Raw genomic sequence first — 57671 nt, 5'->3', positions numbered from 1 at the left:
GTCGCCCGGCTCGCCCTGCCACTGCTGCTGATCGTGGTCGCGCTGAGCGCCTGGACCACCATCGACCGCTTCCACAGCGAACCCGAGCGGATCGGTCTCGCGGCCGCGCTCACGGCGCACCCGGACGAGAGTCTCGGCGATCCGGCAGCCCGCGCCCTGCTCGCCCGGAACGCACAGGTCACCGCCGTGCACCCGGGCGCCGAGGTGGCCGCTCTGGTTCCGGGCCAGACGGCGACGATCGCACTGCGCGGGCTCGGTACGCACCGGGACCCGTACCCGTTCGCGCTGGCCGAGGGCCGCCCGGCCCGCGGGCCCGACGAGGCCGTGGCCGGTCAGGGGCTGCTCGACCTGCTGGACGTGCGCGTCGGGGACTGGGTGCGGATGACCGTCGGCGCGCGCCCGCAGATCCTGCACATCGTCGGCCGCAGCATCGAGCCGGAGAACGGCGGCCGCGTCATCTCCACCTCGCTCGACACCCTGCGCGAGAACGACCCGGAGCTCCGCCCGACTCTCTACCAGCTCCAGTTGCGCCCCGGCGCCGACCCGGGCAAGGTCGCCGCCGAGCTGACCGCGGCCGGGCACGGGCACCTGGACGTGCACGCCGTGACCAACCCGGCCGACGGCCTCTCGCCGCTGCGCGGCGTCGTCGTCGGGCTGATCGCCGTGCTGGCCCTCATCGGGCTCATCGAGCTGCTGACCGCGATCGGCGGCACCGTGCGCGAGGGCGAGCGGGACCTGCTGGCGCTCAAGGCCATCGGGCTGTCCCCGCGGCAGATCACGGCGGTCACCGTCACGGGCACCGCCTGTACCGCGCTGGCAGCGGTCCTCGCGGGTACGGCGCTGGGGCTGCCTCTGGCGTACTGGCTGATCGACGCCCAGGGGAAGTCGAGTGGGATCGGCGCCGGTATCGCCGGGGGGCCGTCCCCCCTCCTGCTGTCGCTGTTCGGTCTGGCCGCGGTCCTGGGTGCCGCCGCCCTCGCCGCGTTCCCCGCGGGCCGCGCCGCCCGACGACGGCTCGCGGACACCCTGAGCGCGGTGGCCTGAGCCCGATACGCCAGGCGCCGTCAGAACCCGTGCGGGTTGTGTTGGTTGTACGGGTTCCGCGGTCCTTGGTGGTACGGGTTCCGCGGCCCCGGCGCATAGGGGTTGCCCTGGTTGTACGTGTACGCCGGACCCGGCCCGTACGGGTTGCCCTGCGGCGGCACATGCCCGGCCCCCGGCGCGTACGCGGGCCGCGGCGGCGGCAACGACGCCGGATGCGCCCCCAGCCGTATCCCGTGCCGCCGCCGCAACCGGTACATCTCCAGCGCGGCAATCGCCGTGACCGTCACCGGCGCCCCCAGAATGAAGACGAACCCCATCCCAAGACTCAGCCCGTGCAGATCTCCCGTGGCGAGGTCCGGAATGGCCATCAGCCACGTCGTCACGGTGGCGAGCAACGGCGGCAGACAGCGATGCACCGCGGCCGTACCGAAGAAGTTGCCGGACACCTTCACCGCACCCGAGCCGACGAACCCGGTCAGCCAGATCGCCACCAGCCCCAGCACCAGGGCGAACCCTCCGACCCCGGCCGCGAGCCACCACATCATCACCGTCAGGACGATGGACCCGACGAAGGCCAGCAGCAGCTTGAACGAGTTGCCGAGCGGCACCCGCAGCTGGCGAACCGTCCCGGTGCGCCGCCAGACGAAGAGCATCGCCCCGACGGTCAACGGCGTGATGAACAGCAGCACGGCGGACGCCGTCAGCATGTTCTGCAGCATCTCCGTGAAGGCGAACCCGCCTTCCACGAAGGTGTAGACACCGACCGCCGCGACGGCCCCGGCGATCACCCGAACCCGCTTGAGCCGCTCCACCCCCAGATCGACCGCCTCCGGGATCCACGCCGGATGGAACACCGCCTCCGCCACCCGCTTCGGCTTCAGAAACGACCTCGCCGTCAGCGTGCCGCCCGTCCAACTTCCTCGCGAACCAGCCAACTTCCGCTCCCCCGAGCCTTCTCCTGCGTGATCGCCCGGGAGTCTACGGGAAGCGGACGGACTCCCGCCGCCCGCTTTCCGTGACCCTCGCGCGCCCGCGCCTATCGGCCGCGCAGCTCCCGGTACTTGGCGACCAGCGCCTTCGTGGACTCGTCCAGGCCCGGCACCTGAGCCCCCTCGGTCAGCGCGGGTTCGACGCGCTTGGCGAGGACCTTGCCGAGCTCGACACCCCACTGATCGAAGGAGTCGATGTTCCAGACCGCGCCCTGGACGAACACCTTGTGCTCGTAGAGGGCGACCAGCTGGCCAAGCACCGACGGCGACAGTTCCCTCGCGAGGACGGTGGTCGTCGGGTGGTTGCCCTTGAACGTCTTGTGCGGCACCAGTTCCTCGGGCACGCCCTCGGCGCGCACCTCGTCCGGCGTCTTGCCGAAGGCGAGGGCCTGGGTCTGCGCGAAGAAGTTCGCCATCAGCAGGTCGTGCTGGGCGACCAGGCCCGGCAGCAGATCGGCGACCGGCTCGGCGAAGCCGATGAAGTCCGCCGGGATCAGCTTCGTGCCCTGGTGAATGAGCTGGTAGTACGCATGCTGCCCGTTGGTGCCGGGCGTCCCCCACACGACAGGGCCGGTCTCCCACTCCACCTCGTGCCCGTCGCGCTCCACGGACTTGCCGTTGGACTCCATGTCCAACTGCTGCAGATACGCCGTGAACTTCGACAGATAGTGCGAGTACGGCAGCACCGCGTGCGACTGGGCATCGTGGAAGTTGCCGTACCAGACGCCCAACAGGCCCATCAGCAGCGGCACATTGGTCTCGGCGGGCGCAGTGCGGAAGTGCTCGTCGACGAGGTGGAACCCGTCGAGCATCTCGCGGAAGCGGTCCGGCCCGATCGCGATCATCAGGGACAGGCCGATCGCCGAGTCGTACGAGTACCGTCCGCCGACCCAGTCCCAGAACTCGAACATGTTGGCCGTGTCGATGCCGAAGTCGGCGACCTTCTCGGCGTTGGTCGACAGCGCCACGAAGTGCTTGGCCACGGCCTCCTGACCGGCCTTCAGCTCGGTCAGCAGCCAGTTGCGCGCGGAGGTCGCGTTGGTGATCGTCTCGATCGTGGTGAACGTCTTCGAGGCGATGACGAAGAGCGTCTGCGCGGGGTCCAGGTCACGGACGGCCTCGTGCAGGTCGGCACCGTCCACGTTCGACACGAAGCGGACCGTGAGGTCGCGGTCGGTGAACGAGCGCAGCACCTCGTACGCCATCGCCGGACCGAGGTCGGAGCCGCCGATGCCGATGTTCACGACGTTCTTGATGCGCTTGCCGGTGTGGCCGGTCCACTCGCCGGAGCGGACCCGCTCGGAGAAGGCGGCCATCTTGTCGAGCACGGCGTGCACGGCCGGGACGACGTTCTCCCCGTCGACCTCGATCACCGCGTCGCGCGGGGCCCGCAGCGCGGTGTGCAGCACGGCCCGGTTCTCGGTGACGTTGATCTTCTCGCCGCGGAACATCGCGTCCCGCAGCCCGAAGACGTCGGTCGCCGCGGCCAGCTCCCGCAGCAGCCGCAGCGTCTCGTCGGTGACCAGGTGCTTGGAGTAGTCGACGTGCAGATCGCCGACCTGGAGGGTGTACCCGGTTCCGCGCCCGGGGTCGGTTGCGAACAGGTCCCGCAGATGGGTCCCTGCGAGCTCCTCGCGGTGCTTGGCCAGAGCGGTCCACTCGGGCGTCTGGTTGAGCCTGGCACGGCTGTCTGCGTTCATTTCTGGCTTCCGCCTTCTTTCCTGCGTGTGCTGCTGCTTGCCTCGCCCCACTGCCGGTCCCAACCTAATTGATCAGGGCTTGACGTGAGCTGTCGTAGCGCCGTCGTCCGGCTCAACAACAGATACGTCCGCCGGACGCGCGAGTATCAGCGAGGTGGCGGCGAGCGCGAAGAGGACGGCCGCGAACAGCGCTGGCGCGTTCAGCCCGTAGGCCCCCGCCACGGTGCCGCCGAGCAGGGCGCCGAGCGGGGCCCCGGAGGTGGAGGCGGTGCGGAACGCGGAGCTGACGCGGCCCACCATGGCTGCCGGGCTGCGCTGCTGCATCAGCGTGACCTGGTTGACGTTCCACACCATGCCCATCACTCCGAGCAGCGCCATCGCCACAAGGAGTGCACCCAGGTGGCGGACGGTGCCGAGGAGTACCAGGGCCGCCGTCTGGACGCATGCGCACAGGAACAGGCTCCGTACCCGTCCGATCCGGCGCGCGATCCACTGGGCCGGCACTCCCCCGGCCAGGGACCCGGCCGAGTAGGCCGTCATCGCGGCCGCGAAGCCCGCGTTTCCCGCGTGCAGCCAGCCGGTCACGTGCAGGACCAGCGTGGCGATCAGGGCGCCCATGCCGATGTTGCACAGGAGTGTGGCCACGCAGACCGCGCGCAACGCCCTGTCGTGCCACAGGGCGCGCACTCCTTCCGCCACCTCCGCCCGCAGGGTGCTCCCGGCGGGCCGGGGCTCCCGCTCGGGCGCCCGGATCCGCAGGGAGGCCACGAGGGCCGCCGCCAGCAGATAGGTCGCCGCGTCGGCAGCGAACGGCGCGGCGGCCCCGAGAGTGAGCAGCAGCGGCACGAAGGGGCCGGCCAGGAAGCCGCCGGCGAACTGCTGGCCGGTCATCAGCCGGGCATTGGCGCTGCCCAGGGTCTCTTTGTCCACCAGGGAGGGCAGCAGGGCCGTGGACGCGTTGTCGAACAGCGTCTGGAAGGTGGTCAGGGCGAAGGCGAGCGCGATCAGCAGGCCGACCGTGGCGTGCCCGAGCCCGACGGCGAGGGCGAAGCAGGCCACCAGCCCGCCACGTACGGTGTCGACGGCCCACATCGCCCGCCGCTGGTCCACCCGGTCCGCGACCGCGCCGCCCAGCAGCCCGAAGAGGAGCCAGGGGAGGTAGCCGCAGGCCGTGACGGAGGCGATGACGAGCGGATCGTCCGTGAGCCGCACGGCGAGCAGCGGCAGCGCGGCGGTGCGCAGGGCGTCCCCGAAACGCGACACCAGCGCCGCGCTCCACAACCGCCCGAACCCCCCGCGCCACGCGGGTGCCCGCACCCCCGCCGCCTCGACCGTCGTCACAACGCCCCCTCCGGTTCCGCCACTTCAAGAACCGTAGAGCGCACCACTGACAATCGGCCTCGCGGCGGCGCCGCGGACGCTCCGCGCGCCGGTCGGCACGGCGGTGCGCCCGTGCGCGGCCCGGCGTACGAAACACATCCGGCCAGGCACCTCGGTGCCCGGCCGGTTCTCAATTCCTAGATCTCGCCCCGCAGTTTGGCGAGCGCCTCGGCGAGGATCGCCTCGCCGTCCGCGTCGCTGCGCCGCTCCCGTACGTACGCGAGGTGCGTCTTGTACGGCTCGGTGCGCGGCGGGTCCGGCGGGTTGTCCTGGTCCTGTCCGGCGGGAAAGCCGCAGCGCGGGCAGTCCCAGGTCTCGGGAACCTGCGCGTCGCTGGCGAAGCTGGGCACCGTCTCGTGCCCGTTGGAGCACCAGAAGGAGATGCGAAGCCGCGGCGCGGACTCGCCGCGCTCGGCCTCGCCCATCGGCCCCGCCCCGACCCGGCTTCCTCGGATCGCGTTGCCACTTGCCACGGTCGTAACTCCCTGCGTGATGGTGCCGCGAAGCGAGTCGGCGTGACGCTTCGCTGCGAGCGCCTCAGTCTACGTAAGGCCCAACGCGCGTCCAGTGATTGGAGTTACACCCCCGCCCCTAGACGCAAGCCCCATGATAGGCCGCGCCTGGGGGCGCGTACCGGACATGGGGCCTTACGTGCGGAATGTGCTTGCCTAATGTGCAGTTGTGCTGCCGTACCGATGTCGGTCGGTGATCAGTTGTTGACCTTCATCAGGATGCCGAGCACGACAATGCACGCGAACCAGAGCAGACCGAGCACCACGGTGATGCGGTCGAGGTTGCGCTCGGCGACCGAGGAGCCACCGACGGACGACTGCATGCCGCCACCGAACATGTCGGAGAGGCCGCCGCCCTTCCCCTTGTGCATCAGCACAAGCAGCATCAGCAGCAGGCTGAAGACGATCAGGGCGATCGAGAACCCCAAAACCACGGCTGGACCAACTTCCTCGGAACTGAACGGACGACGGGGGCCGAAGCCTACTGGGTGAGCACACCGAGCCCACTCCGAAGGCCACGACCCCCGCAAGGGTACGACGAATCGCCGCTAGCGCATACTTACTGGTCGCGGAAGCGGACGATCTTGACGAACTCGTCGGCGTCCAGGGAGGCACCGCCGACCAGGGCGCCGTCGATGTCGGGCTTCGCCATGATCTCGGCGACATTGCCGGACTTCACGGAGCCGCCGTACTGGATGCGGACCTGGTCGGCCACTTCCTGGGAGTACAGCTCGGCCAGCCGGGCACGGATCGCCGCGCAGACCTCCTGGGCGTCGTCGGAGCCGCAGACCTTGCCGGTGCCGATGGCCCAGACCGGCTCGTACGCGATCACGATCGACTCGACCTGCTCGGCGGGTACGTCCTTGAGACCCCCGTCGACCTGGGAGAGCGTGTGCGCGACGTGGTTGCCCGCCTCGCGGATGTCCAGCTCCTCGCCGACGCACAGGATCGGGGTCAGGCCGTGCCTGAAGGCGGCCTTGACCTTGGCGTTGACGATCTCGTCGGTCTCGTTGTGGTACTGCCGGCGCTCGGAGTGGCCGATCGCCACGTACGTGCACTTCAGCTTGGACAGCATCGAGCCCGAGATCTCGCCGGTGTAGGCACCGGAGTCCTGCGCCGAGAGGTCCTGCGCGCCGTACTTGATCTTGAGCTTGTCGCCGTCGACCAGGGTCTGCACGGAGCGCAGGTCGGTGAAGGGCGGCAGGACGGCGACCTCACAGGCCTCGTAGTCCTTGTCGGCCAGGGCGAAGGCGAGCTTCTGGACGTGCGCGATGGCCTCGAGGTGGTTGAGGTTCATCTTCCAGTTGCCCGCCATGAGCGGCATACGGGTCGTCATGCGGGGTCAGTCCTCCAGTGCGGCGAGGCCGGGGAGCGTCTTGCCCTCGAGGTATTCGAGGGAGGCGCCGCCACCGGTCGAGATGTGACCGAATGCCTTCTCGTCGAAGCCCAGGATGCGGACGGCCGCGGCGGAGTCGCCACCGCCGACGACCGTGAAGGCCGGGGATTCGACGAGGGCCTGGGCGACCGCCTTGGTGCCCTCGGCGTAGTCGGGGTGCTCGAAGACGCCCATCGGACCGTTCCAGAAGACGGTGGCCGCGTCGGCGAGCTTCGAGGCGTACAGCTTGCGGGTCTCCGGACCGATGTCCAGGCCCTCCTGGTCGGCGGGGATGGCGTCCGCGGCGACGGTGGTGGGGTTGGCCGGGGCCTTGGTCTTCAGGTCCGGGAACTCCGGGGCGACCAGGACGTCGACGGGGAGGACCAGCTCGACGCCGTTCTTCTCCGCGCGTTCCATGTACTCCTTGACGGCCGGGACCTGGTCCTCCTGGAGGAGGGAGATGCCGACCTCGTAGCCCTTGGCCTTGAGGAAGGTGTACGCCATACCACCGCCGATGAGCAGACGGTCGGCCTTGCCGAGCAGCTGGTCGATGACGGCGAGCTTGTCGGAGACCTTGGCGCCGCCGAGCGCGACGACGTAGGGGCGCTTGACGGCCTCGGTGAGCTTCTTCAGGACGTTGACCTCGGTGGCGATGAGGTAGCCCGCGTAGTGCGGAAGGCGCGCCGGGAGGTCGTAGACGGAGGCGTGCTTGCGGTGCACGGCACCGAAACCGTCGCCTACGTAGACGTCGGCCAGGGCGGCGAGCTGGTCGGCGAACTCGCCGCGCTCGGTGTCGTCCTTGGACGTCTCGCCCGGGTTGAAGCGCAGGTTCTCGACCACGGCGACCTGGCCCGGCTGGAGGCCGTTCACGGCGTCGTGGGCGGCGGGGCCGACGGTGTCCTGGGCGAACGCCACGGGGGCGCCCAGCAGTTCACCGAGGCGCTCGGCGGGCTGCAGCAGGGAGAACGCCGGGTCCGGGGCGCCCTTGGGGCGGCCCAGGTGCGAGGCGACGACCACCTTGGCGCCCGCTTCGGTCAGCGCCTTGATGGTGGGCAGGACGGCGCGGATACGGCCGTCGTCGGTGATGAGGCCGTCGGCCAGCGGCACGTTCAGGTCGGCGCGGACGAAGACCCGCTTGCCGTCCACACCTTCGGCGAGAAGTTCGTCGATCGTCTTCATGAGGTGACTCCTAGGAGGGCTCTGTTGTCCGGGAGGGCTGGATCGATCCGTGCACAGAGCAGGGCTCGGACAACGCGGCTGTGCGCTGCCCGAGCCCTGCTCTCACATCAGAGGTGCCTGCTCCGGGACTTAGAGCTGGCCGCCGACGAAGACCGTGAGGTCGACGAGGCGGTTGGAGTAGCCCCACTCGTTGTCGTACCAGCCGAGGATCTTCACCGAGTTGCCCTCCTGGACCATGGTCAGGGAGGAGTCGAAGGTGCAGGAGGCCGGGTCGCCGACGATGTCCGAGGAGACGATCGGGTCCTCGGTGTACGACAGGTAGCCCTTGAGGTCGCCGTCGTCTGAGGCCTTCTTGAACGCGGCGTTGACCTCGTCCTTGGTGACCTCGCGCTGCAGCTGCACGACCAGGTCGGTGGCCGAACCGGTCGGGACCGGGACGCGCATGGCGATGCCGTCCAGCTTGCCCTTGAGCTGCGGGAGGACCAGGGCGGTGGCCTTGGCGGCGCCGGTCGTGGTCGGGATGATGTTCTCGGCGGCGGCGCGGGCGCGACGCAGGTCCGAGTGCGGGAAGTCCAGGATGCGCTGGTCGTTCGTGTACGCGTGGACCGTCGTCATCAGGCCCTTGACGATGCCGAAGTTCTCGTCGAGCACCTTGGCCATCGGCGCCACACAGTTGGTGGTGCAGGAGGCGTTGGAGATGACGTGGTGGTTCGCCGGGTCGTACTTGTCCTGGTTGACGCCCATCACGATGGTGATGTCCTCGTCCTTGGCCGGAGCCGAGATCAGGACCTTCTTGGCGCCGCCGGCGATGTGCTTCTCGGCGTCGGCCTTCTTGGTGAAGATGCCGGTCGACTCGATGACGATGTCGACGCCCAGCTCGCCCCACGGGATGTCGGCGGGGTTGCGCTCGGAGAGCACCTTGATGGTGTGGCCGTCGACGGTGATCGTGTCGGCGGTGTGCGACACCTCGGCCTTGAGGCGGCCCAGGATGGTGTCGTACTTCAGAAGGTGAGCAGTGGTCGCGGTGTCACCCAGGTCGTTGACAGCCACGATCTCGATGTCAGCACCCTGCTCCAGCAGCGCGCGGAAGTAGTTACGACCGATGCGGCCAAAGCCGTTGATGCCTACGCGGATCGTCACGAACCGATCTCCTCGTTGGTACGCCGACTCAGTGCCGGCGAGTTGTATGGGATGTCCCCGACCGCCTACGACCCTACCTCCCTGAAGCGTCTGCGGTGACATCGAGATGCCCCATACACGGCAGGGTGTTCCGTACCCACCAGTAGGGGTACGGAACACCCTCGATGTTGACGAGATAGTCACACAGGGTTAGCCGTTCAGCGCCCCGAGCGCCTTCTTGACGAGGGCCGCACGGTCGGCCGCCGCGGTGACGTGCTCGAGGCCGAAGCCCAGCAGCACCGTGTCGTCGGTGGTGATGCCGCCATACGTCTTGAACAACTCTCCGTAGCGCGCCCAGTCCTTGAGCACGGCGGGGCTGCCCGGGGGCGGCCCCGAGGCACTCCAGGGTCCGAGGGAGGTCTCGAAGCCCTCGGTGTCGGTGGCCGCCCCGCCGACGACGAGGGAGGCGTTGTCCGCGAGGACGCCGTGACCACCGGTGTTCGGGTCGGTGATGTAGCTCAGCGACACCTCGACCGACTTGCCGGCGTACGCGCTGAGGTCGAAGTTGACCTGCTGCCAGCCGCTGGAGGCGCCGGTGAAGCTGTTCCACGCGCCGCTGGTACCGGTGTTGGCGCAGCCGGCGGAGCTCACGGTCAGGTAGTGCTTGAGGAAGGGGTGCTCCCTGACCAGGAATCCGGCCTCGCACTCCGCGGGCACCGTGGCGCTGGTGGCGCCGCCCGCCTCGGGGAGCGTCGTCCAGTCGTCGGCCCCGGTGGTGTGTGCCTCGAGCACCGCGTGGTCGTAGCCGGGCTCGGTGTCCCACAGGAGCTGGGTGCGCAGCGTCGGCTTGTCGGCGGCGCTGACACCGGTGAGGTCGATGGTCCGGGTGAGGCGCTTGTAGGCGTCGTCGGTGTGCACGGCGGCGGCCATGTACGAGCCCGCGTAGGGCCCGTACGGGTTGACGGTCCCGGCGAACTGGCCCGCTCCCGCGCTCGACGCGAACTGCGGGTACTGCGCGGGGGCCAGCGAGTCCGAGGTGACGCCGTAGGTACCCGCGGCGTTCAGCGGGTTGCCGGGCGTGTCACCGAGCGCCCCCGTGAAGCCGGTGAGCTTCCCGGAGCCGGTGAATCCGTTGGCCCCCGGGGTGGACGTACGAGAGTAGGCGCCCAGGTAGTACTGGCTGAAGTCGTTCGAAAGGGTGCCGCCGCCGAGGTCGACGTTGCCGCCGGCCTGCTCGCCCGCCTCGATCAGCTTGCCGCCCTCGTTGAGGAAGGCGCGGAGCTGGAGCTGGGTGGCGTTGCCCGGCCGGGCGGCGCCGGTGTAGTGGACGACCGTCCTGAAGTGGTCGAGCACGCCGAGCGCGTCGGGTGCGCCCAGGGTCGCCACGTCCCAGACGAGGGGCTTCTTGCCGTTGGCCTTCAGGGCGTCGACGTAGGCCTGGGACTGTGTGGCGGTCGCGCCCTCCTCGGCGACGACCAGCGTGTCGGCGCCGGGGCGCTGGGCCACGGTGTACGTGAAGTGCGTGCTGGATGTCTTCTTGCCGCTCTTGGTCTCACCGGTGAACCACACCTCGACCTTGTCGCCGGGGTCGCCGTCCTTCACCTTGGCGCGATACTCGTCGAAGTAGAGGTTGTCCGTGCCGCCGTAGGTCTCGCCGCCCTTCCAGGCCTTGAGCGCCATGTCCAGCGTACGGCCGCCGTTGACGCGGTACTTGAGCTCCTTGTCGCGTACGGACTTGCGGACGACGACGGAGACCTCCTGGTCGGCGCCGCGGGAGTACGACGTCGTGAAGGGGGCCGGGGTGAAGTCGGGCGCGTCGAGGCCCACCGAGGACGACGGCTGGTCGGGGTGGGCCGCGGTCTCGGCGACGGAGAGCGCGAACGGGACGTTCTTCTCGAACTCCTGCTCGATCAGCTTCTCGTCGTCCGGGAAGGTGAAGACCGAGGCGCAGTCGGCCGTGTTCCAGGCGTCGTTCGGGTCGATGTCCGAGGCGGTCTGACAGGTCGACATCTCGGGGGTGAACATCGCCATGCCGTTGACGTTGCCCGCGTGGCCGTCCGCCTCGCCGTTGGTCGTGTAGAGCTCCGAGGAGACCTGGGGGTGGTAGCCCGGGATCGCGGAGTTCTCGGGGGTTCCGGCGAGCGCCTTGTAGAGCACGTCGTCCGGGGTGGGCGTCGCCACCTGCCAGCCCACTCCGTAGAGGAGCAGTTCGGCGGCGGAGTGGTAGTTGATGCCGTACGTGAAGCCGATCCGCTTCTCGAAGGCGTCGAGCGCCTTGGTCTCGGGCTCGGAACTGGGGCTCGCGCCACGGTAGGTCTCACTGGTGGGGCTGGGTGACGAACCCTCGTCGTCGTAGCCCCACTTGTAGGCGAAGTTGCGGTTGAGGTCGACGCCGTCACCGGTGGAGATGACCCCGTCGCCGTTCACGTCCCGCAGATTCTTGCGCCACTGGCGGGCGTCGGCGTCCTTGAACGTGTAGTCGTAGCCGTCGGGGTTGGCCGACAGCACGAACCACAGCTCGGTGGAGTCGACGATCTTCTTGACGCGTTTGTTCGTGGAGTAGTTGTCCAAGTAGTAGTGCATCAGACGCCGCGTCATCTCGGGCGTGATCCACTCGCGCGCGTGCTGGTTGGACATGTACAGCACGGAGGGCTTCGAGCCGTCCTTCGTCTTCTTCGCGCCCTTGGTCAGTTTGAGCGCGAGGATGTCCTGGCCGTTGATCGTCTTGCCGATGGAGACGACCTTGGTGAGGTCGGGGTGGGCGGCGCCGGTGTTGACGATCTCCTCCTGGAGATTGCCCTTGCCGCTGTACGGGCGGAACACGCCCTGGGCCGCGTCCTCCACCCGTGCCTCGGCCTTGGCCGTCAGGGTGTGCTCGGTGAGCTCGACGCCCTGTTTCTCCAGCTTCTTGGCCTGCTGGTCGGTGACGTAGACCTCGACCGTGCTTCTGCCGTTCTTCCACGTCGTGTCGCCGAGTTCGTGGCCGTCCTGCCCGGCCGCGAGCAGCAGGGGTATCTGCTGCTTCGTGATCTCGGCGTGGAACACCTTGACGGCGTTCGCGTCGGGCTTGGGTGAACCGCCGTTCTGCGCCTGGGCGATGGGTGCCATGCCCGCACCGCCCAGCACGAGTGCGCCCGTAGCGAGGATCGCTCTCGCTCTTCGTCTCATGAGCCCCCCTTGCGTCAGTCCGCCACAGCAGCGAACAGATGCCAGGCTCATGACACTTCATGGTCAAGTCAAGGGCGCCTCACAGGAACGCGAACGCCGGTGCCGATGCCCCAAGTGGGCATCGGCACCGGCGTGTTGGGCTTCTGACGATCGATCGGACCGGTCAGCCCGCGAGGTTGTCCGCCATCTCCTCGGTGAGGTTCGACTCCGTCCCGGGAATGCCAAGGTCCTGGGCCCGCTTGTCGGCCATCGCGAGCAGCCGACGGATCCGGCCGGCGACGGCGTCCTTGGTCAGCGGCGGGTCGGCGAGCGCGCCCAGCTCCTCCAGGGAGGCCTGCTTGTGCTCCATGCGCAGCCGTCCGGCGGCCGCGAGGTGCTCCGGCACCTCGTCCGCGAGGATCTCCAGGGCGCGCTGCACACGCGCCCCCGCGGCGACCGCGGCGCGGGCCGAGCGGCGCAGGTTGGCGTCGTCGAAGTTGGCGAGCCGGTTCGCCGTGGCGCGGACCTCGCGGCGCATCCGCCGCTCCTCCCAGGCCAGCACCGACTCGTGCGCCCCGAGGCGGGTGAGCAGCGCGCCGATCGCGTCTCCGTCGCGTACGACCACGCGGTCCACGCCGCGCACCTCGCGGGCCTTCGCCGCGATCGACAGCCGACGGGCGGCGCCGACGAGCGCGAGCGCGGCCTCCGGACCCGGGCAGGTCACCTCCAGGGAGGAGGAGCGACCCGGCTCGGTGAGCGAGCCGTGCGCCAGGAAGGCCCCGCGCCAGGCCGCCTCGGCGTCGCAGGTGGCCCCCGAGACCACCTGCGGCGGGAGGCCCCGGATCGGGCGGCCACGGCCGTCCACCAGCCCCGTCTGGCGGGCCAGCTGGTCGCCGCCCGCGACGACGCGTACGACATAGCGGGAGCCGCGGCGCAGACCGCCGGGCGCCATCACGATCAGTTCGGAGCTGTGACCGAAGATCTCCAGAATGTCCCGCTTCAGCCGGCGCGCCGCCATCGCGGTGTCCAGCTCCGCCTCGATCACAATCCGGCCGCTCACCAGGTGGAGGCCGCCGGCGAACCGCAGAATGGCGGAGACCTCCGCCTTTCTGCAGCAGGTCCGGGTGACGGGGAGCCGGGAAATTTCATCCTTCACCGCTGCCGTCATCGCCATGGGCCGATCCTTCCATGCATCCGAAAAATACGGTCGTACGCGGCGGCCAACAGCTCCGGGTCGTGCCGCGGAGATCCGTCGGTCCGGGCCACCGGCGCCAGCTCGACCGCGGCGCCGAACCGCTTGGCGGCGTCGGTGAGTGAGTCGCGATCGGGCACGGCGGCCTCGTCGGCCAGCACCACGTCCAGGGCGAGTTTAGGGGCGTGTCGTCCCAAAACCTCCAAATGACGCTGCGGGGAGAAGCCCTCGGTTTCTCCGGGCTGCGGGGCGAGGTTCAGGGAGAGTACCCGGCGCGCCTTCGTCTCGGTGAGCGCATCGAGCAGCTCGGGCACCAGAAGGTGCGGAATCACCGAGGAGAACCAGGAGCCGGGGCCCAGCACCACCCAGTCGGCGTCGAGGACCGCCGCCACGGCCTCGGGGACGGCCGGCGGGTCGGCGGGGACGACGTGCACGGACTGCACCTCGCCGGGGGTGAGGGCCACGGTCGCCTGTCCCCGTACCGTGTCCACGTCCTCGGGCCGCTCCGGGTCGTGCCCCTTGACCAGGGCCTGGAGCTCCAGGGGCACGGCGGACATGGGCAGCACCCGGCCGTGCGCGCCGAGGAGCCTGCCGACCAGGTCCAGGGCCTGGACATGGTCGCCGAGCTGTTCCCACAGGGCCACGATCAGCAGATTGCCGACCGCGTGCTCGTGCAGATCGCCCTGGGACTGGAAACGGTGCTGGATGACGCGGGCCCAGGTCTGGCCCCAGTCGTCGTCGCCGCACAGCGCGGCCAGGGCCTTGCGCAGGTCGCCGGGCGGCAGCACGCCCAGCTCGTCGCGCAGCCGCCCGCTGGAGCCGCCGTCGTCGGCCACGGTGACGACGGCGGTGAGGTCGCCGGTGATCCGGCGCAGCGCGGCGAGCGAGGCGGACAGCCCCATGCCGCCGCCGAGGGCGACGACCTTGGGCTGGGCGCCGCGGCGGCGCGGCTTCCCACCGCGCGCCTCGACGGGCCTGTCGCCGCGTCCCTCGGAGGCGACCCGGCGCAGCCTGCTCAGCCGCAGTGCGGCACGTCCGGTCACTCGCGCCCCATGTCCCGGTGAACGACCACGGTCTCCACGCCCTGCGAGGCGAGGCGGGCGGCGAGCTTCTCGGAGGTGGCGACCGAGCGGTGCTTGCCGCCGGTGCAGCCGACCGCGATGGTCACATAGCGCTTGCCCTCGCGGCGGTAGCCGGCGGCGATGAGCTGGAGCAGCTCTGTGTAGCGGTCGAGGAACTCCTTGGCGCCCGGCTGGTTGAAGACGTACGCCGAGACCTCCTCGTTCAAGCCCGTGAAGGGGCGCAGCTCCGGGACCCAGTGCGGGTTGGGCAGGAAGCGCATGTCCACGACCAGGTCGGCGTCGACCGGAAGGCCGTACTTGAAGCCGAAGGACATGACGGTGGCCCGCAGCTCGGGCTCCTCCTCGCCGGCGAACTGGGCGTCCATCTTGGCGCGCAGCTCGTGCACGTTCAGGCTGGAGGTGTCGATGACCAGGTCGGCGTCGCCGCGCAGCTCGCGCAGCAGCTCGCGCTCGGCGTCGATGCCGTCGACGATGCGGCCGTCGCCCTGGAGGGGGTGCGGGCGGCGCACGGACTCGAAGCGGCGCACCAGGGCCTCGTCGGAGGACTCCAGGAAGACGATCCTGCGGGTGACGTTCTTCGCCTCCAGGTCAGCGAGGGACTCGCGGAGGTTGTCGAAGAAGCGGCGGCCGCGTACGTCGACGACGACCGCGATCCTCGCCACGTTGCCCTGGGAGCGGGCGCCGAGCTCCACCATGGTGGGGATCAGCGCGGGCGGCAGGTTGTCGACGACGAACCAGCCGAGGTCCTCCAGACACTTGGCGGCCGTCGACCGGCCCGCCCCGGACATCCCGGAGATGATCACCAGCTCGGGGATGGCGGCTTCGGGCACCGCGGGCGTCTCCATCGTCGTACCCCCCTGGGTCTCGTCGTCGGCCTGTGGTTCGGCCGTCTGTCCGGTCTGCGGTCCGGCCGGTTGCCCGGCCGGTTGTCCGGTCTGTGGTGGGTTCTCTTGTCGCTCGTTGTCGCTCATGTCTCCTGCCCCCGTCGCTCGTGTGAGGCGCCCGCGGACACGGGCTCCTCCGGGGAGTCCGTGGTGGTCCCGGGCTCCTCGTCTTCCATGATCTCTCCAGTCGCCGTGTTCACGGCGGGTGCGGCCGGAGCCGCCTGGGCGAGGGCCACGGCGACCGCCGCGGCCGTCTTGCGGCCTATGCCGGGGACCTCGCAGATCTGGTCGATGGTCGCGGATCGCAGCTTTTTCACCGAGCCGAAGTGCTTGATCAGCGCCTGCTTGCGGGTCTCGCCGAGGCCCGCCACCTCGTCCAGCGGGCTCGCCCTGAATCGCTTGGCCCGCTTGGTGCGCTGGTAGGTGATGGCGAAGCGGTGGGCCTCGTCACGGACCCGCTGGAGCAGGTACAGGCCCTCGCTGGTGCGGGGCAGGACCACCGGGTCGTCCTCGTCCGGCAGCCAGACCTCCTCGAGACGCTTGGCGAGGCCGCAGACGGCGATGTCGTCGATGCCCAGTTCGTCGAGGGCCTTCTTGGCGGCCGCGACCTGCGGCTGGCCACCGTCGACGACGACGAGCTGCGGGGGGTAGGCGAAGCGCTTGGGACGGCCGTCGTCCTCGGTGAAGGCGTTCCCCGCGAAGGCGTTCCCCGTGGTGTCGCTCTCCAGGATGGCGCTCTCCGGCGTGGCGTTGCCTTGGGTGGCTCCTTCGGCGGAGGCGCCTTCGGTGGAGGCGTTCTCGCCGTCCGTCCACTCGCCCGTGCGCTCCTTCTCAGCGAGATAGCGCCTGAAGCGGCGGGTGATCACCTCGTGCATGGAGCGGACGTCGTCCTGGCCCTCGAAGCCCTTGATCTGGAAGCGCCGGTACTCGCTCTTGCGCTGCAGTCCGTCCTCGAAGACGACCATGGAGGCGACCACGTCGTCACCCTGGAGGTGCGAGATGTCGTAGCACTCGATCCGGAGCGGAGCACTGTCCAGGTCGAGGGCTCCGGCGATCTCCTCCAGGGCGCGCGAGCGGGTGGTCAGGTCGGAGGCGCGCTTGGTCTTGTGCAGACCGAGCGCCTGGAGCGCGTTGCGCTGCACGGTCTCCATGAGCGCCTTCTTGTCGCCGCGCTGCGGGATGCGCAGGGAGACGTTCGACCCGCGGCGTTCGGTCAGCCACTCCTGGACGGGCTCCACGGGGTCGGGCAGTGCCGGGACGAGCACCTCCTTGGGGACGGAGTCGCCCGTCTCCTCTCCGTAGAGCTGCTGCAGCGCGTGCTCGACCAGGTCACCGGTGGTGACGGCCTCCACCTTGTCGGTGACCCAGCCGCGCTGGCCGCGCACCCGGCCGCCCCGCACGTGGAAGATCTGCACGGCGGCTTCCAGCTCGTCCTCGGCGACGGCCATCAGGTCGGCGTCGGTCGCGTCGGCGAGCACGACCGCGCTCTTCTCCATGGCCTTCTTCAGGGCCTCGATGTCGTCGCGCAGGCGGGCCGCCCGCTCGTACTCCATCTCCTCGGCCGCGTCCGTCATCTGCTTCTCGAGGCGGCGGATGTACGTCCCCGTACGGCCCGCCATGAAGTCGCAGAACTCCTCGGCCAGCTCACCGTGTTCCTCGGCCGAGACCCGGCCGACGCAGGGGGCGGAGCACTTGCCGATGTAGCCGAGGAGGCAGGGGCGGCCCGTGCGGGCGGCGTTCTTGAACACGCCGGCCGAGCAGGTGCGGACCGGGAAGACGCGCAGCAGCAGGTCCACGGTGTCGCGGATCGCCCACGCGTGCCCGTACGGACCGAAATAGCGCACGCCCTTGCGCTTGTGGCCGCGCATCACCTGCACACGCGGGAACTCCTCGTTCATCGTCACCGCGAGGTAGGGATAGCTCTTGTCGTCGCGGTACTTGACGTTGAACCGGGGGTCGTACTCCTTGATCCAGGAGTACTCCAGCTGGAGCGCCTCGACCTCCGTGGACACCACCGTCCACTCCACGGACGCGGCCGTGGTGACCATGGTGCGGGTGCGGGGGTGGAGGCCGGCCAGGTCCTGGAAGTAGCTGGCCAGGCGCTGGCGCAGGCTTTTCGCCTTTCCGACGTAGATCACCCGGCGGTGCTCGTCGCGGAATTTGTACACCCCGGGAGAGTCCGGGATCTGTCCCGGCTTGGGGCGGTAGCTGGAGGGGTCGGCCATGTCACACACCCTACTGGCGAGGGCTGACACCGCGACGATCTCCCGGCCCGCCCGTGGACTCGGCCGCCGGGACCGTGATCGCAGATCGGCCAGAGCGCGGTACGGCGGGTTGAGTAGGTTGCGTATCAGGTGTTGTCGGGGCTTGGTCAACACGCTTCAATGCGGGGGAACTCGGGGTCGTGGACGGCGACAGGCGCGTGTGAACAAGCCCCGCGCGCCGGCCAGGCGCCCCCGACGACCCACATCCAACGGTCTGACCAGCCGTTGTGAACATTCACAGAAAGGCCCCTGCATGCGGCACGGCACACAGCACGCGGACGTCGCCACGGCGGAACTGGAGACGGCCTTGGCGGGCGGCCCCTTCCATGTCGCGCTGCGCGCCGCGATCACCGCACGCGGCCTGCCCCTGCAGCGCGTGCAGCACCATCTGTCGCGGTACGGGGTCAAGGTCGGGGTCACGAGCCTGAGTTACTGGCAACAGGGCGCCCGGCGCCCGCAGCGCCCCGAGTCGCTGCGCGCCGTACGCGCCCTGGAGGAGATCCTCCAGCTCCCGGACGAGTCACTGATCCGGCTGCTCGCCAAGGCCGACGAGCGCTGCGACCCGCAGCGTCCCACCGGCCGCTCGTACCGCTCCCTCGTGGAGGCCTCCGGCGTCCTGGAGCGGCTCCTGGCCGAACTGGAGTCACCGCTCGACGGCGGGCTGCACACGCTCGGCCACCACGAGCTCGTCCGGATAGGCGCGCACCGCGAACTGCTCGCGCGTGAGTCGCACCACATCGTGCGGGCCTACAAGGACGGCGTGGACCGCTATGTGGCCGTCCATCACGGCGATCCGGGCTGCGCCCCGGAACGCACGGCGGTCCGAGCCCTGGAAAACTGCCGGACGGGACGGGTGCGCTGGCACCACGACACCGGAGTGCTGGTCGCCGAGCTGCTCTTCGACACGCGGCTGCGCGCAGGAGATACGTTCCTCTTCCGCTACGGCTTCGAGGACGGCACGGCCGGCGCGTCCAGCGAGTACGTGCGCGGGTTCGGCTTCCCGGGCGGGCAGTACGCCCTTCAGGTGCGGTTCGCCGAGGAGACGCTGCCCGTGCGCTGCCACCGGTTCACCCAGCACTCGGCGGCGGCGCCGCGCAGCGGCCGCCAGGAGCTCTCGCTCAGCGGGCGCCATCGCTCGGTGCATCTCGTCGAGCCGCGGGTGCGGTCGGGCATCGTGGGGATCGGCTGGGACTGGGAGTGACCGACCAGCCGGGGACGCGGCGTCACCGCACGCCCCGTCAGGGACCCGCGACGATCTTGCCGCCCTTGGCCTCCACGGACAGCTCCTTCAGCGGCGCGGTGGCCGGGGCCTGCAGCACCTTGCCCGTCGCCGCGTCGAATTCGCTGCCGTGGCACGGGCAGATCAACGTCGTGCCCTGAAGCTTGTTGATGGCACACCCGGCGTGCGTGCAGATCGTGCTGAACGCCTTCAGGGAGCCGTTCTCGGCACGGCTGACCACGACGTTCGCTTCCCGGTACAGCTGGGCGCCGCCCTTGGCGATCTCGCTCTCCGCGCCCAGCTCGACCGGCGCGGTCGGCGTCGCCGGTGTCCCGCCACCGCCGCCGGAGCAGGCGCTGAGGGCGATACCGGCGACGGGGGCGAGCGCCGCTCCTCGCAGGACGGTACGGCGGGCAGGCATGGCGTCTCCACAGGTCGAGGCCGGGTGCGTGTCGACGATACCGGTACGGCTCATTCCGCATCGCGGGGGTCCGCACAGGTGCGAGTGACCCGACGTAAACGTTTGCGCAAGCGTTTACGTCCCGTACCGAATGCGATACGTTCCCGCCGGAGCAGGCCGAGAGTTCGGGGCAGGCCCAGAGTTCGGGGCAGGCCCAGAGTTCGGAGCGGGCCCGAGAGGGCCGACCGGGGAGAGGTGAGGCAATGGCAACGATGGTCGACGTGGCGGCGCACGCCGGGGTGTCCGTGGCGACCGTCTCGCACGTACTCAACGACACGCGCCCCGTGCTGCCCCACACCCGCCAGGCCGTCCTGGACGCCATCGACGCGCTCGGCTACACACCCAACACCCTGGCCCGTTCGCTGGTCACCGCACGCACCCGGTCCATCGGGCTCGCGGTGTCGGCGATCAGCAACCCGTACTTCACGGAGATCCTCCAGGGCGTCGAAGCGGGCGCCCTGGAGCACGGATACGGACTGCTTCTCGCCGATCCGCACGATGATCCCCAGCATGAGCGGAAGGTCGTCCAGCTGCTGCACGAGCGACGCGTCGACGGTCTGATCGTCGCGCCCTCGGCCGATCCGGACGCGCTCCTGCGCTACCTCGGGCAGCGCGACGTGCCGACCGTGTTCCTGGACCGCCTGGTCGAGGCCCCGGCCGACCTCCCCTTCCGCTTCGACCAGGTCTGCGCCGAGAACGCCGAGCCGATGGCCCAGCTGGTCGGGCACCTCGCCGAACGGGGTCACCGACGCATCGGGCTCATCGCGGGCCTGCCCGGGCTCAGCACCACGAACGAGCGGATCTCCGGCTACCGCCACGGCCTCGCGGGCGCCGGGCTCCCGTACGACGAACGGCTCGTGGCACACGGCGACTCCGAGGCGGCGGCGGGCGAACGTGCCACCGACGCCCTCCTGTCCCTGGCGGCACCCCCGACCGCGCTGGTCACCGGAAACAACGCGATGACCATCGGCGCCCTGCGCGCCCTGCGCGAGCGCGGGCTGTCCGTGCCGGACGACCTGGCGCTGTGCTGCTTCGACGACTTCGCCTGGGCGGATCTGTTCGCGCCCCGGCTGACCGCGATCTCCCAGCCCAGCAAGGAGATCGGCGCGCAGGCGGTCCGGCTGCTCCTGGAACGGCTGGACTCGCCGGACCACCCCGCCCGCACCGTGCGGCTCCCCTGTGCCTTCGTCCACCGCACCTCGTGCGGCTGCTCCGAGCCCCCCGGGGCCTCCCGCACCGACCTGAGTCAGAAGAGTCCCGCGAAAGGATCCCTGTCGTGATCGTCGTAGCCGGTGAGGCCCTGATCGACCTGGTACCGCAGGGCGCGGGCGCGCTCGTCGGCCTGCGGCCCGCACGCGGCGGCGGCCCCTACAACACGGCGCTGGCGCTGGGCCGCCTCGGCTCCCCCACCGCCTTCTGCTCCCGGGTCTCGTACGACAGCTTCGGCGAGGCGCTCCTGGACGGGCTGCGCGAGGCGGGCGTCGATGTGTCGTCGGTGCAGCGCGGGACGGAGCCGACGACCCTCGCGGTCGCCTCCATCGACCCGGACGGCTCGGCGGCGTACTCCTTCTACGTCGAGGGCACGGCGGACCGCCTGTTCGCCGCGCCGGACGGCCTCCCGGACGCCACCCGGGCGGTGTCCTTCGGAACCTGCTCACTCGTCCTGGAGCCGGGCGCGAGCGCCTACGAGCAACTGATGCGAACCGCCGCCGCGCGCGGGGTGTTCACCACACTCGACCCGAACATCCGGGCCGGGCTCATCCCCGACGCGGACGCCTACCGGGCCCGCTTCAAGAGCTGGCTGCCGTCGGTGTCACTCCTCAAGCTCTCCGAGGAGGACGCGCTGTGGCTGGGTGGCACCCCGCACGAGTGGCTGGCATCCGGTCCCGCGGCCGTCGTGATCACCCGGGGCGGCGACGGCCTGACGGTGTTCACCCAGGACGGCTCCGTCCACTCCGTGCCCGGTGAGCCGGTCGAGGTCGTGGACACCATCGGCGCCGGAGACACCGTGAACGCGACCCTGCTGCACGGCCTGGCCGCACGCGACGCCCTGTCTCCGGCGGCGCTGGCCGAGCTGGGCCCCGACGGCTGGAGCGAGCTGCTGCGGTTCGCGGCCCGCGCGGCGGCGATCACCTGCTCACGAGCGGGCGCGGAACCTCCGTTCGCCGCGGAACTCGACGCCCCCTGAGGCAAGTGAATCCCCCTGAAACCAAGGCGGTCGACTGCGCAACGGACGGTGCCCCACGGGGAGTTCCCGTGGGGCACCGCACTTTTCGCGACTTGCCGGGCCTGGGCCGGGCGACCGGATCAGGCCTTGCTCGCCCGCGTGGTCTTCTTCGCGGGGGTCACCTTCTTCGTGGCCGCCTTCTTCGTGGCGGTGTTGTTCACGGCCTTCGTGGTCGTCTTCCTGGCCGTCGACTTGGCCGCGACCACCTTCTTGGCCGCCGTCTTGCGGGGCGCCGGTACGGAGGCGGCGTCGCTGATCCGGTCAGCGCCCAGGATCTCGCGCAGGAACTTGCCGGTGTGGCTGGCCGGAACCCCGGCGACCTGCTCGGGCGTGCCCTCGGCGACGACGAGACCTCCGCCGTTGCCTCCCTCGGGGCCCATGTCGACGACCCAGTCGGCGGTCTTGACGACGTCGAGGTTGTGCTCGATGACGATGACCGTGTTGCCCTTGTCGACCAGGCCGGAGAGCACCGTGATCAGCTTGCTGATGTCCTCGAAGTGCAGACCGGTGGTCGGCTCGTCCAGCACGTACACCGTGCGGCCCGTGGAGCGCTTCTGCAGCTCGCTGGCGAGCTTGACGCGCTGGGCCTCGCCGCCGGACAGCGTCGGCGCGGACTGGCCGAGCCGGACGTAGCCGAGACCGACGTCGTTGAGCGTGCGCAGGTGACGCGCGATCGCGGGGACGGCCTCGAAGAAGCCAAGGGCCTCCTCGATCGGCATGTCGAGGACCTCGGAGATGGACTTGCCCTTGTAGTGGACCTCCAGGGTCTCCCGGTTGTAGCGCGCCCCGTGGCAGACCTCGCAGGGGACGTACACGTCCGGCAGGAAGTTCATCTCGATCTTGATGGTGCCGTCGCCCGAGCAGTTCTCGCAGCGACCGCCCTTGACGTTGAAGGAGAAGCGGCCGGGCAGGTAGCCCCGCACCTTCGCCTCTGTGGTCTCGGCGAACAGCTTGCGGACGTGGTCGAAGACTCCGGTGTACGTCGCCGGGTTCGACCGCGGGGTGCGGCCGATGGGCGACTGGTCGACGTGCACGACCTTGTCGACGAGGTCGTCGCCGTCCACGCGCGTGTGCCGCCCGGGAACGTTTCGGGCGCCGTTGAGCTCGCGCGCCAGGTGCGTGTACAGGATGTCGTTGACCAGCGTCGACTTGCCGGAGCCCGAGACACCCGTGACCGCCGTGAGCACGCCCAGCGGGAAGGACACGTCGATGTCCTGGAGGTTGTTCTCACGGGCGCCGTGCACGGTGAGCCTGCGGCTCGGGTCGGCGGGGCGGCGGATGTCCGGGAGCGGGATCTCCCTCTTGCCCGACAGGTACTGGCCGGTCATCGACTCGGCGTTGGCAAGCAGCTCCTTCAAGGGGCCGCTGTGCACGACCTTGCCGCCGTGCTCGCCCGCGCCGGGGCCGATGTCGACGACCCAGTCGGCGACCTTGATGGTGTCCTCGTCGTGCTCCACGACGATGAGCGTGTTGCCCATGTCGCGCAGCCGGACGAGGGTCTCGATCAGCCGGTGGTTGTCGCGCTGGTGCAGACCGATGGAGGGCTCGTCGAGGACGTACAGGACGCCGACGAGTCCGGAGCCGATCTGGGTGGCCAGGCGGATGCGCTGGGCCTCGCCGCCGGAGAGCGTGCCGGCCGCACGGTTGAGCGACAGGTAGTCGAGGCCGACGTCGACCAGGAAGCGCAGCCGTTCGTTGACCTCCTTCAGGACGCGCTCGGCGATCTTCTTGTCCCGCGCGTCGAGTGTCAGCTCGCCCAGGAAGTCCGCACAGTCACTGATCGACATCGCGGAGACCTCCGCGATCGACTTCTCCATGACGGTGACGGCGAGGATGAGCGGCTTGAGGCGGGTGCCCTCACAGGTGGGGCAGGGCACCTCACGCATATAGCCCTCGAAGCGCTCGCGGCTGGCGTCGCTCTCGGACTCGCTGTGCCGCCGCTTGATGAAGGGGACGGCCCCTTCGAAGGGGGTGGTGTAGACACGCTCGCGCCCGTACCGGTTGCGGTAGCGCACCTCGATCTGTGTCTTGTGGCCGTAGAGCAGGGCCTTCTTGGCGCGCTGCGGGAGACCGGCGAAGGGGATGTCGGTCCGGAATCCCAAGGCGTCGGCGAGGGCTCCGACGAGGCGGCCGAAGTAGTCCTTGGTGTGCCCGTGCGACCAGGGGTGGATGGCGCCCTCGTCGAGTGACTTGTCCTCGTCCGGGACGATCAGCTCGGGGTCGACCTCCATGCGCGTCCCGATACCGGTGCACTCGGGGCAGGCGCCGAAGGGCGAGTTGAAGGAGAAGGAGCGGGGCTCCAGCTCCTCGAAGGAGAGGTCGTCGTACGGGCAGTACAGGTGCTCCGAGTACATGCGCTCGCGCTCGGGGTCGTCCTCGGGGAGGTCGACGAAGTCGAGGACGACCATGCCGCCGGAGAGCCCGAGCGCGGTCTCCACGGAGTCGGTGAGACGGCGCTTGGCGGAGTCCTTCACCGTGAGGCGGTCGACGACCACCTCGATGGTGTGCTTCTCCTGCTTCTTCAGCGTGGGCGGCTCGGTGAGCTGGATCGTTTGACCGTCGACCCGGGCCCGGCTGTACCCCTTGGTCTGGAGATCGGCGAAGAGGTCGACGAACTCGCCCTTGCGCTCGCGCACCAGCGGGGACAGCACCTGGAAGCGGCTGCCCTCCGGCAGCTCCAGAACCCTGTCGACAATGGCCTGCGGCGACTGGCGCGTGATGGGGCGGTGGCACTCGGGACAGTGCGGCTTGCCGATGCGCGCGAAGAGCAGACGCAGGTAGTCGTAGACCTCGGTGATGGTGCCGACCGTCGAGCGCGGGTTGCGCGAGGTCGACTTCTGGTCGATGGAGACCGCCGGGGAGAGGCCTTCGATGAAGTCGACGTCCGGCTTGTCCATCTGACCGAGGAACTGCCGGGCGTACGAGGACAGTGACTCCACATAACGCCGCTGTCCCTCGGCGAAGATCGTGTCGAAGGCCAGCGAGGACTTGCCCGACCCCGACAGGCCCGTGAAGACGATGAGCGAGTCGCGCGGGAGGTCGAGCGAGACATTCTTCAGATTGTGCTCGCGCGCTCCACGGACGATGAGACGGTCGGCCACGCCGGTCCGCACCTTTCTTGAGAGAAGTGACAGGGGCCGAGGCCCCCGTCTTTCTCAGACTAGGGGGAGCCACTGACAGCGCCGGTTGCTTTCCCTGGTTCACAACAATCCCGGGCCATCCAGCATGCCCGACGCCACACTCGAGGGTATAGCACGTGCATTCGATTTGCGGGCGCGCCCGACCACCTTCACCCGAACGTGTGCCGGGGCTAGGGTCGGCCGCATGATGGATCATGTGCGCGACCTGGCGTCTGTACGCGACGCGACCGAACGACTGCTCAACGCAGCCGCCGAACTGGACAACGCTTCCGTGGCCGAGCCGTCACGGCTGCCCGGCTGGAGCCGCGGCCATGTGCTCGCCCACCTCGCCCGTAACGCGGACGCGCTCGTGAACGTCCTCGACGGGCGCCCCATGTACGTCTCCGGGGATGCCCGGGACGCCGACATCGAGCGGGACGCGCCGCGCCCCCTGGACGTACAGCTGGCGGACCTGCGGGAAAGCACCGCCCGGTTCCAGAAGGCGGGGGAGGCGCCCGCGGACTGGTCACGCACGGTGGAGCTGCGCAACGGGGTCACGGACTCCGCAGCCCGGGTGCCCTTCCGGCGCTGGGTCGAGGTCGAGCTGCATCACGTGGACCTCGGGGTCGGGTACGAGCTCGAAGATCTTCCGGAGGAGTTCGTGGAACGGGAGATCGAGTTCCTCGCCGATCGCTTCACGGGGCGTCCCGAGGTGCCGTCCACACGGATCACCGACGCCGCGCGCGCGTGGAGCACGGGACGCGACACCGAGGGCCGCCCCGAGGTCACCGTGACCGGTCCCGCGCCGGCGCTGCTCGGCTGGCTCTGCGGCCGACGCGACGGCTCGGGACTGAGCACCGATGGCGGGCCACTCCCCGCGCTCCCCCCGCTATAGGCTGCCGTCATGACGTACAGCGGAGCGGTGAAGGTCGGCGGACCCGCCGATGTGCACGAGCTGCAGAACCTGATGATCTCCAAGGTCGCGGTCGGCCCGATGGACAACAACGCCTATCTGCTGCGGTGCCGGGCCACCGATGAGCAGTTGCTGATCGACGCGGCCAACGACGCCGGCACGCTGCTCACGCTGATCGGTGACGACGGCATCGCGTCCGTCGTCACCACACATCAGCACGGCGACCACTGGCAGGCGCTCGCGGAGGTCGTGGCCGCCACGGGCGCCCGCACCTACGCGGGCCGGGACGACGTCGACGGCATCCCCGTGCCGACCGACGTCCTCGTGGGCGACGGCGACACGATCCGGGTGGGACACGTGGAACTCACCGCGCGCCATCTCGTGGGGCACACGCCGGGCTCGATCGCCCTCGTCTACGACGACCCGCACGGGCACCCGCACGTGTTCACCGGGGACTGTCTCTTCCCCGGCGGCGTGGGCAACACCCGCAAGGACCCGAAGGCGTTCGCCAGCCTCATCCACGACGTCGAGACGAAGATCTTCGACGTACTGTCGGACGAGACCTGGGTCTACCCGGGGCACGGCAACGACACGACGCTGGGCGCCGAGCGGCCGCACCTTCCGGAGTGGCACGCGCGCGGCTGGTGACGCGGGGTCGTATGACGAACCCCGACCGGTCCGGGTCGTATGACGAACCCCGACCGGTCCGGGCCATGTGATGCCCCCGGCCGGGGGGCGTGAACTCCGCGAACGCGCGCCCCGTGTGAATAAAGCGCACGCGCCGGTGCCCCGCGCGCGCTCCCGGCGCGCGCGGTGGCGCAGTCCACTGGAGGCAGCCCCGCTCAGGTTGACGGCTCCTGACGCGGAACGGGCCGCCGGCCTGTCGATCCCCGCCCTCGGCCGGCGGCCCCGGCGAAATCCCCGGTGGGACGATCGGCCGACTCCTCGGTACGACCGCCACGAGGGCCTTCGGTAAGACAATCGTCCAGGCTTCTCATCGAGCGTTCACGGGATCGCAACACACGTTCCCACTATGCGGATATTCGCCGCTGTGACCTGGACAAACGGCATGCCGCACTGCCACTCTCCCGCCATGCATCTCGCCCAACGCACCCTGCGCCGCGCCGCGTCCGCCGCCACTGTCGCCCTGCTCGCCGTCGCCGTGGGCTGTGCCCCGCAGCCGGAGGACAAAGCCTCCGCGAAGGGCTCCGGGACAACCGGGGAAGCCTGCGCGAAGGGCGCGTTGGGCACCCGGACGTCCGGCAAGCTGACCATCGCGACCGACGAGCCCGCTTACGAGCCGTGGTTCAAGGACGACAAGCCCGCGAACGGCCAGGGCTTCGAGTCCGCGGTCGCGTACGCCGTGGCCAAGCAGCTCGGCTACGACAAGAGCGACGTCGTCTGGCAGACCGTCCCCTTCAACAAGGCCTTCGCGCCCGGCGCGAAGACCTTCGACTTCGACATCAACCAGGTGTCGATCAGCGCCGAGCGCAAGAAGGCGGTCGACTTCTCGTCCGGCTACTACGACGTCCGCCAGGCCGTCATCGCGCTCAAGGGCTCCAAGGCCGCGAGGGCGAAGAGCATCGCGGACCTCAAGGGCGTCAAGCTGGGCGCCCAGGTCGGCACCACCAGCCTGAACTACATCGACGACGTGGTGAAGCCGACCCAGCAGCCGGCCGCGTACGCGAAGAACGACCAGGCCAAGTCCGCGCTGAAGAACGGCCAGATCGACGCCATCGTGGTGGACCTGCCGACCGCGTTCTACATCACGGCGGCCGAGGTGACCGACGCCAGGATCGTCGGACAGTTCGAGAACACCGGCGGCACGCCCGAACAGTTCGGACTCGTCCTCGACAAGGGCAGCGCCCTGACCTCGTGCGTGACGAAGGCCGTGGACGCCCTGCGCCAGGACGGCACGCTCGCCTCGATCGAGAAGCAGTGGCTGTCCGAGGCCGTCGACGCTCCGGTGCTCAAGTGACCGTCACCAAGGCGGAGTCGGGAGAGGAGCCCGGAAAGGACTCCGGCGAGGGCGACATGCCCGAGACGTACGTCCCGTCGCGGCGCCGGATCGAACGGGAGCGCCACAAGCGCGCCCGCGCCCGCCGCGCGACGGCGATCGCCGCGCTGTCCACCCTGGTCACCGGCGTCGTGCTGTACCTCGTCGTCGTCAACGCGCCCGGCTGGTCGCGCACCAAGGAGACGTTCTTCAACGGGCAGTACGCGCGCGAGGCGTTCCCCAAGGTCCTCGAAGGGCTGTGGCTGAACGTACGGCTGCTCCTGATATGCGGCGTCGCGGTCCTCGTCCTGGGCATGCTGATCGCCATCGCCCGCACCCTGCGCGGCCCGGTGTTCTTCCCCGTGCGGGCGCTGGCCGCCGCGTACACGGACTTCTTCCGCGGCCTCCCCCTCATCATCAACCTGATGATCGTGGTCCTGGGCGTCCCCGCGCTGCGGCTGCAGGGCGTCACCGTGGACCCGGTCCTGTTGGGCGGTACGGCGCTGACACTGACGTACTCGGCCTACGTCGCCGAGGTGTTCCGCGCCGGCATCGAGTCCATCCACCCCTCGCAGCGCGCCGCGGCCCGCTCGCTGGGGCTCACCAACCGGCAGGCCCTGCGCTACGTCGTTCTCCCCCAGGCGGTACGCCGTCAGGTGCCGCCGCTCCTCAACGACCTGGTGTCCCTCCAGAAGGACACCGGGCTCGTGTCGATCGGCGGCGCGGTCGACGCGGTGCGCGCCGCCGACATCATCGTGGGCCGCAGCCTCAACTACACGCCGTACATCGTCGCGGGACTGGTGTTCGTCGCGCTGACCATCCCGATGACCCGCTTCACGGACTGGATCACGGCCCGGATGGACCGTCAGCGCGCCCAGAGAGGGACCATATGACCGGCACACCGGTGCTGCGGATGGAGTCCGTCCGCAAGACCTTCGGCGACGCGGTCGTGTTGCGGGACGTCGACCTGGAGGTCGCCCCGCACACGGTGACCGCCCTGATCGGCGCCTCCGGCTCCGGCAAGTCGACCCTGCTGCGCTGCGCGAACCTGCTCGATGAGATCGACGACGGCGCGATCTGGCTGGACGGCGAGGAGATCACCGACCCACGGGCCGACCAGGATGCCGTACGCCGTCGGATCGGCGTGGTCTTCCAGGCGTACAACCTCTTCCCGCACATGACCGTGCTGGAGAACATCACACTCGCCCCGCGCCGTGTGCACGGTGTGGGCCGCGAGGAGGCCGAGGCACACGCGCGTGAACTGCTCGACCGGCTCGGTCTCGGCGCCAAGGCGGGCGAGTACCCCGACCGGCTGAGCGGCGGCCAGCAGCAACGGGCCGCGATCGTCCGCGCCTTGGCCGTACGCCCCCGGCTGCTGCTCCTCGACGAGATCACCGCCGCCCTCGACCCGGAACTCGTGGGCGAGGTCCTGTCCGTCGTCCGGGACCTGAAGGACGAGGGCATGACCATGGTGCTGGCCACGCACGAGATGGGCTTCGCCCGCGAGGTCGCCGACCAGGTGTGCTTCCTGGACGGCGGTGTGGTCCTCGAACGCGGCACGGCCCAGGAGCTCTTCGGGCGCCCGCGACAGGAGCGCACCCAGCGGTTCCTGCGCCGGATCGTGGAGGCGGGGCGGCTCTGAGTCAGGCTTCCGCCTGCCCCGTCCCCGCCAACGCGGCGACCCGCTCCACCGCGAACGCGTATCCCTGCACCCCGCACCCCGCGATGACCCCGTCGGCCCGCCGCGAGACGTACGAGTGGTGCCGGAACTCCTCGCGCTGGTGGATGTTGGAGATGTGGACCTCCACCACCGGAAGGCCGTCGCAGGCGTTGAGCGCGTCCAGGATCGCGACGGAGGTGTGCGAGTACGCGGCCGGGTTGATCACGATCCCGGCATGGTTCAGGCGTGCCTCGTGGATCCAGTCCACCAGCTCGCCCTCGTGGTTGGACTGACGGAAGTCCACCGTGCCGCCGTGTGCGGCGGCCGCCTTGGCACACAGGGCCGCCACGTCCGCGAGCGTGTCCGAGCCATAGATCTCCGGCTGACGCTGCCCGAGAAGGTTCAGATTGGGCCCGTTGAGGATCATGATCGGGGCGTTGGCGAGGGTGCGGGGCACGGTTCCTCCGGTCCTTCCAGATCTGCCGGCCCGTCGAGGACCGCTGCTGCGACCCGGTCTATCACGGCCCGGCGCGGCGGTGACGGCCCGTCCATTCCGTGATGCGGCCCCCTCCGGGCCGTACGAGGCCGGGCTGCCCCGGCGCATCACGAACGACCTCCGACGCGCACCCTGCTCCCGCGCGCCCCCGTAACCGTCCGTCACCGTGGGTAGTTGACGCGGCATGCACGACGTACGCACCGTAAGGGCGCCCTCCATGCTCCGCCTCGCGGCCGCCTCGCTCGCCGGGACCGCCATCGAGTTCTACGACTTCTTCGTCTACGGGACCGCGGCCGCCCTGGTCCTGGGACCATTGTTCTTCCCGACCTTCTCACCGCTCGCGGGGACCCTGGCGGCCTTCGCGACGTTCGGCGTCGGGTTCGTCGCCCGCCCGCTCGGCTCGGTGCTGTTCGGGCACATCGGGGACCGGCGCGGACGGCGGCCGGTGCTCGTCGCCTCGCTGTTGCTGACCGGCGCCGCGACCGTCGCGGTCGGATGCGTGCCGACGTACGACTCGATCGGTACCGCCGCTCCCCTGCTCCTTCTTGTGCTGCGTTTCCTGCAGGGGCTCGGGCTCGGCGGGGAGTGGGGCGGGGCGGTGCTGCTGACCGCGGAGCACGCGCCCGCCGAACGGCGCGCCCTGTGGTCGAGCTTCCCGCAGATCGGCCCCTCCGTGGGGTTCGTGCTGGCCAACGGCGTGATGCTGATGCTGTCGGCGACGCTGTCCGACGCGCAGTTCGCGGCATGGGGGTGGCGGGTGCCGTTCTGGGCGGCGGGCGTACTCGCGGCGGCGGGACTGTGGCTGCGCAGCTCTCTCGCGGAGAGCCCCAGCTTCCTGGAAATGGAGGACCACGCGCGCGTGCCGCTCGCCGAGGTGGTGCGCGACCACTGGCGGCTCGTCCTGCTGACGGCCGGCGGGCTCGCGGTCGGTTACGCCGTGTTCTACGCGGTGACGACCTGGGCGCTCGCCTACGGCGTCGAGCGGCTCGGGGTGAGCCGTACCGTCATGCTGTCCTGCATCATGGCGGCCGTGGTGGTGAAGGGCTCCCTGACGCCCTTGGTGGCCCTCCTGGGCGACCGCTACGGACGGCGGCCGCTGTGCCTGGCGGGATGTACGGCCATCGCACTGTGGATGTTCCCGATGATCGCGCTGCTGTCGACCGGCGAACCCCTGTTGATGTTCCTGGGCTTCCTGGTGGCGCTGCTCGCGTTCATCATGATGTTCGCCGTGATCGCCGCGTACCTCCCCGAGTTGTACGAGCCTCGGGTGCGCTGCACGGGGGCGGCGGTGGGCTACAACCTGGGCGGGGTCCTGGGCGGCGCGCTCACCCCCATCGTGGCGACGGCTGTGGCCGAGGGAGAACGGGTGCCCTGGGGTGTGGCGGCGTATCTGACGGGGATCGCTCTGTTCAGCCTCGGGTGCTTCGCGCTGCTGCCGGAAACGCGGCCGGTGTCCAGGGTGGCTGTCGCGCCCGCCACCGAGTGACTGGCGCCCGGGGAGAGAGTGAGCCCCCTTTCCCCGGTCGGCGTCGGCCAGGAGGTTGGCCAGGAGGCGACCAGGGGTCGGCTAGGGGTTGACCGCCAGCTCCAGGTACGCCGCGAACACCACCAGATGCACGCCTCCCTGAAGGGGCGTCGCACGTCCGGGGACGACCGTCAGGGAGCTCACGACCACCGTGAGCGCGAGCAGCACCATATGGGTGGATCCCAGGCCGAGTACGAGCGGTCCGGAGAGCCAGACGGACGCCAGGGCGACCGCGGGAATCGTCAGGCCGATGCTGGCCATCGCGGAGCCGAGGGCGAGGTTCAGACTGGTCTGCACCCGGTCGCGGCGGGCCGACCGGACCGCGGCGATGGTCTCCGGCAGCAGCACGAGCAGCGCGATGATCACACCGACCACGGACTGCGGCATACCGGCCGCCTCCACGCCCGACTCGATGGTGGGCGACACGCCCTTGGCGAGGCCGACCACTCCGACGAGGGCCAGGGCGAGCAGTCCCAGGCTGATCCCGGTGGCACGGGTGGACGGGGTGCCCGCGTGCTCGTCCACGTCGATCACCTCGCCCAGACGGGTGATCGGGAGGAAGTAGTCGCGGTGCCGCACGGTCTGGGTCGTCACGAACAGGCCGTACAGGACGAGCGAGGCGAGCGCGGCGAAGGTGAGCTGGGCCGTGGAGAACTCCGGGCCCGGCTTGCTGGTGGTGAAGGTCGGGAAGACCAGGCTGAGCGTGGCCAGTGTCGCGACGGTCGCCAGGGCGGCGCCGGTGCCCTCCGCGTTGAAGACGGCGAGCCCGTGGCGCAGGGAGGCGACGAGCAGGCACAGTCCGACGATGCCGTTGCATGTGATCATCACGGCCGCGAACACCGTGTCACGGGCGAGTGTGGCGCTCTTGGCACCGCCGTCCGCCATCAGGGTGACGATGAGGGCCACTTCGATGATCGTGACGGCGACGGCCAGGACGAGGGACCCGAAGGGTTCGCCGACCCGGTGTGCGATCACCTCGGCGTGGTGGACCGCGGCCAGCACCGCCCCGGCCAGGACCAGGGTCACCAGTGCGACGATCGCGCCGGGCAGGTCGCGTCCCCAGGTGAAGGCCAGCAGGACTACCGCGATCACGGGCACGACGGCCGTCCACCGTGTCAGGAGTGACCGGAGCCGAACGATCATGCAGTGATCGTCGCAGGCGCGGACCGGCCCCGCATTCCGATGGTCGCCCGAGCGGATACGGGGCGGGGCGCGCGTCCTTGCGTCGCGCACCCCGCCCCGGGGCGGTTGTTGCCGCCTCCGACGTGATCAGACGTCGATGCTGTTCGTCGGGGACTTCGGGGACTTCGAGGTCTCCGACGCTCCTTCGGACGCTTCCAGCGCCGCCTGCTTCTTGGACGCGATCAGGCTGGTGATCGTCGTGACGACCAGGACCGCGCAGATCACTCCGAGCGAGACCGGGATGGAGATCTCGGGAACGTGGACGCCGGACTCGTGCAGCGCGTGCAGCACCAGCTTGACGCCGATGAAGCCGAGGATGACGGACAGGCCGTAGCTGAGGTGGACCAGCTTCCTGAGCAGGCCGCCGATGAGGAAGTACAGCTGGCGCAGACCCATCAGCGCGAACGCGTTGGCCGTGAAGACGATGTACGGGTCCTGGGTCAGGCCGAAGATCGCGGGGATGGAGTCGAGCGCGAAGAGCACGTCGGTGGTACCGATCGCGAGCATCACGACCAGCATCGGCGTCATGACGCGCTTGCCGTTCTGCTCGATCCACAGCTTGGTGCCGTGATAGCGGTCGGCCACGCCGAAGCGCCTCTCGGCGGCCTTGAGCAGCTTGTTCTCCTCGAACTCCTCCTCCGGCTCGTCGGCCCGCGCCTCCTGGATCAGCTTCCAGGCCGTGTAGATGAGGAACGCGCCGAATATGTAGAAGACCCAGGCGAAGTTGGAGATGATCGCGGCGCCCGCGGCGATGAAGATCGTGCGCAGGACGAGCGCTATGAGGACGCCGACGAGAAGTACCCGCTGCTGGTACTGCGTCGGCACGGCGAACTTCGCCATGATCAGGACGAAGACGAAGAGGTTGTCGACGCTCAGCGACTTCTCGGTGATGTAGCCGGCGAAGAACTCGCCCGCGGGCTGGCCGCCGGAGAGGACGAGCAGTCCCAGGCCGAACAGTCCGGCCAGGGCGATCCAGACGATCGTCCAGATTCCGGCTTCCTTGATCGATACGTCGTGCGGCTTGCGGCCGATGAAGAAGTCGAGCGCGATGAGGGCGGCGAGGCCCACGATCGTGAGGACCCAAAGGGTCACGGAAACATCCACTGCGCCTCCGGCAGTCGTAACGGCAAATACCAGCGTCATCGCTGCTGGAGGTCTCTTCCACCCGCGACCGGTGCGACGCGTGATGCGTCCGCGGTCCGCGGGCCGACGCCCCGGGATCTGGTCAGATCCGTATTGACGGGTACGTCGCTATAGGTAGGGAGTACTCCCCTCCGTGCGGAAAACAGTACCTGAAACACCAAGGAAAGGTAAAGCGATTAGTAAAAGAAAGGCCAAACTCCCTGGTCAAACAGCTTTACTGATGCTTGACAAAGCGCTCCGCGGGTCAGCGGTTCCACGAGCGGCGGGCCGCCGCCACCTGGGAGAGCACCTGCTGGAGCACCTGACTGCCCGGCGGGACGAGCGCGGGCTCGTACGTCCAGGCATGCCCCACCCACGGATCGGCGAGATGGTCGTCGGGCACGGGGGTGATTCGCAACAGCGAACGCCAGAGAGGATCGAGCAGCGGCCCGTAGGCGGCGGCGTCCTCCCGGTCCGCGACCATCATCAGATGGACGCCGACGGCCGGTCCCTCGTCCGCGAGATAGCGCAACCCCGTCACGGCGCGGTCGTCGAAACCGTGCGGGAAGTCGTTGACGATCAGCAGCTGTTCGGCGGTGTCGAGGTCCGGCGGTAGCGAGTCGGCCACTCCGCCGCGCACCGCCATCTGGACCAGATCGACCCGCTGGGTGAGCCGGGCCAGCACCTCGCCCACCCCCGCGGCGCCGGCGGCGGGCGGACCGTCGAGGACTCCGGAACGCACCAGCGGCGCGAGGGACGAGGCTCCCGAACCGGCAGGGTCGATCACATGCACCGTGAACTCGCCCGCGGGGTAGGCGGCGAGCAGCCGGGCGGCGTGCGCCACCGCCGTGTCCATGGCAAGGCGGCGCAGTTCGTCGGAGTCGGCGAGCGGGTCGTCGAGGCCGGCCCGTCCGCTGTCGATCCACAGGCCGCGTTCGAGCGGGAGCCGGACCAGCATCGGGATGCTCAGGCCCTCGCTCTCGGGCAGCCGGAGATCACCGAGACGCAGGGCCATGGGGATCTCCATGGGTACCCGGTAGCCGTGCCAGACCGGGTTGTCCCAGGCTGCGTACGCCGCGGGCAGCGCGGGCTCCACCACCTCGGCCTCGGCAGCGAGTTGGGCGAGGTCCCGGTCGAGCGCGGCGCGGGCCTGGTCCACCAGACCCGCGCGCTTGGCCTGGGCCGCCTCACGCGCGGCGTCGCCCTGCCCGCCGATCCTGCTGCGCGGATCGGACAGGACCTTGTCGAGCTCCTGCTCCATGCGCGAGTCGGCGAAGTCGACGGCGCTGCGATACGCGGCCGTGGTGCGCGCCAGGTCCTCGAACATGCCCCACACCTGGCTGTAGAGCCGCTCCTCCATGGACCAGCCGGTCGCGTCACCGGCGACGGGCCGCGCGGGCTGCCCGGGCGCGGTCGGAGTTGCGGTCGGCGGAGGCGGGGGCGGCGCGGCGGTCTGCCGGCCGGGGTGGCTGTAGTCGACCGGGCCGCCCGTGGCGGCGGACGACTGGGTGACGGCGGAGGGGTCGGGCTGCGCGAGGCCCGCCGGGTAGCCCGTCTGCGGGACCGTCGCGCCTTGCGGACCCGGCGCGTCGTACGGGGACTGCGGCGGTACGCTCCCGGAGGCGCCCGGGCGCCCGGCGTACGGCTGGTCCGGTCCCGAGGCCGAGGCCGCCGCCTGTCGTGAGCGGTCCGTGTCCGCCGTCCGCGGCGGGGGTGCCGCCACCGAGCGGGCCAGCCCTTGGGCCACCGCTTCGTCGATGCCGCCCGCGAGCTGCTGGGCCTCGGGCAGGCCCTGGTCGGTGAGGAGTTCGGCGAGGCCGCCCGCGTACCCCTGGCCGACCGCGCGTACCTTCCAGGCGCCCTGTCTGCGGTAGAGCTCCAGCGCGACGACGGCCGACTCCGTGTCCAGGCCGGTGATGGTGTAGCTGGCGACCTCGGAGCCGTCGAGGCCGGTGACGGCGACGAAGGGGGCGGCGACGGCCCCGAACCGGACAGGGCCGCCGACACCGGTCGGCAGTGCGAGCAGCACGCTGACGCGGTGCACGGTCCCCGGCAGGGCGTCCAGGTCGAACGCGAGGCGGTGGTCGGCCGCCGCCTGCTTGGATACCTCGAGCCCTGGCAGGGTGGGTGCGCCGGGGTGAGCCACCCATTCGACGCCCCGCACCCTGCCCTGCTCGTCGCTGAGCGTGGCCCCGGCCACGACCGGCCGACCGGCCGATACGCGGACCTCAAGACGGGCCTGGGAGAGCGGGTGGTTCTGCCCCCGGACCAGCTCGGCCGTCATCGCCTTGTCCCCCCGTGTCGCTTCGTGTGCCGGGCGCCGCGCTGCCTACAGGTGCGGCAGGATCGCGGGCATCAGGTCCTGGAAGGTGCGGCCGTTGGCCGGTGTGCCCAGGGCCGTCATCTGCCAGCCGGGGCCCGCGCGGTGCACCTTCGCCATGATCTGCGCCGTGTACTGGCCGCCGCCCGCGAGCGTGTAACGGGCGAGCTCCTGGCCGTTGGTCTCGTCGACCAGACGGCAGAACGCGTTCTGCACTTCCTGGAACGTCTGGCCGGTGAAGGAGTTCACGGTGAAGATGATCTGGTCGATGTGGACCGGGACGCGCTGCAGGTCGACGAGGATCGCCTCGTCGTCGCCACCCTGGCCCACGCCACCGACCAGGTTGTCACCGGTGTGCCGTACGGAGCCGTCGTCGCTGACGAGGTGACGGAAGAACACCACGTCGACGGGCTGCTTGTCCGCGAACAGCACGGCGGACGCGTCGAGGTCGATCTCCCGGGTGCGCGAGCCGAACAGCCCGCGCCGGGGAGCCGCCTGCCAGCCGAGCCCCATGCGCACCGCGGTCAGGGTGCCCCCGTCGTTCTTCTGCAGACTGATGGCCTGCCCCTTGGTCATGTTGACCGTCACGCGCTGTTCCCCTCTCGAGCTGTCCCCTGTTGCCGCGGAATCCGCGGATGTCCAGAACCCTACGCAGCGCCGCCGACCGTGCCGAACCCTAGAGCGCGCTTTGTGTCGGTGTTGCAACACAGTGCGTATCCGCCGAGGTCCGGCATGGTCCGTGGGGGCCTCAGGCCAGGCCCGCCTCCTTCATCTGGCGCAGCTCCTTCTTCATCTCCGAGACCTCGTCACGCAGCCGCGCCGCGATCTCGAACTGGAGGTCGGCCGCGGCCGCCCGCATCCGCTCCGTCATCTCCTCGATCTGCTCGGTGAGTTCGGCCGCGGGGCGGTCGGTCGGCACCGTCTCCTTGGCCTTGCCCTTGGCGGACCTGGCCGCCTTGCCGCCGAGCGAGGGCACGGGGGCCTTGGCTCCCTTGCCGTCCTTGCCCTTGCGGTATCCGGAGCCGAGCAGCTGCTCCGTGTCGACGTCCTCGCGGGCGATCTGCGCCACGATGTCGTTGATCTTCTTGCGGAGGGGCTGCGGGTCGATGCCCCTCTCCTCGTTGTACGCGACCTGCTTCTCCCGGCGGCGGTTGGTCTCCTCGATGGCCTTCTCCATCGCCGGGGTGATCCGGTCGGCGTACATGTGTACCTGGCCGGAGACATTGCGCGCCGCGCGGCCGATGGTCTGGATCAGCGACGTACCCGAACGCAGGAAGCCCTCCTTGTCGGCGTCGAGGATCGACACCAGGGAGACCTCCGGCAGGTCGAGGCCCTCACGCAGCAGGTTGATGCCGACCAGGACGTCGAACTCGCCGGCGCGCAGCTCGCGCAGCAGCTCGACGCGGCGCAGGGTGTCGACGTCGCTGTGCAGATAGCGCACCTGGATGCCGAGCTCCAGGAAGTAGTCGGTGAGGTCCTCGGCCATCTTCTTGGTGAGCGTGGTGACCAGGACGCGCTCGTCCTTCTCGGTGCGCACCCGGATCTCGTGCACCAGGTCGTCGATCTGGCCCTCGGTGGGCTTGACGACGACCTCGGGGTCGATCAGGCCGGTGGGACGGATGATCTGCTCGACGAAGCCGTCCCCACGGGAGAGCTCGTACTTGCCCGGGGTCGCCGACAGATAGACGGTCTGGCCGATGCGCTCCTGGAACTCCTCCCACTTCAGGGGGCGGTTGTCCAGGGCGGAGGGCAGTCGGAAGCCGTGGTCGACGAGGGTGCGCTTGCGGGAGGCGTCGCCCTCGTACATGGCGCCGATCTGCGGGACGGTGTTGTGCGACTCGTCGATGACGAGCAGGAAGTCGTCGGGGAAGTAGTCGATCAGCGTGTTCGGCGGGGAGCCGGGTTCACGGCCGTCGAAGTGCATCGAGTAGTTCTCGACGCCGGAGCAGGAGCCGATCTGGCGAAGCATCTCCAGGTCGTACGTCGTACGCATGCGCAGGCGCTGGGCCTCCAGGAGCTTGCCCTGCTTCTCCAGCTCGGCGAGGCGCTCCCCCAGTTCCTTCTCGATGTCGTTGACCGCGCGCTCCATGCGCTCGGGGCCGGCCACGTAGTGGGACGCCGGGAAGACGTAGACCTGGTTGTCGTCGCTGATGACCTCACCGGTGAGCGGGTGCAGCGTGGAGAGTGCCTCGATCTCGTCGCCGAACATCTCGATACGGACGGCGAGTTCCTCGTAGACCGGGAAGATCTCGATGGTGTCGCCGCGGACGCGGAAGGTGCCGCGGGCGAACGCCACGTCGTTGCGCGTGTACTGGATGTCGACGAAGCGGCGCAGCAGGTCGTCGCGGTCGATCTCGTCGCCGACCTTGAGGCTGACCATCCGGTCGACGTACTCCTGCGGCGTGCCGAGGCCGTAGATGCAGGAGACCGAGGCGACCACCACGACGTCGCGGCGGGTGAGCAGCGAGTTGGTCGCGGAGTGGCGCAGGCGCTCGACCTCCTCGTTGATCGAGGAGTCCTTCTCGATGTAGGTGTCCGACTGCGGGACGTAGGCCTCGGGCTGGTAGTAGTCGTAGTACGAGACGAAGTACTCGACCGCGTTGTTCGGCAGCAGCTCGCGGAACTCGTTGGCCAGCTGGGCGGCCAGTGTCTTGTTCGGTGCCATGACGAGCGTGGGGCGCTGGAGCTTCTCGATCATCCACGCGGTGGTGGCGGACTTGCCGGTGCCGGTCGCGCCCAGCAGGACGACGTCCTTCTCACCCGCGCGGATGCGCTTTTCCAGGTCGGCGATGGCCGCCGGCTGGTCACCGCTCGGCTGGTAGGGGCTGACGACCTCGAAGGGCGCCACCGAACGTTCGATCTTTGATACGGGCCGCATGGGTTCCACCGTACGACCCCGCACTGACAACGGGCCCTGATCACCAGTTCTGGGGGGTGCGGGAGCTGCGGTGACCGCGGTCCCGGCCGGTGCGCGGCAGGGGGCGGCGGCCGCCGTACGGGGCCGTGGAGTGGGCCGGGACGCCGGGCCGCTGCTGCGTGGGCGTCCAGTCGGGTTTGCCCATGACCATCAGCGGGTCGAACATCACGACGACCCCCGCCAGGCAGAGGAAGGCCAGCGGGCCGATCATCATGGGCGCGAGCAGGGTGGCGGCCGAGTCGCCGCCGGGGCTGCTGGACGCGCCGTGGAGATGGACGCTGAGGGCCGCCATGCCCGTGTAGTGCATACCGGTGACGGCGAGCCCCATGACGAGACTGGCGCCCACGCTCCAGAGGAATCCCCGGACCTGCCCCGCCGCCCACAGAGCGGTGGTGGCGGCGACGACGGCTATGACCACCGAGGCGGACACGGTGAGGGTGTTGTACTCGAGGTTCCCGTTCAGGCGCATGCCTGCCATGCCGAGATAGTGCATCGAGGCGATTCCCAGACCGGTGATGGTGCCCCCGGTGAACAGGGCCGTTCCGGTGGCGCCCCGGTAACCCACGATGAAGATCCCGATGCCGACCATCACGATGGCCACGCCGAGGCTCGCGAACGTCGTCGGCTTGTCGTAGTGGACCGGGGTCTCGCTTACGGAGAACCCCATCATGGCGATGAAATGCATGGTCCATATGCCCGAGGCGATCGCCACCGAGCCGAGCGCCAGCCAGCCGGCCCGCCAGGAGTGGGCGACGAGCATCGATCTGGTGGTGCAGCGCAGGCCGAGCGCTCCGCCCAGGCAGGCCATGAAGTACGCCACCAGCGGTGTGACGAGTCCGTAACTGAAGCCGTCGACCGTGCCCTGCATGCGCGGCTGTCCTTCCCGCCCTTTTACACGCGAAATTCCCGGAAATGCCCCCCACCCTCGATGCCGCGACAACGGCCAGGGTCGAGGCAGAGAGTATGACCCTCACCTGAATGGTCGAACGATTTTCCGGCAAAGAATCACGACCTCGCCGCACCTGTGTGATGTCGGTGAGCGGACTTGGTCAGCTCCATTCGATCCGCGTCCATCCGCACCCCTCCGTCGTTGACTCTCTGCTGTCACTCTTGAGCTGTCTGTGATCGTTCGACCTGAGGAGTACGTATGCACGCGCGCGTTGCCGCCGCCACGACCGTCGCGTTTCTCGGGGGAACCGTCCTGATACTGCCCACCTCCCACGCACAGGCCGGCTCCCTGCGCAGGACTCCGGTGGTCGTCTCGCACCGCGGTGCGTCCGCCTACGCGCCCGAGAACACCCTCGCCTCCATCGACAAGGCCGCCGCGATGGGATTCAGCTGGGTCGAGAACGACGTCCAGCGCACCAAGGACGGCGAGCTCGTCGTGCTCCACGACGCAAGCCTGGCGCGTACGACCGACGTCGAGAAGGTCTACCCCCACCGCGCGCCCTGGAAGGTCAAGGACTTCACCGCCGCGGAGATCGCGCGCCTGGACGCGGGGAGCTGGTTCGGTCCCCGGTACGCGGGCACACGTGTGCCGACGCTGAAGCAGTACATGAACCGCGTCTCGCACAATCACCAGAAGCTCGTGCTGGAGATCAAGAACCCCGAGCTCTATCCGGGTATCGAGCGGCAGACCCTCAAGGTCCTGAGCAACGAAGGCTGGCTCGATCCGGACCATCTCAGGCACCGGCTGGTCGTCCAGAGCTTCAGCGAGCAGAGCGTGCGGACGGTCCACGAGCTGCGTCCCGGAATCACGACGGCCTTCCTGGGCAAGCCCTCGGTCGCGCGCCTGCACGAGTACGCGCGGTTCGCCGACCTGATCAACCCGAACCACACCTCCCTGTCGTCCGGCTACGTCTCCGCGGTCCACACGTTCGTGGGACCGCACCGCAGGCCGATGGAGGTCTTCGCCTGGACCATCGACGACGCCGACACCGCACGGCGCCTGGCGGGCTACGGCGTGGACGGCGTGATCACGAACAAGCCCGATGTGATGCGGATCGCTCTGCAACAGAGCTGAACGGGCCTTGGCGGGCTTCGCGCCCGTGGTGCGGACGCCGGGCGGCGCCCGTGCCGCGGGCGTTGTCAGTGGCGGATCGTACGGTGGGTCGCATGAACAGCGATGGGCAGGACGAGCGGCGGGTCGTGTGGGCCGTCGTCGGCACGGACATCGGTCCGCTGCTGCTGGCGGCGACACCGGACGGCCTGGTGAACGTGGTCTTCCACGCCACGGAGGCGGTGCGTGACAAGGCACTCGAGCGGCTCGCCGCGCGGCTGAGCACCGAGCCGGTCGAGGCGCCCGACTCCCCGCTCCTGGCCGAGTCGATACGCCAGGTCGCGGCGTACTTCGCGGGCGAGCGGCGGGACTTCGAGCTGCCGCTGGACTGGTCGCTGATCTCCGGGTTCAACCGTCAGGTGCTGCGCGAGCTGGCCGCGGGAGTTCCGTACGGGGCGGTCGCGGGCTACGGCGACCTGGCCCGGCGGGTCGGCCAGCCGGGAGCGGCGCAGGCCGTGGGCGTGGCCATGGGCTCGAACCCACTGCCGGTCGTCGTGCCGTGCCACCGGGTGGTGGAGAGCGACGGCGGCATCGGGGGGTTCGGGGGCGGCTTGGAGACCAAGCGGAAGCTGCTGGCGTTGGAAGGGGTGCTCCCGGAGCCGTTGTTCTGACGGGCGGGGGCGATCGAGGGTCCCTGATCCCTTGTTCAGGTGGGGGTGCGGGCTGGAAACTGCGCCGGTGACCCGAGCCGATTCCAGCGCGTGCGAGTGTTCGCCGTGACCTCCGTCGAGCGGCGGCTCGCCGTGCCCGTGGACGCCGAGGAGATACCGGCGCTGCGGCGCCGCATCACCGCCGTGCTCATCGCCGGTCAGATCCTCGGCGGGCTCGGTGTCGCCACCGGCATCGCGCTCGCCACCGTGCTGGCCAAGCAGGTCAGTGGCACCGAGTCGCTCTCCGGGCTCGCACCCACCGCCACGGTCAGCGGAACGGCGGTGCTCTCCGTGCCGCTGGCCGCGCTGATGACCGCGCGAGGACGCCGACCGGGCCTGGTGCTGGCGTACCTCATCGGCGCGTCGGGAGCGGGCGTCGTCGTGGTCGCCGCGTGCGTGGGGAGCTTTCCGCTGTTGCTGCTGGGCATGGCGGGCTTCGGTGCGGCCTCGTCGGCGAACCTCCAGGCGCGGTTCGCGGCCGCCGATCTGGCCGAGCCACAGCGGCGTGCCCGGGCCATCTCGAACGTGGTGTGGGCGACCACGATCGGAGCGGTGCTGGGACCCAACATCGCCGCGCCCGCCGGACGCAGCGTCTCCGGGCTCGGGATACCCGCGGCCGCGGGGCCGTTCCTGTGGGCGGCGGGGGTCTTTCTCCTGTCCGCGCTGCTGGTGGCCGTACTGCTGCGTCCTGATCCCCTGCTGACCGCCCGGGCGCTGGCGCCCGTCGAGGAACAGTCGGCCCAGGCGCGTTCCATCCGGGCCGGTTTCGCCGCCGTCGCCGCCTCGCCGCGGGCCCGGCTGGCGCTCGTGACGGTGGCCGTCTCGCACACCGCGATGGTCTCGATCATGTCGATGACCCCCGTCGACCTCGGACACCACGGGGCGAGTGTCGATCTGATCGGACTGGTGATCAGTGGCCACATCGCGGGCATGTACGCGTTCTCGCCCCTCATGGGGCGTCTCTCGGACCGGTTCGGGCGGCTCTCCGGGATCGCTCTCGCCGTGGGCCTGCTGGCCTGCGCGGCGCTCCTGGCGGGCACGGCGGGCGGCAGCCACGGGCAGATCGCGGCGGGGCTCTTCGTGCTGGGCCTCGGCTGGTCGTCCGGGCTCGTGTCCGGCTCGGCGCTCCTGACGGACTCGGTGCCCCAGGCCGCGCGGGCCGCCGCCCAGGGGGTGTCCGACCTGACCATGAACACGGCGGCCGGTGTCGGTGGGGCGAGCGCCGGTCTCGTCGTCGCGCAGGCGAGCTACGGGTGGCTCAACCTGCTCGCCGCGTGCCTTCTGGTGCCGCTGGGCGGGCTCGCGCTGTTAGCACGGAGCCGACGCCGCCGCTGAGAGCCGAGGGACTTCAGAGGCTGACGTGGTACGCCTTGCGGAGCGTCTCATGCACGGTCCACGTCGTACGGTCGCCCTCGCGCAGCACGGCCGCGTCGCCCGGGCCCACCTCGATCACGTCACCGCCCTCGACCTCGATCGTGGCACGGCCACTGACGACGACGAAGAGTTCGTCGGCCTCGGTGTCCGTCACCACGCCGGGAGTGATCTGCCAGATGCCGCGCAGTTGCTTGCCGTCGGCCGACTCCCACAGCACCTTGCCGGTCACCACCGGGTCGCCCGAGACGATCTGGGCTGGGTCCAGGGGCTCGGGTTCCAGCTCGGCATCGGGGATGTGCACGGCGAAGGACGGGGTGGCCTGCGTGTTCGGGGTCATGAGCGGTCACCTTAAAGGCATTCGAGTTCGATTTCTCCCGCGCGAGGTCTACTCGTAGTGGCGCGCCTCGAAGACGTTTCCGTCCGGGTCCTGGAAGTAGAAGCTGCGCTTGGCCATGCCACGAGCGCCGAAGGAGTCGTACGAGAAGCCCGAGTGGGGGACCGACCGTTCCTCCAGACGCGTGTGCAGCGCGTCGAATTCGGCTTCCTGGAGGGACAGACACACGTGGTTGACCGGGTGCCCCGCGCTGTCCGCGGCTCCCGGGATCATGTTCATGTAAGCCGCCATGGGGAGGGCCATGAGATCGAAAATGGTCTCTTCATTGAGGCGCACGGAGGGGAACGGCGCTTTCCCCTGCGCGTATTCGCCGACCCTCACTGGTTCGAGACCGACCGTCTTCGCGTAGAAGTCGGCCGAGGCGACCGGATCGCGCACCCAGAGAACGACATGGTCAAGACGTGCCGAGTTGTCCGTCATGCCCCCAGGCTGGTGTCGTACGCCGCAGGTCGCAAGGGTTTGACCGGGCGCGCCGCCCGCCAGAGATGAGGAGAGGCGACAGACAGGAGGCAGGCGCGTGATCGTGGTGTCCGAAGAGGTGCGGGAGGCGCTCGGCGCGCGCCGGCCGGTGGTGGCCCTGGAGTCGACGATCATCGCGCACGGGCTGCCCCGCCCACGCAATCTGCAGGTCGCGCTGGAGCTGGAGGACGTCGTGCGGCAGGAGGGGGCCGTACCGGCGACGATCGCCGTGCTGGACGGGCGGCCGCATGTCGGGCTGGACAAGGAGCAGCTCGAGCGGGTCGCCAACGAGGACGGGATCCGCAAGCTGGGGCACCGCGATCTGCCGCTCGCGGTGGCGGCGGGCGCGAGCGGTGCGACGACCGTGTCCGCGACGGCGCTGCTGGCCGCGCTCGCGGGCGTCCGCGTGTTCGCGACGGGCGGCCTGGGCGGGGTGCACCGGGAGTGGACGGTGACGCAGGACGAGTCGGCGGACCTGGGCCTGCTGGCGCGCACCCGGATCACGGTGGTGTGTGCGGGCGTCAAGTCGATCCTGGACGTGCCGGCGACGTTGCAGCGCCTGGAGACGCTGGGCGTCGCGGTGGCCGGGTACGGCACCGGTCACTTTCCCGGCTTCTATCTGTCCGACTCGGGACATCCCGTGGACTGGACGCTGGACTCCCCCGGGCAGGTGGCGGACGTCATGCGCGCGCAGGACGCACTGGAGGGCCCGGAATCGGCGCTCATCGTGGCGAACCCGGTCCCCGAAGAGGAGCAGCTCGATCCCGCGCTCCACGCGCGCGTGCTCGCCGAGGCGTTGCGGGCGTGCGAGGCGGAGGGCGTGAGCGGGCAGGCCGTGACGCCGTTCCTGCTGGACTATCTGGTGCGGCACACCGACGGCGCGTCGCTGAGCGCCAATCTGGCGGCGGTGCGCGGCAACGTTCGACTCGCGGGACGGATCGCGGCGGCCTGGGCCGGGGCGTGAACGGGACGGATCGCGAGGGTGGTCCGGGCCGGGGCGTGAACGGGACGGATCGCGAGGGTGGTCCGGGCCGGGGCCCGAGCCGGGCGGACCGCGACGATGGTCCGCACCGTGCGGACCGGGACGGCGCCGGGCGAGGCTCGGGCCCTGCGGCGGGAGCGCTGCTCATCGTCGGTGACGTGGTCACGGACATCGTCGCCCGGCATCGCGGGCCGCTCGCGGCGGGCACCGACACGGCTGCCGCGATCCGGACCCTGCCGGGCGGGGCCGGCGCCAACGTCGCGTGCTGGGCCGCGCATTGGGGATGCGCGGAGGTGCGGCTGCTGGGCCGGGTGGGAGCGGACGACGTCGCTTGGCACGAGCGCGAGCTGGAGGCCTGCGGCGTACGCCCCCTCCTTGTCGTCGATCCGCAGGTGCCGACGGGGACGGTGATCTGTCTGGTGGACCAGGGTGCCTCGGCCGAGCGGACGTTCCTCACCGACAGCGGGGCCTCGCTGCGGCTCGGCCCCGACGACTGGTCGCCCGCGTTGCTCGACGGTGTCGCGCGGCTGCATCTGTCGGGCTATCTGTTCTTCTCCGAGCCGAGCCGGGCGCTGGTGTCGGTGGCTCTGGAGTCGGCACGCGCGCGTGGGGTACCCGTCAGTCTGGACCCCGCGTCGGCGGGGTTCCTCACGGAACTCGGCGTGGACCGCTTCCTCGCGCTCGCCGAAGGCGTCGACCTGCTGCTGCCCAGTCGCGACGAGGCGGTCCTGCTGACGGGCCTTCCCGATCCGGCGGACGCGGCGGCCAAGTTGAGCCGCCACGTCCCCCTGGTCGTCGCGAAGCAGGGCCCCGACGGGGCCCTGGTGGCCCGCTCGGGCGCCGTACGGGCCCACGTCCCGGCGGTGCCCGCGAACCCCCGCGACACCACGGGCGCCGGTGACGCCTTCACCGGAGCGTTCCTCGCCGCTCTTCTCGCGGGCGCCGAGCCCGAGGCAGCGGCGGCGGAAGGGTGCCGGGCGGGGGCGAGGGCGGTGGAACGGGTCGGGGGCAGGCCCGCGGGGGCGAGGGCCCGGTAGCGGCGCTACTTGCGTCCCCAGGCCGAGATCATCGGCGCGGTCGCCAGATCCATCGAGCCGGAGGCCACGTTCACCAGATGGCGGTCGATGTCCTCGTTGGTGGCGAGTCCCGCGGTGACGAGCTGGTCGCGGATCTGACGGATCGTCGCCGCCTCGAGGTCGGCGCAGGCCGTCGAGGTGACGGGGAAGTACGCGTCGGCCTCCACCTCGCGCAGTCCCGCCTCCCGCAGCAGGCGCGGGAGTTTGCGGCCGTAGGAGAGGTCGGCGCCGCGCTCGGAGAGCAGCTTGCGGAAGCCGTGCCTGAGCCGGTTCGCGAGCTGTTGGTCGGGACCGTGCTCGTCGGGGCAGAGCAGGGGCTGCAGCGCGGGGTCGGCGTCCTCGAGGAGAAGCCGCCCGCCGGGCCGCAGCGCCTTGACCATCGAGCGCAACGCCCGCTCCCGGTCCGGCACATGGACCAGCACAAGCCGTGCGTGCACGAGGTCGAAGCCCTCCCCCGGCGGTTCCTCGGCGGCCACGTCGTGCACCTGGATCTCGACCGGTGGGCGGGCCGCCGAGGCCGCCCACGACGTGTCGATGTCGGTCGCCACGACCCGCCCGGTCGGGCCGACCTTCTTGGCGAGCCAGGACACCACGGATGTGCCGCCCGCCCCGACCTCCCAGCAGCGCCAGCCGGACCCGATGCCGAAGCGCTCGATGTGCCGGAAGGTCGTGGGGTCGAAGAGAGTGGCGAAGGCGTCGAAGCGCTTTCCCGCCTCGGTCTGCCGGTTGTCGAGGAGATAGCCGTCGGTTTGCGTCATGCAGCGATCATCCCAGTTGACCCGCTTGTCCGGAATCGCCGACGCTCCCGTTCTCCCCACCCGTGCGTCACCGCGGGCACCGCCCGCCTCTGACGCTCGGACAGCGACCCTGCCCGATCCGGCCCGATGCCGCCCGGCACCCCTGAAACGAAGTGGAACGTTCCGTTCCCACAGGCTTTCCCGACAGCCGCGAAGGACTGGCAGACTTGCACGCCAGGGCGCAAAGCGCGGCGCGGGGAGATCCACGCAAGGAGATCCGGATGTCCATGGCAGGGAATCTGCGGAAGGTCACGAGCCTCGGCAAGGTCGGCGGCCTGCGGAAGGTGGCGCGGCTGGCCCGGCGGCGTACCCGTGTCGACCTGAGTCACCCCGCACGGTCCCCGCTGGGCACGGCGGTGGTGAACTGCGTGGCGTACCAGGACGGCGCCAGGGTCCCGGCTGGCCGCGATCTCGTCGAGACCGTGGAGCGGATCCGCAAGAGCGACGAGGGTTTCGTCTGGCTCGGGCTGCACGAGCCGACGGACCAGGAGTTCGCCGGTATCGCCGACCTCTTCGACCTGCACCCGCTGGCCGTCGAGGACGCGGTGGAGGCTCATCAGCGCCCGAAGCTGGAGCGGTACGGCGACACACTGTTCGCGGTGTTCAAAACGGTCTGCTACGTCGAGCACAAGGAGTTGACGGCGACCAGCGAGGTGGTGAACACCGGCGAGATCATGGTCTTCGTCGGGTCCGACTTCGTCATCACCGTGCGACACGGACGGCACGGGTCGCTGGGGCCGCTGCGCGAGGAGTTGGAGGCCGACACCCGTCAGCTCGCCAAGGGCCCGGCCGCGGTGCTGCACGCGATCGCGGACCATGTGGTCGACGACTACGTGCATGTCACGGACTCGGTCCAGGAGGACATCGACCATGTCGAGGCCGACGTGTTCGCCGAGAACGGCGCGCGGGCGGACGCGGGCCGCATCTACCAGCTCAAGCGCGAACTCCTCGACCTGAAGCGGGCGGTGGTGCCGCTCGCCCGCCCCCTCCAGGAGCTCGCCACCCGGCCGATACGGGTGGTCGACCCGGAGATACAGGCGTATTTCCGGGACGTCTCCGACCATCTGCTGCGGGTCACCGAGCAGGTCGCCGCGTTCGACGAACTGCTCAACTCGATCCTGCAGGCACACCTCGCGCAGGTGACGGTGGCGCAGAACGAGGACATGCGGAAGATCACGGCATGGGCGGCGGTCATCGCCGTGCCGACGATGGTCTGTGGGGTCTATGGCATGAACTTCGACCACATGCCGGAACTGCACTGGCGGTTCGGCTACCCCATAGTCATCGGCGTGATCACGCTCGCCTGCCTCGTCCTGTACCGGGGGTTCCGGCGCAACGGCTGGCTGTGAGAGCGGTGAGCCGCCCCTCGCCCGGCACGGCCGGCCGGGCGGGAGTGCGTGCTCATGGTCCTGCCGGTCGGGAGAGTCCGCGCGGTCAGCGCAGCGCGCTCCTCGCGTAGACGCTCTCGACCCACGCGGCGAGCTGTTCGTCCGTCAGGTGCTGGGCCAGGTCGGCCTCGCTGATCATGCCGACGAGGCGCTTGTTCTCGATCACGGGAAGCCGGCGGATCTGGTGCCCCTTCATCTCCTGGAGCACCTCGCCGACGTCGGCATCCGACTCGATCCAGCGCGGGGTGCCCTGGGCCATCTCGCCCGCGGTGACCCGGGCAGGGTCGTGGCCCATGGCGACACAGCCGACGACGATGTCGCGGTCGGTGAGGATGCCGCAGAGCCGTTCGTTCTCGTCACTGATGGGCAGCGCGCCCACGTTGAGCTCGCGCATCAGCTGGGCGGCGCGGTCCAGGGTCTCGTGGGCGGGGATCCACTGGGCGCCACGGTGCATGATGTCTCCGGCGGTGGTCATGAAGTACCTCCCGGTGCCGGACGGCCGGCGCGGCGCGGAACACACCGCTAGTCCCGGCGCCCTTCATTCTTGCCGTGTCCCCAGGGGCGCGCACCCGGAAGTCCCGAATGTGCTTGCGTGGCCGCCGCTCAGCCGTTCCACGCCGGGTGGCGTGGATCGTCGGCGCGGACCAGGACGTCGGCCGTGGCGCCCGGGTCGACTTCGGTCTCGTAGCGCTCGAAGGCGGGCAGGGTCCAGTGTTCGGGTTCCGGAGTTCGGCGGCGAAGGGCGCCCGGGGAGAGGAGGACGTGGACGCTCAGGTCGAACGGGAACCAGTGCCGTAGCAGGAAGGGGCCGTGGAGCAGCAGCAGCCCGCCGGGCGGGAGCTGGACATAGGGGCTGCGGGTGGCGCGGTCGGTGACCGGGTCCCAGAGGTCGGGCAGGACGCGGCCGTCACCGCCCGGGTCGAGCGGACCGAAGACCTCGCGCCACAGGGCGCCGGTGTCGGCCCAGCCGTCGTAGTACGCCTCGGCGTCCTTGTGACCGTATTCGAACCGGAGCGACGCGGGGCGCAGGAAGCCCTCCGTGCCGACGACGAGCGAGGACCGGCCGCGTATGCGCAGCGCCTCACAGACGCGGCGCGCGAGGTCGCCGGGCCGGGCGGCGGGGGCTCCGTCGAAGGCGATCCGCGGCCACGGACTGCCGTCGTCCGGCTTCAGGTCGAGCAGGCGCTCGGCGAGGAGGTCGCCGAGCCGTTCCCAGGTGATCGCTTCGAGTCGCACAGGCCCATGATGCCGCGACCACGCATCGTTCCCGTGGGCGTGGCGGGCGGCGAGGCGGTGCGCAAGACGCGCGCGGCACCGGGCACCGGGCGCGGGGGGACGGGGCCCGGGGGATCGAGGAGGCGGCGGCATCGAGAAGGGGCGGCATCGCGTAGGAGGACGCCCCGGGCGGGGGAATGAACCACTCATGGCACCGATCGCAACCCCCCCGCCTCGTAGCGGACTTCTCGTCATCCAGCCGCTCAAGAAGCGGCGCTGTGCCGAGTGCCGGAGCGGGCCGCTGGCGCTGCTGGTGCTGGAGGAGGGGGAGCCGCGGTGTCTGGACTGCGCGGACCTGGGGCACCTGGTGTTCCTGCCGCGAGGCGACACCGCGCTGACGCGCCGGTCGCGGGAGGGCGGCGCGCTGTCGGCGGTGGTGGTGCGCTTCAACCGACGGCGGAGCCGCTACGAGCGGCAGGGCGTCCTCGTCGAGGAGGCGGCGCTCGCCAGGGCCGAGGAGCGGTGCCTGGCGGACGCGGAGGCGCGACGGCGGCGCCGCGCACGGGACGCGCGACGGCGGGAGGCGGAGGATCTGCGGTTCACGGAGGTGTTCGCGCGGGAGATACGCCGGCTGTTTCCCGGGTGTCCCGCCGACCGGGCGCACGCGGTCGCCGCGCACGCCTCGGTGCGCGGGAGCGGGCGGGTGGGACGCAGCGCCGCGGGCCGTGCGCTGTCCGAGGCGGCGGTGACGGCGGCGGTCCGTGCCGCCGTACGGCACACGGACACTCCGTACGACCAGTTGCTGATGAGTGGTGTGCCGCGGCACGAGGCGCGTCGGCGGATCGCGGCCGCCGTCGAGGCGCGGCTCCAGGGGTGGCGCGACGAGCTCACGGCGGGCGCGTGACCCCGCCGTGGAGCGGTGCGACCGCTCCCCCGCACCACCCGGTTCTGGACGCGCGCGCATGCCCCCGCGCCCTTCGGCCATGGTCACTGTGGCAGTACGCGATTTCACTTGTGGTGACGGTGGGTGCCGTGCAGGATCTTTGGCTTCGGGGAGCGACGGGGAGTTGTCATGATCGATGGACCGTATTTCGTGCTGACCGTCCTGGGGGTGCTCGGCTGCGGGCTGGTGGCCGGGGTGTTCTGCGGGTTCTCGACGTTCGTGATGCGGGGGCTCGCTGAGTTGCCGCCCGCGCAGGGCGTGGCGGCGATGAACGAGATCAACGTGGCCGCGGTGCGCCCGCCGTTCATGCTCGTGTTCGTCGGGTCGGCGGGGCTGTGTGCCGTGCTCGCCGTAGTCACCTTCGTGCTGCTGCCCGACGAGGGGACGGTGGAGCTGCTGCTGGGCAGCGCGCTGTATCTGTTCGGGACGTTCGGGGTGACGGTCGTCGCGAACGTCCCGCGCAACGACGCGCTGCTGAAGATGGACCCGGGCACGCCGGAGGCCGCCGTGTACTGGCGTTCGTACGTGCGCGAGTGGACGAGGTGGAACCACATCCGTGCGGTCGCGTCGGCCGCCGCGGCGCTCTCGTACACGCTGGCCCTCACCTGAGGCGGCCGTCACCCGCGTTCGAGGCCCTCGGCTGAGCGGCAGGGCCCCAGGAGGCGACGTATCGTGGCGGGAAAGGAGTGCCGCCGTAGGCCGTGGGCCGGAGAGGCTCGATGGTCGCGCGGTCCCGTACCGGTACGCGTAGGTGAGGGAGACGGCCATGGCCGATCCCAAGGGATTCATGACCACTCCGCGTGAGGAGTATCCCCGTCGGCCCGTCGAGGAACGGGTGCGGGACTGGAACGAGGTGTACGTCCCCGGTGCGCTGTTGCCGATCATCAGCAGGCAGGCCGACCGCTGTATGGACTGCGGCATCCCGTTCTGTCACGACGCCTGCCCGTTGGGCAATCTGATTCCCGAGTGGAACGACCTCGTCTCACGCGAGGACTGGCGGGCGGCGAGCGACCGGTTGCACGCGACGAACAACTTCCCCGAGTTCACCGGCCGGTTGTGCCCCGCGCCCTGCGAGGCGGGCTGTGTCCTCGCGATCAACCAGCCCGCGGTGACCATCAAGAACGTCGAGGTCGCCATCGCCGACCGCGCCTGGGAGGACGGATTCACGCCACCACGCCCACCGGACCGGCTCTCCGGCCGGACGGTCGCGGTGATCGGGTCGGGGCCCGCGGGGCTCGCCGCGGCGCAGCAGCTGACCCGGGCCGGGCACACCGTGGCCGTGTACGAGCGGGCCGACCGGATCGGTGGGCTGCTGCGGTACGGGATCCCCGCGTTCAAGATGGAGAAGCGGCATCTGGACCGGCGGCTGGAGCAGATGCGGGCGGAGGGCACGAAGTTCCGGACGTCCACGGCGGTCGGTCGGGACCTCGGGGCAGCCGAGCTGCGGGCGCGCTACGACGCCGTGGTGCTCGCGGTGGGCGCCACGGCATGGCGGGAACTGGACGTTCCAGGGCGGGAGTTGGCCGGCATTCATCAGGCGATGGAGTATCTGCCGCTGGCCGACCGGGTGTGCGAGGGGGATCTGGAGGTCTCGCCCCTGTCCGCGGCCGGGAAGCATGTGGTCATCGTCGGCGGTGGTGACACGGGCGCCGACTGTCTGGGGACCGCCGTGCGCGAGGGCGCCGCGTCCGTGACCCAGCTCGACATCTACGCGCAGCCGGAGGCCGAGCGCGACGAGGACGTCGAGCCGTGGCCGACCTACCCCAAGATCTACCGGCTCTCGGCCGCGCACGAGGAGGCCCGCGACCTGGAGACGGCGCCCGCGGCGGACGCGGACGCGCGGCTCTTCGCGGCGTCCACGCTCCGCTTCACCGGGGACGCGCAGGGGCATGTGCGCTCTCTGCACCTGGTCGAGGTCGACGAGCGGCGCCGCCCTGTCCCCGATTCCGGGCGGACGCTCCCCGCCGACCTCGTACTGCTCGCCCTCGGCTTCTCGGGGCCCGACCGGCGCGACGGGCTGATCGACCAGCTCGGCCTGGCCCTCGACGCCCGCGGCACGATCACCCGTGGCATCGACTTCGCGACCAATGTGCCCAAGGTGTACGTCGCCGGGGACGCGGCGCGCGGGCAGTCCCTCATCGTGTGGGCCATCGCCGAGGGGCGGGCGGTGGCGGCCTCCGTGGACCGCGCCCTGGCCGGGACATCGCAGCTGCCGACGCCGATCGGACCGTACGACCGCCCGATGACCGCGTAGCGCTCCGCCGGCCGGTGCGGGGACGCGGGCCGGCGAAGCCGGGCGGGTCAGCGGCGCCCGTCCGTGCCCGCCACCTTCGCCGTGGACAGCGCGACCCGGTTCCATGTGTTGATCGTGAGGATGAGCGCCAGGACGTGAGCCAGTTCCTGGTCGTCGAAGTGGGCGGAGGCCTCCGCGTAGACGTCGTCGGGCACGCCCCCGTCGGCGACGCGTGTGACCGCCTCCGTGAGGGCCAGGGCCGCGCGCTCCTTCTCGGTGAAGAAGTGCCGGGCCTCGCGCCACACCGCGACCATGTGCAGCCGGTCCTCGCTCTCGCCGGCCTTGCGGGCGTCGTTGGTGTGCATGTGGAGGCAGTACGCGCAGTGGTTGAGGTGGGAGGCGCGGATCTGGATCAGTTCGACGAGGGCGGGGTCGAGTCCGTCGCGGGCCGCCGCGTCGAAGCCGACGAGGGCGCGGAACACCTTCGGGGCGGACTTCGCGAAGTCGAGGCGGGTGGGAACGGTGGTCGTCGCGTTCATCGCGTTCATCGCGTTCGTGGTGTTCGTGTTCGTCCTCATGCCCATGAATCTACGGGCCCCAAAGACCGGCTGTAGGGTGCATTTCCATGGCGGAATCATGGGTCAATTCTGCGGAGCGGATCGGCGCCGACCTGCATCTGGAGCTGTCCGGGCCGGGCGGGCGGCGGGCCGCGCTGATCCGGGCGCTGCGCGACGCCGTACGCGGCGGCAGGCTCGCCCCGGGCACCCGGTTGCCGCCCTATCGTTCGCTCGCGGCCGACCTGGGCGTGGCACGCAACACGGTCGCCGACGCGTACGCCGAACTCGTGGCCGAGGGCTGGCTGACCGCCCGGCAGGGCTCGGGCACCCGGGTCGCCGCGCGCTCCGAACCGCCGGGTGCCCCCGAGCGCGTACCGAAGAAGGCCCCGCCACGCGCGCGCGGGCCGCGGCACGATCTGCGGCAGGGCACACCGGACGCGTCGTCGTTCCCGCGGACCGCCTGGCTCGCCTCGTACCGGCGGGCGCTCCAGCAGGCGCCCAACGAGGCCTTCGGGCCGGGGGATCCCGCGGGCCGTGTCGAGCTGCGCGAGGCCCTCGCCGAGTACCTGGCACGCGCGCGTGGCGTGCGCACCGAGCCGGGGCGGATCGTGATCTGCTCAGGCTTCGCGCACGCCCTGCGGCTGCTCTTTCCGGGCGTTCTGCGCGGGCCGCTGGCCGTGGAGTCCTACGGTCTCGGTTTCCACCGTGAGCTGCTGGCCGCCGCGTCCGTACGGACCGTGCCGCTGCCGCTGGACGAGGGCGGCGCCCAGGTGGGCGAGTTGGGCCGGGAGCGGGCGGTCCTGCTCACGCCGGCGCACCAGTTCCCCACCGGTGGCCCGCTGCACGCGCGGCGGCGGGCCGCCGTCGTCGACTGGGCACGCGCGCGTGGGGGCGTGATCCTGGAGGACGACTACGACGGCGAGTTCCGCTACGACCGCAAGCCCGTCGGCGCCTTGCAGGGACTGGACCCGGAGCGGGTCGTTCACATCGGTTCGGTCAGCAAGAGTCTGTCGCCCGCGCTGCGGCTCGGCTGGATAGTCCTTCCGCGGCGTTACGTCGACGCCGTGCTCTCCGTCAAGGGTGAACGGGAGGCGTGGGCCGGCGTCCTGGAGCAGCTGACGCTCGCGGACTTCCTCGCCTCCGGGTCGTACGACCGTCATGTGCGCCGGATGCGGCAGCGGTACCGCGGCCGGCGTGACCGGCTGGTCGCGGCGCTCGCCGAGCGGGCGCCGCATGTCGAGGTGACCGGGATCGCGGCCGGGCTGCACGCGGTGCTGCGGCTGCCGCCCGGGGCCGAGCGGTCGGCCGTCAAGGCCGCGATCTGGCAGGGTGTGGCGCTCGACGGGCTCGCCGAGTTCCGGCATCCGGAGGCGACGATGTCCGCGCCGGACGGGCTGGTGGTGGGCTACGCGACGCCCTCGGAGCATGCGTACGGGGCGGCGTTGGAGGCGTTGTGCGGGGCGCTGCCGCCAGGCCCGTGAACGGCGGGAGGCCCCGAATCCCCGCGTCGGCGGGGTGTCGGGGCCGGTGTTCGCGCACTGTGTGCGGGAGTCGTGCTGTGGTGGTCCTAGGGTCTTCTGTCGCGGAGAGTCATCAATTCAGCACCATTTTTAGGGAGTTCAGGGAGTTCAGGGAGTTCGGACCATTCAGGTAGCACAGGTGATTCAGGCAGTTCAGGCAGTTCAGGCAGTTCAGGCAGTTCAACGGCATTCAAGAGTCACGGCGGTTCAGGTAGGTCAGGAGAGGAGGAAGTCCGCCACCCCCTCCTTGGCGCCCTGGATGAACGCGGTCATCTCGCCGGGTGTGTAGATCAGCGCGGGCCCGTCCGGGTCGGCCGACTGGCGGACGGCGATGCGCCCGTCCGCGAGTTTCATCGCCTCCAGGCAGTTGCCGCCGTTGCCTCCGCTCCACGGCTTGTGCCAGCCCTCGCTGCCCAGTTCGCGGGCGGGCATCCCGTTGTAGATCCGCTCATTGCGTATCCGCTGCTTGATGTTGTCCATTCACAGCTCCTTGCGGAAATCCCGGAGGATCTCCTTCGTGCGATGTGCCGTAGCGGCCTGAGCCGCCATGCGGTCCATGACCTCGAGGTGCGTCGCCACCTCGGTACGCTCGTCCAGATAGACGGCGCCGGTCAGGTACTCGCTGTAGACCATGTCCGGGAGTTCCGGCATGGCAAAGCGAAACAGCACGAAAGGCCCGTACGTGCCGGAGTGCGGCCCCGTGGAGAACGGGACGACCTGGAGCGTCACGTTGGAGAGTTTCGTGGCCTCGATCAGCTTGTCGATCTGGGCGCGCATCACCTCGGGACCGCCGACGGGGCGGCGCAGGGCCGTCTCGTCCATCACGGCCCAGATCCTGGGTGCGCCCTCACGAGTGAGCAGATTCTGGCGTTGCATGCGCAGCGCCACATGGCGCTCGATTTCCTCGGGTCTGGTCTGGCCGATGGCGCCCGACTTCAGGACACCACGGGCGTACTCCTCGGTCTGCAGGATTCCGGGCACGAAGTGGGGTTCGTACGAACGGATGAGGGTGGCCGCGCCCTCCAGGCTGACGTACATCGAGAACCAGCCCGGCAGGATGTCGTGGAAGCGCTGCCACCAGCCGGGCCGGTTGGCCTCCTCGGCCAGTTGGACGAAGGCCTCGGCCTCCTCGTCCGACACTCCGTACGACTTCAGCAGGAGCTGGAGGTACGGGATTTTGAGGGCGACCTCCGCCATCTCCATCCGGCGGACCGTGGCGGGCGCGACACGCAGGACGCGTGCCGCCTCCTCACGCTTGAGACCCGCGCGTTCACGCAAGTCGAGTAGGCGCCGGCCGAGGACGACCTGGCCGACCGTCGGCGCGGATCGCGGTTCGCTCACGTCCCACCTCCACTGAGTCCCGAACAGACGCCGCTCTGAACGGTTCTGAACAGGTACTGCGTCCTGACAGACCGGACGGCGCCGTTCGGGGCCCTCTTCGTCTCCTTCGACGATCCCAACTGGCGCCGCTCGGCGTGCTGTTGCCAGCAGTGTGCCACGGCCCTTCTCGGAGTCACATGGCACTCTGCAATTTTCAGAGTGACACTTGCCAAGTGTTCACGGCGGGGAGATAGTGGCAAGCGTGATTCCGTCCGCGCCCTTAGGAACAGACGCCGCCGAGGACCGCTCCGGTCTGCGTGCCGCCGCAGGGGTGCGCCCTGGCGCCGCCGCCGTGCGCCGGTTCCGCTTCGAGCTGGCCGCACACCCGGGTTCCGTGGCTCAGGCCCGGCACCTGACGCGCGCCCGGCTCTCCGGCTGGGCCCTCTCCGACGACACCTGCGACACGGCGGTCCTCGTCGTCTCCGAGCTGGTCACCAACGCCATCGTGCACAGCGCGAGCGCGCGTGTGGTGTGCGAGCTGCACGACGGTGACGACCTGGTGCGGATAGCCGTACGCGACGAGGGATGCGCTCCCGGTGAGCCGCACCCCTCGCCGCAGCGCCCCGACGAGGAGCACGGCAGGGGGCTGCTGCTCGTCGCGGCCGTGTGCCGGTCCTGGGGTGCCCAGGACACCGCGCCGGGGCTGCTGGTGTGGGCGGATCTCCCGCGCTCCCCGGCGGACTGTGCCGCTGGGGCCTCAGAGGCCCGTTCCGACCTCGGATGGGGCGCGAGGAAGCCGACGACCGACGGCCGGGGCACGGCGACGGAAGCATCCTGGGGGACGGAACGATCCCGGGAGACGGAACGATCCTGGGGAGCGGAACGACCCTGGGGTACGCGGACCATGGGGATCCCTCCGAGCAGGCGAAGCAGGGACCGGGGGAGGCTGTGAGGGGTACGTCGGCGACACGACCCGGGGCTCAGGCCCTGAGCCTGGACACGCTGGTCCGCCTGAAGCGTGAGCGGACGGCGTCCGGGGCGCCACGACGTCTCCCCGTGCCCGAGGGCATGACCATACCGCTGGGCTGCGACGCGGTCGCGGTGCCCGCCGACTTCGGACCCCTGCTGATGACGCGGCTCCCCCGGGTGGGCTGTGTGTACGCCGACGGGGCGCACTGGTGGTGGCTCGTGCCCTCCGAGTCCGACGTCGTCCTGGACTGGCCCGCGCCCGCCCACTACGCCACCGGGGCGGTCGTACCGGACACCCCGCACGCCCCCGGACTCATCCACAAGCCGGCCGGCACCCTGCCGTACACCCCGCCGATCCCCCTCTATCTGGCCCTGTGCCGGGTCACCGGTACGACACCCGTCTGGTCACGTCCGATCAGCGCGTGACCCTCCGGTCGGCGGACAGCACGTGACCCTCCGGTCGACGATCGGCGCGTGATCCTCCGGCCCGGGGGGGGGCTGGCGAGCGTATCCGAAGTGCGCCGGTAGCCACCCGTCCTCCGCCGTCATCACGAGTGGAGCGCCGCGTTCCTGGGGAAGGCACCGTTCATCCGTTCCCGGGGAGGCCGTTGGTGGGGAAAGCCACAGGGAATGCCCGTAAGAAGAAACGCCACAACGACGAACCGGCGCCGTCCGCCTCCGAACACCTGCTCTTCGGCGGCCCCTTGCGTTA

At 70.4% G+C, this 57671-nt stretch carries 52 protein-coding genes (1 of these 52 running past the window's edge); 22 read left to right on the top strand and 30 right to left on the bottom strand.

What is annotated here, in order from left to right; translation table 11 throughout:
* Positions 1-1044 carry the 3' end of an FtsX-like permease family protein gene (locus OG819_RS24535; RefSeq protein WP_266651165.1) on the top strand. It extends 1248 nt beyond the left edge of the window, so only the last 1044 of its 2292 coding nucleotides appear in the window; its start codon lies off the left edge, out of view; its stop codon occupies positions 1042-1044.
* 20 nt (positions 1045-1064) lie between these two features.
* Here the strand turns inward: OG819_RS24535 and OG819_RS24530 are convergent, their stop codons facing one another.
* The 13 genes from OG819_RS24530 to uvrC all read right to left on the bottom strand — a co-directional run bounded on the left by OG819_RS24530 (position 1065) and on the right by uvrC (position 17828).
* Positions 1065-1979, bottom strand: a complete 915-nt coding sequence (locus OG819_RS24530) for a proline-rich domain-containing protein (protein ID WP_266651164.1) — start codon at positions 1977-1979, stop codon at positions 1065-1067.
* A gap of 101 nt (positions 1980-2080) precedes the next feature.
* A complete protein-coding gene (gene pgi / locus OG819_RS24525) occupies positions 2081-3733 on the bottom strand; it encodes a glucose-6-phosphate isomerase (RefSeq protein WP_266623860.1) in 1653 nt (550 codons plus the stop codon).
* Between the two features lie 72 nt (positions 3734-3805).
* A complete protein-coding gene (locus OG819_RS24520) occupies positions 3806-5074 on the bottom strand; it encodes an MFS transporter (RefSeq protein WP_266651163.1) in 1269 nt (422 codons plus the stop codon).
* Positions 5075-5250: 176 nt separating this feature from the next.
* The gene (locus OG819_RS24515) at positions 5251-5586 is read right to left on the bottom strand and encodes an RNA polymerase-binding protein RbpA (RefSeq protein WP_075026247.1); all 336 of its coding nucleotides are present in this window, start codon (positions 5584-5586) and stop codon (positions 5251-5253) included.
* Positions 5587-5822: 236 nt separating this feature from the next.
* Positions 5823-6053, bottom strand: coding sequence for a preprotein translocase subunit SecG (secG, locus tag OG819_RS24510; protein WP_055529234.1), 231 nt, complete (start codon positions 6051-6053; stop codon positions 5823-5825).
* Between the two features lie 131 nt (positions 6054-6184).
* A complete protein-coding gene (gene tpiA, locus OG819_RS24505) occupies positions 6185-6961 on the bottom strand; it encodes a triose-phosphate isomerase (protein ID WP_266623863.1) in 777 nt (258 codons plus the stop codon).
* 6 nt (positions 6962-6967) lie between these two features.
* A complete protein-coding gene (pgk, locus tag OG819_RS24500) occupies positions 6968-8179 on the bottom strand; it encodes a phosphoglycerate kinase (protein WP_266651162.1) in 1212 nt (403 codons plus the stop codon).
* Between the two features lie 129 nt (positions 8180-8308).
* Complete coding sequence (gene gap / locus OG819_RS24495) at positions 8309-9319, bottom strand: type I glyceraldehyde-3-phosphate dehydrogenase (protein WP_266415244.1); 1011 nt, start codon at positions 9317-9319, stop codon at positions 8309-8311.
* Positions 9320-9508: 189 nt separating this feature from the next.
* A complete protein-coding gene (locus OG819_RS24490; protein ID WP_266651161.1) occupies positions 9509-12466 on the bottom strand; it encodes a M14 family metallopeptidase in 2958 nt (985 codons plus the stop codon).
* A gap of 163 nt (positions 12467-12629) precedes the next feature.
* Positions 12630-13619 (bottom strand): DNA-binding protein WhiA, encoded by a 990-nt coding sequence (gene whiA / locus OG819_RS24485; protein ID WP_010987695.1) that lies wholly within the window; start codon positions 13617-13619, stop codon positions 12630-12632.
* A complete protein-coding gene (gene yvcK / locus OG819_RS24480) occupies positions 13610-14680 on the bottom strand; it encodes a uridine diphosphate-N-acetylglucosamine-binding protein YvcK (protein ID WP_266415211.1) in 1071 nt (356 codons plus the stop codon). The genes whiA and yvcK overlap by 10 nt, the downstream gene beginning before the upstream one ends.
* A complete protein-coding gene (gene rapZ / locus OG819_RS24475) occupies positions 14677-15690 on the bottom strand; it encodes an RNase adapter RapZ (protein ID WP_266415209.1) in 1014 nt (337 codons plus the stop codon). The genes yvcK and rapZ overlap by 4 nt, the downstream gene beginning before the upstream one ends.
* Positions 15687-17828, bottom strand: a complete 2142-nt coding sequence (gene uvrC, locus OG819_RS24470; RefSeq protein WP_266651160.1) for an excinuclease ABC subunit UvrC — start codon at positions 17826-17828, stop codon at positions 15687-15689. Before uvrC ends, rapZ begins: the two co-directional genes overlap by 4 nt.
* A 292-nt stretch (positions 17829-18120) precedes the next feature.
* On the opposite strand from uvrC, the gene OG819_RS24465 reads away from it, so the two are divergent.
* On the top strand, positions 18121-19068 hold the full coding sequence (locus OG819_RS24465) for a hypothetical protein (RefSeq protein ID WP_266623871.1): 948 nt from the start codon (positions 18121-18123) through the stop codon (positions 19066-19068).
* Between the two features lie 37 nt (positions 19069-19105).
* On the opposite strand, the gene OG819_RS24460 is transcribed toward OG819_RS24465, so the two are convergent.
* Positions 19106-19507, bottom strand: a complete 402-nt coding sequence (locus OG819_RS24460; protein WP_266623872.1) for a Rieske (2Fe-2S) protein — start codon at positions 19505-19507, stop codon at positions 19106-19108.
* A 242-nt stretch (positions 19508-19749) separates the two neighbouring features.
* On the opposite strand from OG819_RS24460, the gene OG819_RS24455 reads away from it, so the two are divergent.
* Positions 19750-20826 (top strand): LacI family DNA-binding transcriptional regulator, encoded by a 1077-nt coding sequence (locus tag OG819_RS24455; RefSeq protein ID WP_266623874.1) that lies wholly within the window; start codon positions 19750-19752, stop codon positions 20824-20826.
* Positions 20823-21734 (top strand): carbohydrate kinase, encoded by a 912-nt coding sequence (locus tag OG819_RS24450; protein WP_266623875.1) that lies wholly within the window; start codon positions 20823-20825, stop codon positions 21732-21734. Before OG819_RS24455 ends, OG819_RS24450 begins: the two co-directional genes overlap by 4 nt.
* Before the next feature lie 119 nt (positions 21735-21853).
* On the opposite strand, the gene uvrA is transcribed toward OG819_RS24450, so the two are convergent.
* On the bottom strand, positions 21854-24874 hold the full coding sequence (uvrA, locus tag OG819_RS24445) for an excinuclease ABC subunit UvrA (RefSeq protein ID WP_266623877.1): 3021 nt from the start codon (positions 24872-24874) through the stop codon (positions 21854-21856).
* A 223-nt stretch (positions 24875-25097) separates the two neighbouring features.
* Between uvrA and OG819_RS24440 the strand changes: the two genes are divergently transcribed.
* The 5 genes from OG819_RS24440 (at position 25098) to OG819_RS24420 (ending at position 29443) form a co-directional block, all read left to right on the top strand.
* The gene (locus OG819_RS24440) at positions 25098-25787 is read left to right on the top strand and encodes a maleylpyruvate isomerase family mycothiol-dependent enzyme (RefSeq protein WP_266623879.1); all 690 of its coding nucleotides are present in this window, start codon (positions 25098-25100) and stop codon (positions 25785-25787) included.
* Positions 25788-25796: 9 nt separating this feature from the next.
* Positions 25797-26453: an MBL fold metallo-hydrolase gene (locus OG819_RS24435; RefSeq protein ID WP_266651159.1), complete on the top strand. Its 657-nt coding sequence runs from the start codon at positions 25797-25799 to the stop codon at positions 26451-26453.
* A gap of 445 nt (positions 26454-26898) precedes the next feature.
* On the top strand, positions 26899-27783 hold the full coding sequence (locus OG819_RS24430) for an ABC transporter substrate-binding protein (protein ID WP_266623892.1): 885 nt from the start codon (positions 26899-26901) through the stop codon (positions 27781-27783).
* Positions 27780-28694 (top strand): amino acid ABC transporter permease, encoded by a 915-nt coding sequence (locus OG819_RS24425; RefSeq protein ID WP_266651158.1) that lies wholly within the window; start codon positions 27780-27782, stop codon positions 28692-28694. The genes OG819_RS24430 and OG819_RS24425 overlap by 4 nt, the downstream gene beginning before the upstream one ends.
* The gene (locus OG819_RS24420; RefSeq protein WP_323139359.1) at positions 28691-29443 is read left to right on the top strand and encodes an amino acid ABC transporter ATP-binding protein; all 753 of its coding nucleotides are present in this window, start codon (positions 28691-28693) and stop codon (positions 29441-29443) included. Before OG819_RS24425 ends, OG819_RS24420 begins: the two co-directional genes overlap by 4 nt.
* A 1-nt stretch (position 29444) precedes the next feature.
* Here the strand turns inward: OG819_RS24420 and aroQ are convergent, their stop codons facing one another.
* Complete coding sequence (gene aroQ, locus OG819_RS24415) at positions 29445-29918, bottom strand: type II 3-dehydroquinate dehydratase (RefSeq protein ID WP_266415188.1); 474 nt, start codon at positions 29916-29918, stop codon at positions 29445-29447.
* Positions 29919-30141: 223 nt separating this feature from the next.
* Between aroQ and OG819_RS24410 the strand changes: the two genes are divergently transcribed.
* Positions 30142-31443 (top strand): MFS transporter, encoded by a 1302-nt coding sequence (locus OG819_RS24410; RefSeq protein WP_266651157.1) that lies wholly within the window; start codon positions 30142-30144, stop codon positions 31441-31443.
* Positions 31444-31524: 81 nt separating this feature from the next.
* Here the strand turns inward: OG819_RS24410 and OG819_RS24405 are convergent, their stop codons facing one another.
* From OG819_RS24405 to OG819_RS24380, 6 genes are all read right to left on the bottom strand, one after another.
* Complete coding sequence (locus tag OG819_RS24405) at positions 31525-32625, bottom strand: calcium:proton antiporter (protein ID WP_266623897.1); 1101 nt, start codon at positions 32623-32625, stop codon at positions 31525-31527.
* A gap of 126 nt (positions 32626-32751) precedes the next feature.
* Complete coding sequence (locus OG819_RS24400; RefSeq protein ID WP_266651156.1) at positions 32752-33768, bottom strand: TerC family protein; 1017 nt, start codon at positions 33766-33768, stop codon at positions 32752-32754.
* A 283-nt stretch (positions 33769-34051) separates the two neighbouring features.
* Complete coding sequence (locus OG819_RS24395) at positions 34052-36070, bottom strand: TerD family protein (protein WP_266651155.1); 2019 nt, start codon at positions 36068-36070, stop codon at positions 34052-34054.
* A 45-nt stretch (positions 36071-36115) separates the two neighbouring features.
* The gene (locus tag OG819_RS24390; protein ID WP_054235941.1) at positions 36116-36694 is read right to left on the bottom strand and encodes a TerD family protein; all 579 of its coding nucleotides are present in this window, start codon (positions 36692-36694) and stop codon (positions 36116-36118) included.
* A 160-nt stretch (positions 36695-36854) separates the two neighbouring features.
* Positions 36855-38984: an excinuclease ABC subunit UvrB gene (gene uvrB / locus OG819_RS24385; protein WP_266623904.1), complete on the bottom strand. Its 2130-nt coding sequence runs from the start codon at positions 38982-38984 to the stop codon at positions 36855-36857.
* 40 nt (positions 38985-39024) lie between these two features.
* The gene (locus OG819_RS24380; RefSeq protein WP_266415172.1) at positions 39025-39891 is read right to left on the bottom strand and encodes an MHYT domain-containing protein; all 867 of its coding nucleotides are present in this window, start codon (positions 39889-39891) and stop codon (positions 39025-39027) included.
* A 279-nt stretch (positions 39892-40170) separates the two neighbouring features.
* Here OG819_RS24380 and OG819_RS24375 point away from each other — a divergent pair, with 279 nt between their 5' ends.
* The 3 genes from OG819_RS24375 to OG819_RS24365 all read left to right on the top strand — a co-directional run bounded on the left by OG819_RS24375 (position 40171) and on the right by OG819_RS24365 (position 43067).
* Complete coding sequence (locus OG819_RS24375) at positions 40171-41046, top strand: glycerophosphodiester phosphodiesterase family protein (protein WP_266651154.1); 876 nt, start codon at positions 40171-40173, stop codon at positions 41044-41046.
* A 92-nt stretch (positions 41047-41138) separates the two neighbouring features.
* Positions 41139-41693: a methylated-DNA--[protein]-cysteine S-methyltransferase gene (locus tag OG819_RS24370; protein ID WP_266623907.1), complete on the top strand. Its 555-nt coding sequence runs from the start codon at positions 41139-41141 to the stop codon at positions 41691-41693.
* 105 nt (positions 41694-41798) lie between these two features.
* Positions 41799-43067 carry an MFS transporter gene (locus OG819_RS24365; RefSeq protein ID WP_266652835.1) on the top strand — a complete coding sequence of 423 codons (1269 nt, stop codon included), beginning with the start codon at positions 41799-41801 and terminating at the stop codon, positions 43065-43067.
* A 13-nt stretch (positions 43068-43080) separates the two neighbouring features.
* Here OG819_RS24365 and OG819_RS24360 read toward each other — a convergent pair whose 3' ends face one another.
* The gene (locus tag OG819_RS24360) at positions 43081-43443 is read right to left on the bottom strand and encodes a cupin domain-containing protein (RefSeq protein WP_266623909.1); all 363 of its coding nucleotides are present in this window, start codon (positions 43441-43443) and stop codon (positions 43081-43083) included.
* Positions 43444-43491: 48 nt separating this feature from the next.
* Positions 43492-43920 (bottom strand): VOC family protein, encoded by a 429-nt coding sequence (locus tag OG819_RS24355; RefSeq protein WP_266623910.1) that lies wholly within the window; start codon positions 43918-43920, stop codon positions 43492-43494.
* A 97-nt stretch (positions 43921-44017) separates the two neighbouring features.
* Between OG819_RS24355 and OG819_RS24350 the strand changes: the two genes are divergently transcribed.
* Both OG819_RS24350 and OG819_RS24345 read left to right on the top strand, forming a co-directional pair.
* A complete protein-coding gene (locus OG819_RS24350; protein WP_266581830.1) occupies positions 44018-44923 on the top strand; it encodes a pseudouridine-5'-phosphate glycosidase in 906 nt (301 codons plus the stop codon).
* 158 nt (positions 44924-45081) lie between these two features.
* Positions 45082-45978 (top strand): sugar kinase, encoded by an 897-nt coding sequence (locus tag OG819_RS24345; protein WP_266652833.1) that lies wholly within the window; start codon positions 45082-45084, stop codon positions 45976-45978.
* Positions 45979-45983: 5 nt separating this feature from the next.
* Here the strand turns inward: OG819_RS24345 and OG819_RS24340 are convergent, their stop codons facing one another.
* Positions 45984-46775 (bottom strand): methyltransferase domain-containing protein, encoded by a 792-nt coding sequence (locus tag OG819_RS24340; protein ID WP_266623914.1) that lies wholly within the window; start codon positions 46773-46775, stop codon positions 45984-45986.
* A gap of 260 nt (positions 46776-47035) precedes the next feature.
* On the opposite strand from OG819_RS24340, the gene corA reads away from it, so the two are divergent.
* Positions 47036-48163, top strand: coding sequence for a magnesium/cobalt transporter CorA (gene corA, locus OG819_RS24335; RefSeq protein ID WP_266651153.1), 1128 nt, complete (start codon positions 47036-47038; stop codon positions 48161-48163).
* Between the two features lie 85 nt (positions 48164-48248).
* Here corA and OG819_RS24330 read toward each other — a convergent pair whose 3' ends face one another.
* Entirely contained in the window at positions 48249-48677 is a 429-nt protein-coding gene (locus OG819_RS24330) for a CBS domain-containing protein (RefSeq protein WP_266415156.1), read from the bottom strand.
* Between the two features lie 128 nt (positions 48678-48805).
* Positions 48806-49438, bottom strand: coding sequence for a uridine kinase (locus tag OG819_RS24325; RefSeq protein WP_266623917.1), 633 nt, complete (start codon positions 49436-49438; stop codon positions 48806-48808).
* Positions 49439-49625: 187 nt separating this feature from the next.
* Between OG819_RS24325 and OG819_RS24320 the strand changes: the two genes are divergently transcribed.
* From OG819_RS24320 to OG819_RS24310, 3 genes are all read left to right on the top strand, one after another.
* Positions 49626-50321, top strand: coding sequence for a DUF2293 domain-containing protein (locus OG819_RS24320; protein ID WP_266581838.1), 696 nt, complete (start codon positions 49626-49628; stop codon positions 50319-50321).
* A 168-nt stretch (positions 50322-50489) separates the two neighbouring features.
* A complete protein-coding gene (locus tag OG819_RS24315) occupies positions 50490-50969 on the top strand; it encodes an anthrone oxygenase family protein (RefSeq protein WP_266651152.1) in 480 nt (159 codons plus the stop codon).
* Positions 50970-51126: 157 nt separating this feature from the next.
* Complete coding sequence (locus OG819_RS24310; RefSeq protein WP_266623922.1) at positions 51127-52614, top strand: glutamate synthase subunit beta; 1488 nt, start codon at positions 51127-51129, stop codon at positions 52612-52614.
* A gap of 47 nt (positions 52615-52661) precedes the next feature.
* Here OG819_RS24310 and OG819_RS24305 read toward each other — a convergent pair whose 3' ends face one another.
* On the bottom strand, positions 52662-53141 hold the full coding sequence (locus OG819_RS24305) for a carboxymuconolactone decarboxylase family protein (RefSeq protein ID WP_266634239.1): 480 nt from the start codon (positions 53139-53141) through the stop codon (positions 52662-52664).
* 77 nt (positions 53142-53218) lie between these two features.
* Between OG819_RS24305 and OG819_RS24300 the strand changes: the two genes are divergently transcribed.
* A complete protein-coding gene (locus OG819_RS24300) occupies positions 53219-54631 on the top strand; it encodes a PLP-dependent aminotransferase family protein (RefSeq protein WP_266651151.1) in 1413 nt (470 codons plus the stop codon).
* A 255-nt stretch (positions 54632-54886) separates the two neighbouring features.
* On the opposite strand, the gene OG819_RS24295 is transcribed toward OG819_RS24300, so the two are convergent.
* Together OG819_RS24295 and OG819_RS24290 are read right to left on the bottom strand one after the other, a co-directional pair.
* Complete coding sequence (locus OG819_RS24295) at positions 54887-55150, bottom strand: DUF397 domain-containing protein (RefSeq protein ID WP_266623926.1); 264 nt, start codon at positions 55148-55150, stop codon at positions 54887-54889.
* Positions 55151-56011, bottom strand: a complete 861-nt coding sequence (locus tag OG819_RS24290) for a helix-turn-helix transcriptional regulator (RefSeq protein WP_266623928.1) — start codon at positions 56009-56011, stop codon at positions 55151-55153.
* Between the two features lie 232 nt (positions 56012-56243).
* Between OG819_RS24290 and OG819_RS24285 the strand changes: the two genes are divergently transcribed.
* Positions 56244-56942 carry an ATP-binding protein gene (locus OG819_RS24285; protein WP_266581861.1) on the top strand — a complete coding sequence of 233 codons (699 nt, stop codon included), beginning with the start codon at positions 56244-56246 and terminating at the stop codon, positions 56940-56942.
* Positions 56939-57385, top strand: coding sequence for a hypothetical protein (locus OG819_RS24280; protein WP_266623930.1), 447 nt, complete (start codon positions 56939-56941; stop codon positions 57383-57385). Before OG819_RS24285 ends, OG819_RS24280 begins: the two co-directional genes overlap by 4 nt.
* Positions 57386-57671: the final 286 nt, after the last annotated feature.

Origin of the sequence: Streptomyces sp. NBC_01549, from assembly GCF_026339955.1 — a bacterium.
GTDB lineage: Bacteria > Actinomycetota > Actinomycetes > Streptomycetales > Streptomycetaceae > Streptomyces.
This window is presented reverse-complemented; position numbering and strand designations above follow the sequence as displayed.

Bases quoted from the DNA above. Each gene is read 5' to 3' on its own strand.
- OG819_RS24375 (WP_266651154.1), top strand. From the start codon at position 40,171: ATGCACGCGCGCGTTGCCGCCGCCACGACCGTCGCGTTTCTCGGGGGA.
- OG819_RS24320 (WP_266581838.1), top strand. From the start codon at position 49,626: ATGGCACCGATCGCAACCCCCCCGCCTCGTAGCGGACTTCTCGTCATC.
- uvrC (WP_266651160.1), bottom strand. From the start codon at position 17,828: ATGGCCGACCCCTCCAGCTACCGCCCCAAGCCGGGACAGATCCCGGAC.
- OG819_RS24305 (WP_266634239.1), bottom strand. From the start codon at position 53,141: ATGAACGCGATGAACGCGACGACCACCGTTCCCACCCGCCTCGACTTC.
- whiA (WP_010987695.1), bottom strand. From the start codon at position 13,619: ATGGCGATGACGGCAGCGGTGAAGGATGAAATTTCCCGGCTCCCCGTC.
- OG819_RS24440 (WP_266623879.1), top strand. From the start codon at position 25,098: ATGATGGATCATGTGCGCGACCTGGCGTCTGTACGCGACGCGACCGAA.
- OG819_RS24370 (WP_266623907.1), top strand. From the start codon at position 41,139: ATGAACAGCGATGGGCAGGACGAGCGGCGGGTCGTGTGGGCCGTCGTC.
- OG819_RS24410 (WP_266651157.1), top strand. From the start codon at position 30,142: ATGCACGACGTACGCACCGTAAGGGCGCCCTCCATGCTCCGCCTCGCG.
- OG819_RS24310 (WP_266623922.1), top strand. From the start codon at position 51,127: ATGGCCGATCCCAAGGGATTCATGACCACTCCGCGTGAGGAGTATCCC.
- pgi (WP_266623860.1), bottom strand. From the start codon at position 3,733: ATGAACGCAGACAGCCGTGCCAGGCTCAACCAGACGCCCGAGTGGACC.
- tpiA (WP_266623863.1), bottom strand. From the start codon at position 6,961: ATGACGACCCGTATGCCGCTCATGGCGGGCAACTGGAAGATGAACCTC.
- corA (WP_266651153.1), top strand. From the start codon at position 47,036: ATGTCCATGGCAGGGAATCTGCGGAAGGTCACGAGCCTCGGCAAGGTC.
- OG819_RS24355 (WP_266623910.1), bottom strand. From the start codon at position 43,920: ATGACGGACAACTCGGCACGTCTTGACCATGTCGTTCTCTGGGTGCGC.
- OG819_RS24340 (WP_266623914.1), bottom strand. From the start codon at position 46,775: ATGACGCAAACCGACGGCTATCTCCTCGACAACCGGCAGACCGAGGCG.
- rapZ (WP_266415209.1), bottom strand. From the start codon at position 15,690: ATGAGCGACAACGAGCGACAAGAGAACCCACCACAGACCGGACAACCG.
- OG819_RS24360 (WP_266623909.1), bottom strand. From the start codon at position 43,443: ATGACCCCGAACACGCAGGCCACCCCGTCCTTCGCCGTGCACATCCCC.
- OG819_RS24330 (WP_266415156.1), bottom strand. From the start codon at position 48,677: ATGACCACCGCCGGAGACATCATGCACCGTGGCGCCCAGTGGATCCCC.
- OG819_RS24435 (WP_266651159.1), top strand. From the start codon at position 25,797: ATGACGTACAGCGGAGCGGTGAAGGTCGGCGGACCCGCCGATGTGCAC.
- OG819_RS24490 (WP_266651161.1), bottom strand. From the start codon at position 12,466: ATGAGACGAAGAGCGAGAGCGATCCTCGCTACGGGCGCACTCGTGCTG.
- OG819_RS24380 (WP_266415172.1), bottom strand. From the start codon at position 39,891: ATGCAGGGCACGGTCGACGGCTTCAGTTACGGACTCGTCACACCGCTG.
- OG819_RS24295 (WP_266623926.1), bottom strand. From the start codon at position 55,150: ATGGACAACATCAAGCAGCGGATACGCAATGAGCGGATCTACAACGGG.
- OG819_RS24405 (WP_266623897.1), bottom strand. From the start codon at position 32,625: ATGATCGTTCGGCTCCGGTCACTCCTGACACGGTGGACGGCCGTCGTG.
- uvrB (WP_266623904.1), bottom strand. From the start codon at position 38,984: ATGCGGCCCGTATCAAAGATCGAACGTTCGGTGGCGCCCTTCGAGGTC.
- OG819_RS24455 (WP_266623874.1), top strand. From the start codon at position 19,750: ATGGCAACGATGGTCGACGTGGCGGCGCACGCCGGGGTGTCCGTGGCG.
- OG819_RS24465 (WP_266623871.1), top strand. From the start codon at position 18,121: ATGCGGCACGGCACACAGCACGCGGACGTCGCCACGGCGGAACTGGAG.
- pgk (WP_266651162.1), bottom strand. From the start codon at position 8,179: ATGAAGACGATCGACGAACTTCTCGCCGAAGGTGTGGACGGCAAGCGG.
- OG819_RS24420 (WP_323139359.1), top strand. From the start codon at position 28,691: ATGACCGGCACACCGGTGCTGCGGATGGAGTCCGTCCGCAAGACCTTC.
- OG819_RS24430 (WP_266623892.1), top strand. From the start codon at position 26,899: ATGCATCTCGCCCAACGCACCCTGCGCCGCGCCGCGTCCGCCGCCACT.
- OG819_RS24460 (WP_266623872.1), bottom strand. From the start codon at position 19,507: ATGCCTGCCCGCCGTACCGTCCTGCGAGGAGCGGCGCTCGCCCCCGTC.
- OG819_RS24315 (WP_266651152.1), top strand. From the start codon at position 50,490: ATGATCGATGGACCGTATTTCGTGCTGACCGTCCTGGGGGTGCTCGGC.
- OG819_RS24300 (WP_266651151.1), top strand. From the start codon at position 53,219: ATGGCGGAATCATGGGTCAATTCTGCGGAGCGGATCGGCGCCGACCTG.
- OG819_RS24395 (WP_266651155.1), bottom strand. From the start codon at position 36,070: ATGACGGCCGAGCTGGTCCGGGGGCAGAACCACCCGCTCTCCCAGGCC.